This is a genomic window from Pantoea sp. DY-17, assembly GCF_019795975.1.
Lineage (GTDB): Bacteria > Pseudomonadota > Gammaproteobacteria > Enterobacterales > Enterobacteriaceae > Pantoea > Pantoea leporis.
Genome location: NZ_JAIMIG010000008.1, coordinates 1 through 54,804, shown reverse-complemented (window position 1 = coordinate 54,804; position 54,804 = coordinate 1). Strand labels below are relative to the sequence as shown.

57 protein-coding genes and 1 pseudogene (1 of these 58 only partly in view) are annotated in these 54,804 nt (G+C 62.1%); 1 reads left to right on the top strand and 57 read right to left on the bottom strand.

From position 1 onward, the window contains the following. From K5Y33_RS23035 to mobA, 44 genes are all read right to left on the bottom strand, one after another. On the bottom strand, positions 1-77 hold the 5' portion of the coding sequence (locus K5Y33_RS23035; protein WP_222235212.1) for a phospholipase D family protein. Its footprint begins 457 nt before the window's first position; the window shows 77 of its 534 coding nt (coding positions 1-77); the start codon lies at positions 75-77; its stop codon lies beyond the left edge, outside the window. 217 nt (positions 78-294) lie between these two features. Then, a complete protein-coding gene (trbC, locus tag K5Y33_RS23030; protein WP_222235211.1) occupies positions 295-2,487 on the bottom strand; it encodes an F-type conjugative transfer protein TrbC in 2,193 nt (730 codons plus the stop codon). Continuing rightward, the gene (locus K5Y33_RS23025) at positions 2,474-3,565 is read right to left on the bottom strand and encodes a thioredoxin fold domain-containing protein (protein WP_255610411.1); all 1,092 of its coding nucleotides are present in this window, start codon (positions 3,563-3,565) and stop codon (positions 2,474-2,476) included. The genes trbC and K5Y33_RS23025 overlap by 14 nt, the downstream gene beginning before the upstream one ends. 12 nt (positions 3,566-3,577) lie before the next feature. Next, positions 3,578-4,792, bottom strand: coding sequence for a conjugal transfer protein (locus K5Y33_RS23020; protein WP_222235210.1), 1,215 nt, complete (start codon positions 4,790-4,792; stop codon positions 3,578-3,580). Positions 4,793-4,902: 110 nt separating this feature from the next. Next, positions 4,903-5,574 (bottom strand): plasmid IncI1-type surface exclusion protein ExcA, encoded by a 672-nt coding sequence (excA, locus tag K5Y33_RS23015; RefSeq protein WP_222235209.1) that lies wholly within the window; start codon positions 5,572-5,574, stop codon positions 4,903-4,905. 66 nt (positions 5,575-5,640) lie between these two features. Further along, complete coding sequence (locus K5Y33_RS23010) at positions 5,641-7,776, bottom strand: DotA/TraY family protein (protein ID WP_222235208.1); 2,136 nt, start codon at positions 7,774-7,776, stop codon at positions 5,641-5,643. 88 nt (positions 7,777-7,864) lie between these two features. Further along, positions 7,865-8,068, bottom strand: coding sequence for an Hha/YmoA family nucleoid-associated regulatory protein (locus K5Y33_RS23005; RefSeq protein WP_222213606.1), 204 nt, complete (start codon positions 8,066-8,068; stop codon positions 7,865-7,867). Next, complete coding sequence (locus K5Y33_RS23000) at positions 8,065-8,487, bottom strand: hypothetical protein (RefSeq protein WP_222235207.1); 423 nt, start codon at positions 8,485-8,487, stop codon at positions 8,065-8,067. Before K5Y33_RS23000 ends, K5Y33_RS23005 begins: the two co-directional genes overlap by 4 nt. 29 nt (positions 8,488-8,516) lie before the next feature. Then, a complete protein-coding gene (locus K5Y33_RS22995) occupies positions 8,517-8,897 on the bottom strand; it encodes a hypothetical protein (protein ID WP_222235206.1) in 381 nt (126 codons plus the stop codon). 11 nt (positions 8,898-8,908) lie between these two features. Continuing rightward, complete coding sequence (gene traX, locus K5Y33_RS22990; protein WP_222235205.1) at positions 8,909-9,481, bottom strand: conjugal transfer protein TraX; 573 nt, start codon at positions 9,479-9,481, stop codon at positions 8,909-8,911. Continuing rightward, entirely contained in the window at positions 9,478-10,239 is a 762-nt protein-coding gene (locus K5Y33_RS22985) for a prepilin peptidase-dependent protein (protein WP_222235204.1), read from the bottom strand. Before K5Y33_RS22985 ends, traX begins: the two co-directional genes overlap by 4 nt. 18 nt (positions 10,240-10,257) lie before the next feature. Next, entirely contained in the window at positions 10,258-11,481 is a 1,224-nt protein-coding gene (gene traW / locus K5Y33_RS22980; RefSeq protein WP_222235203.1) for a conjugal transfer protein TraW, read from the bottom strand. A gap of 18 nt (positions 11,482-11,499) precedes the next feature. Next, positions 11,500-14,550 carry an ATP-binding protein gene (locus K5Y33_RS22975; protein WP_222235202.1) on the bottom strand — a complete coding sequence of 1,017 codons (3,051 nt, stop codon included), beginning with the start codon at positions 14,548-14,550 and terminating at the stop codon, positions 11,500-11,502. Then, a complete protein-coding gene (locus tag K5Y33_RS22970) occupies positions 14,522-15,145 on the bottom strand; it encodes a conjugal transfer protein (RefSeq protein ID WP_222235201.1) in 624 nt (207 codons plus the stop codon). The genes K5Y33_RS22975 and K5Y33_RS22970 overlap by 29 nt, the downstream gene beginning before the upstream one ends. Positions 15,146-15,235: 90 nt before the next feature. Beyond that, a complete protein-coding gene (locus K5Y33_RS22965; protein WP_222235200.1) occupies positions 15,236-15,622 on the bottom strand; it encodes a DUF6750 family protein in 387 nt (128 codons plus the stop codon). Between the two features lie 77 nt (positions 15,623-15,699). Continuing rightward, entirely contained in the window at positions 15,700-16,239 is a 540-nt protein-coding gene (traQ, locus tag K5Y33_RS22960; RefSeq protein ID WP_222235199.1) for a conjugal transfer protein TraQ, read from the bottom strand. Between the two features lie 9 nt (positions 16,240-16,248). After that, positions 16,249-16,995, bottom strand: a complete 747-nt coding sequence (traP, locus tag K5Y33_RS22955; RefSeq protein WP_222235198.1) for a conjugal transfer protein TraP — start codon at positions 16,993-16,995, stop codon at positions 16,249-16,251. Continuing rightward, complete coding sequence (gene traO / locus K5Y33_RS22950; RefSeq protein ID WP_222235197.1) at positions 16,988-18,292, bottom strand: conjugal transfer protein TraO; 1,305 nt, start codon at positions 18,290-18,292, stop codon at positions 16,988-16,990. Before traO ends, traP begins: the two co-directional genes overlap by 8 nt. Before the next feature lie 2 nt (positions 18,293-18,294). Beyond that, complete coding sequence (locus K5Y33_RS22945; protein WP_222235196.1) at positions 18,295-19,302, bottom strand: DotH/IcmK family type IV secretion protein; 1,008 nt, start codon at positions 19,300-19,302, stop codon at positions 18,295-18,297. Positions 19,303-19,306: 4 nt separating this feature from the next. Continuing rightward, positions 19,307-19,999 carry a DotI/IcmL/TraM family protein gene (locus K5Y33_RS22940; protein WP_222235195.1) on the bottom strand — a complete coding sequence of 231 codons (693 nt, stop codon included), beginning with the start codon at positions 19,997-19,999 and terminating at the stop codon, positions 19,307-19,309. 10 nt (positions 20,000-20,009) lie between these two features. After that, complete coding sequence (locus K5Y33_RS22935; RefSeq protein ID WP_222235194.1) at positions 20,010-20,360, bottom strand: conjugal transfer protein; 351 nt, start codon at positions 20,358-20,360, stop codon at positions 20,010-20,012. Positions 20,361-20,382: 22 nt separating this feature from the next. Then, positions 20,383-25,125 carry an LPD7 domain-containing protein gene (locus tag K5Y33_RS22930; RefSeq protein ID WP_222235193.1) on the bottom strand — a complete coding sequence of 1,581 codons (4,743 nt, stop codon included), beginning with the start codon at positions 25,123-25,125 and terminating at the stop codon, positions 20,383-20,385. Positions 25,126-25,155: 30 nt separating this feature from the next. Then, complete coding sequence (locus tag K5Y33_RS22925; protein WP_222235192.1) at positions 25,156-25,446, bottom strand: conjugal transfer protein; 291 nt, start codon at positions 25,444-25,446, stop codon at positions 25,156-25,158. Further along, the gene (gene traJ, locus K5Y33_RS22920) at positions 25,443-26,609 is read right to left on the bottom strand and encodes a plasmid transfer ATPase TraJ (RefSeq protein WP_222235191.1); all 1,167 of its coding nucleotides are present in this window, start codon (positions 26,607-26,609) and stop codon (positions 25,443-25,445) included. Before traJ ends, K5Y33_RS22925 begins: the two co-directional genes overlap by 4 nt. Further along, positions 26,609-27,433: a type IV secretory system conjugative DNA transfer family protein gene (locus tag K5Y33_RS22915; RefSeq protein ID WP_222235190.1), complete on the bottom strand. Its 825-nt coding sequence runs from the start codon at positions 27,431-27,433 to the stop codon at positions 26,609-26,611. Before K5Y33_RS22915 ends, traJ begins: the two co-directional genes overlap by 1 nt. Then, complete coding sequence (locus K5Y33_RS22910; RefSeq protein WP_222235189.1) at positions 27,430-27,921, bottom strand: DotD/TraH family lipoprotein; 492 nt, start codon at positions 27,919-27,921, stop codon at positions 27,430-27,432. The genes K5Y33_RS22915 and K5Y33_RS22910 overlap by 4 nt, the downstream gene beginning before the upstream one ends. A gap of 181 nt (positions 27,922-28,102) precedes the next feature. After that, on the bottom strand, positions 28,103-29,227 hold the full coding sequence (locus tag K5Y33_RS22905; RefSeq protein WP_222235188.1) for a tyrosine-type recombinase/integrase: 1,125 nt from the start codon (positions 29,225-29,227) through the stop codon (positions 28,103-28,105). 281 nt (positions 29,228-29,508) lie between these two features. Further along, on the bottom strand, positions 29,509-30,831 hold the full coding sequence (gene pilV, locus K5Y33_RS22900; RefSeq protein ID WP_255610410.1) for a shufflon system plasmid conjugative transfer pilus tip adhesin PilV: 1,323 nt from the start codon (positions 30,829-30,831) through the stop codon (positions 29,509-29,511). Continuing rightward, a complete protein-coding gene (locus tag K5Y33_RS22895) occupies positions 30,831-31,484 on the bottom strand; it encodes a prepilin peptidase (protein ID WP_222235187.1) in 654 nt (217 codons plus the stop codon). The genes pilV and K5Y33_RS22895 overlap by 1 nt, the downstream gene beginning before the upstream one ends. 20 nt (positions 31,485-31,504) lie before the next feature. Beyond that, a complete protein-coding gene (locus K5Y33_RS22890) occupies positions 31,505-31,969 on the bottom strand; it encodes a lytic transglycosylase domain-containing protein (RefSeq protein WP_222213790.1) in 465 nt (154 codons plus the stop codon). Positions 31,970-32,022: 53 nt separating this feature from the next. Continuing rightward, positions 32,023-32,610 carry a type 4 pilus major pilin gene (locus tag K5Y33_RS22885; protein WP_222235186.1) on the bottom strand — a complete coding sequence of 196 codons (588 nt, stop codon included), beginning with the start codon at positions 32,608-32,610 and terminating at the stop codon, positions 32,023-32,025. 26 nt (positions 32,611-32,636) lie between these two features. Beyond that, positions 32,637-33,752 carry a type II secretion system F family protein gene (locus K5Y33_RS22880; protein ID WP_222235185.1) on the bottom strand — a complete coding sequence of 372 codons (1,116 nt, stop codon included), beginning with the start codon at positions 33,750-33,752 and terminating at the stop codon, positions 32,637-32,639. Then, the gene (locus K5Y33_RS22875; protein WP_222235184.1) at positions 33,745-35,268 is read right to left on the bottom strand and encodes a GspE/PulE family protein; all 1,524 of its coding nucleotides are present in this window, start codon (positions 35,266-35,268) and stop codon (positions 33,745-33,747) included. The genes K5Y33_RS22880 and K5Y33_RS22875 overlap by 8 nt, the downstream gene beginning before the upstream one ends. 4 nt (positions 35,269-35,272) lie before the next feature. Then, positions 35,273-35,794 carry a type IV pilus biogenesis protein PilP gene (gene pilP, locus K5Y33_RS22870; protein WP_222235183.1) on the bottom strand — a complete coding sequence of 174 codons (522 nt, stop codon included), beginning with the start codon at positions 35,792-35,794 and terminating at the stop codon, positions 35,273-35,275. Further along, positions 35,781-37,085 (bottom strand): type 4b pilus protein PilO2, encoded by a 1,305-nt coding sequence (pilO2, locus tag K5Y33_RS22865; RefSeq protein ID WP_222235182.1) that lies wholly within the window; start codon positions 37,083-37,085, stop codon positions 35,781-35,783. The genes pilP and pilO2 overlap by 14 nt, the downstream gene beginning before the upstream one ends. 9 nt (positions 37,086-37,094) lie before the next feature. Continuing rightward, entirely contained in the window at positions 37,095-38,726 is a 1,632-nt protein-coding gene (locus tag K5Y33_RS22860) for a PilN family type IVB pilus formation outer membrane protein (protein WP_222235181.1), read from the bottom strand. A 26-nt stretch (positions 38,727-38,752) separates the two neighbouring features. Beyond that, positions 38,753-39,190: a type IV pilus biogenesis protein PilM gene (pilM, locus tag K5Y33_RS22855; RefSeq protein ID WP_222235180.1), complete on the bottom strand. Its 438-nt coding sequence runs from the start codon at positions 39,188-39,190 to the stop codon at positions 38,753-38,755. After that, positions 39,190-40,245, bottom strand: a complete 1,056-nt coding sequence (locus tag K5Y33_RS22850) for a TcpQ domain-containing protein (protein ID WP_222235179.1) — start codon at positions 40,243-40,245, stop codon at positions 39,190-39,192. Before K5Y33_RS22850 ends, pilM begins: the two co-directional genes overlap by 1 nt. A gap of 327 nt (positions 40,246-40,572) precedes the next feature. Beyond that, on the bottom strand, positions 40,573-41,181 hold the full coding sequence (locus K5Y33_RS22845) for a hypothetical protein (protein ID WP_222235178.1): 609 nt from the start codon (positions 41,179-41,181) through the stop codon (positions 40,573-40,575). 118 nt (positions 41,182-41,299) lie between these two features. Further along, on the bottom strand, positions 41,300-41,722 hold the full coding sequence (locus K5Y33_RS22840; RefSeq protein ID WP_222235177.1) for an HNH endonuclease: 423 nt from the start codon (positions 41,720-41,722) through the stop codon (positions 41,300-41,302). A 576-nt stretch (positions 41,723-42,298) separates the two neighbouring features. Then, positions 42,299-42,514 carry a TraY domain-containing protein gene (locus K5Y33_RS22835; RefSeq protein WP_222235176.1) on the bottom strand — a complete coding sequence of 72 codons (216 nt, stop codon included), beginning with the start codon at positions 42,512-42,514 and terminating at the stop codon, positions 42,299-42,301. A gap of 187 nt (positions 42,515-42,701) precedes the next feature. Further along, positions 42,702-42,980 (bottom strand): TraJ protein, encoded by a 279-nt coding sequence (locus K5Y33_RS22830; protein WP_222235175.1) that lies wholly within the window; start codon positions 42,978-42,980, stop codon positions 42,702-42,704. 110 nt (positions 42,981-43,090) lie between these two features. Then, a complete protein-coding gene (gene traI, locus K5Y33_RS22825) occupies positions 43,091-45,055 on the bottom strand; it encodes a TraI/MobA(P) family conjugative relaxase (RefSeq protein WP_222235174.1) in 1,965 nt (654 codons plus the stop codon). Then, on the bottom strand, positions 45,055-45,396 hold the full coding sequence (gene mobA, locus K5Y33_RS22820; protein WP_222235173.1) for a plasmid mobilization protein MobA: 342 nt from the start codon (positions 45,394-45,396) through the stop codon (positions 45,055-45,057). Before mobA ends, traI begins: the two co-directional genes overlap by 1 nt. Positions 45,397-45,639: 243 nt before the next feature. On the opposite strand from mobA, the gene K5Y33_RS22815 reads away from it, so the two are divergent. After that, complete coding sequence (locus K5Y33_RS22815; RefSeq protein WP_222235172.1) at positions 45,640-45,969, top strand: hypothetical protein; 330 nt, start codon at positions 45,640-45,642, stop codon at positions 45,967-45,969. Between the two features lie 41 nt (positions 45,970-46,010). Here K5Y33_RS22815 and K5Y33_RS22810 read toward each other — a convergent pair whose 3' ends face one another. The 13 genes and pseudogenes from K5Y33_RS22810 to K5Y33_RS22750 all read right to left on the bottom strand — a co-directional run bounded on the left by K5Y33_RS22810 (position 46,011) and on the right by K5Y33_RS22750 (position 54,597). Then, positions 46,011-46,832, bottom strand: a complete 822-nt coding sequence (locus tag K5Y33_RS22810; RefSeq protein WP_222235268.1) for a DUF932 domain-containing protein — start codon at positions 46,830-46,832, stop codon at positions 46,011-46,013. A 63-nt stretch (positions 46,833-46,895) separates the two neighbouring features. Continuing rightward, on the bottom strand, positions 46,896-47,144 hold the full coding sequence (locus K5Y33_RS22805) for a hypothetical protein (protein ID WP_222235171.1): 249 nt from the start codon (positions 47,142-47,144) through the stop codon (positions 46,896-46,898). A gap of 98 nt (positions 47,145-47,242) precedes the next feature. Continuing rightward, entirely contained in the window at positions 47,243-47,503 is a 261-nt protein-coding gene (locus K5Y33_RS22800; RefSeq protein WP_222235170.1) for a hypothetical protein, read from the bottom strand. Positions 47,504-48,204: 701 nt separating this feature from the next. Then, complete coding sequence (locus tag K5Y33_RS22795) at positions 48,205-48,396, bottom strand: hypothetical protein (protein ID WP_222235169.1); 192 nt, start codon at positions 48,394-48,396, stop codon at positions 48,205-48,207. Positions 48,397-48,400: 4 nt separating this feature from the next. Then, on the bottom strand, positions 48,401-48,727 hold the full coding sequence (locus tag K5Y33_RS22790) for a hypothetical protein (protein WP_222235168.1): 327 nt from the start codon (positions 48,725-48,727) through the stop codon (positions 48,401-48,403). A 91-nt stretch (positions 48,728-48,818) separates the two neighbouring features. After that, entirely contained in the window at positions 48,819-49,391 is a 573-nt protein-coding gene (locus tag K5Y33_RS22785) for a hypothetical protein (protein WP_222235167.1), read from the bottom strand. Then, entirely contained in the window at positions 49,388-49,537 is a 150-nt protein-coding gene (locus tag K5Y33_RS22780) for a succinate dehydrogenase flavoprotein subunit (RefSeq protein WP_222235166.1), read from the bottom strand. The genes K5Y33_RS22785 and K5Y33_RS22780 overlap by 4 nt, the downstream gene beginning before the upstream one ends. Positions 49,538-49,924: 387 nt before the next feature. Further along, positions 49,925-50,179: pseudogene (locus tag K5Y33_RS23760) on the bottom strand (DUF905 family protein); the annotation flags it as partial. 745 nt (positions 50,180-50,924) lie between these two features. After that, positions 50,925-51,239 carry a DNA-binding transcriptional regulator gene (locus tag K5Y33_RS22770; RefSeq protein WP_222235164.1) on the bottom strand — a complete coding sequence of 105 codons (315 nt, stop codon included), beginning with the start codon at positions 51,237-51,239 and terminating at the stop codon, positions 50,925-50,927. Then, on the bottom strand, positions 51,232-51,576 hold the full coding sequence (locus K5Y33_RS22765) for a toxin (protein ID WP_222235163.1): 345 nt from the start codon (positions 51,574-51,576) through the stop codon (positions 51,232-51,234). Before K5Y33_RS22765 ends, K5Y33_RS22770 begins: the two co-directional genes overlap by 8 nt. 53 nt (positions 51,577-51,629) lie before the next feature. Further along, a complete protein-coding gene (locus tag K5Y33_RS22760; RefSeq protein ID WP_222235162.1) occupies positions 51,630-52,382 on the bottom strand; it encodes a plasmid SOS inhibition protein A in 753 nt (250 codons plus the stop codon). Continuing rightward, a complete protein-coding gene (locus K5Y33_RS22755) occupies positions 52,379-52,825 on the bottom strand; it encodes a conjugation system SOS inhibitor PsiB family protein (protein ID WP_222235161.1) in 447 nt (148 codons plus the stop codon). The genes K5Y33_RS22760 and K5Y33_RS22755 overlap by 4 nt, the downstream gene beginning before the upstream one ends. Positions 52,826-52,917: 92 nt before the next feature. After that, complete coding sequence (locus K5Y33_RS22750) at positions 52,918-54,597, bottom strand: DUF4942 domain-containing protein (protein ID WP_222235160.1); 1,680 nt, start codon at positions 54,595-54,597, stop codon at positions 52,918-52,920. Positions 54,598-54,804: the final 207 nt, after the last annotated feature.

The following is a 54,804-nucleotide window of genomic DNA, read 5'->3' as shown; positions in this document are numbered from 1 at the left end:
GAAGGCGTCGCAGCTGATGCGTGCGCGACAAAGCTCAGCGAGGTCGCCATAGCGATCGCTGCAAACGTTAATTTCATGTTTTGTTCCTGCAGTAAGCCAGCAGTGGCCGGCAATAAGTCGGATGATTCATGTTGCAGAGGCAAAAAAAGAGGGCCTTAAAGGCCCCTAAAGGGATCAGCATTACAAACGTTTATTTAAGCAGTGGCAGACCGTGGAGCAGTCTCACGCTTGTTATCGGACTAAGGCTAAAAAGCTTTAGCCCTTTCGCTGTAAATAACCATACGTGACAATCGGTTAGCTAAACGTTTTTGTATTTTCAGCCGCCAGCGCCACGTAGTTCTGCGCGGCTTTTTCAATTGCCTCGCGCCCCACGCCCATCAGGCGAGGTTCGCGCAGCCGGACCTTATAGCCCCGTCCCCGCGCAGGCAGGCTTTCCAGCACCATGTGCCAGAGTATTGCCGACCGCACCGCGACTGAGGGCGCCCGCTTCCAGCTGTATTTGCACTCGAGGGAGAATTCACAGACTGCGGCAAGCGCCGGGTCTGTCAGGACCAGCCCACGGGTATCCTGCGCGGCCGGCGCCGCGTCCAGGACCTGCAGAATGTGCTGAACCCGGTCGCCCCGCACGTAGCTGCGGCGACGGCGATAAGGCATAGTGGCCAGCAGCCGGGCTTCGGATGGCGGGCTGACCTCCATAAAGCGGTTGATGCGCACCGCTTCCTGCGTGAACTTGTCGGCGTCATCAATGTAAAGCGAGCTCCCGCGGATGACCTGCCCCTTAAACAGGGTGACGTTCTCGCCCTCCTGCAGCGCCTGCACCTCCTCCACGTCGACCTTTTTCTTTTCGCTCACCTGCAGGCGCGGGTCATCGCTCAGACCGCTGCCGAGGATGCTGCCCTGCTGCACCAGCGCGCTCATGTGCGCACGGTATTCGGTGCCGGCCATCAGCTGCAGGATTTCCAGCGTGTCCTTCGGGTCCATAATTTTACCGGTAATGCGCGTGCCCATGTTGGCGACCAGCGTCCACACCGCATCTCCCGCCGCCGTCTTCAGGCGCTGCACCTCCTGCCCGGCCAGCAGGAGGCAGTAGCCCAGCGAACGTATCTGCGTGGCCAGCTCACCGAGCTTCTCACTGTAGCCGGCGCCCACTTCGTCGATGATCCAGAGCAGCGGAAAGCGGTCCTTAAATTTGCGCACCTTCATGTTGTCTTCCGGACGCCCTTCCAGCTTTTCGCCAAGGTCCTGGCTTAATATCATGGCCAGCTGAGACTGGTAGAGGCGGCCCAGCGTGCTGCTTTCCGTGGCGGACAGCTCCAGCGCCGGCACCAGTACAATCAGGATACGGTCGTTGTGCACCACGTCTCTCAGGTCGATGTCGCCCGCGTCGCGCGCAAAGACGTGACCATAGGTGTCGTTGAACAGGGTCAGCATGCGCGTGTACTGCTGCATCAGGTAGCCGTGCTGGCGGTTCGCCTCCGGGTCCCACTCGGACGGCGTGGCCACCTTGTCCATGTCAAAGCCGGCCAGCGTGCTGAGGTAGTTCTCCAGCGCCACGCGGATTTCCTCGTGCCACTGCTCCTCTACCGCCTGCACGTAGAGCCCGGCAATTTTGCGCAGTGGCAGGTGCGCCTGAATGGTGCGCTGCGACATCACCGTGCCCTCGCGCCGGCACTTATAGACCAGCGCGGTCACCAGCGCCTGGTTCATGGAGCGGGCCTTTTCCTGCCAGTCGCCGCCGCTGCCGCCAGTTTTGGGCAGCATGGAATCCATCAGGTTGATGGTGTAGGTCTCCTGCGCGATGCCGAACACGTTGGTGGTGTTCGTTTGCGGGCGGCCCTTCACGTCTTCCAGCAGCTCCTGCGCGCGGGAGCGACCGCCGGTGATGAAGTTCATCATGCGCAGGTCGTCCTCACGGCCGAAGCGGCGGGCCATCGACATCATGGCCAGCGCCACGTCGTTCTGCGCCTTGTGGTCAGAGAAAATGACGCCCTTACCCCAGCACAGCGCGTTAAACACCCAGCCCAGCAGCGTCTCCGTTTTACCGGCACCGGTGGTGCCGAACATCAGCACGTGACGCGTCAGGTCGTCCATGGAAAGCCACAGCTCCCGCCCGGCGTCCCTGCCGCGCAGGTAGCCTGCGTACAGGATACCGGCCGCGCGGCTGGTGTGAATGCGCACGGTGGCCACCGGCAGAAAGCCCAGCACCTTTGCCGGCACCTTTCGCTCGGTCGACGGGTCGTCCCGGTTGATGTCGGTCGGCATGCGCATCGGCATCTTCCAGCGGCCGGCGGGCGCCACGACCAGCGCCCAGAACATCAGCACCGGCAGGCTCAGCACCAGCGTGGCGGGCCAGACGATGCCGGCGACCACGGCGGCCAGCATCCCCCAGGCCAGCGTGCCGGTCTCACACATCACGTCGATGAGCCACGAGCGGCCAGCGTGTCGGTTGACGCGCGCGCTCTCGAGCGCAGCGTTATTGTCCGCCATGATCGCCTCCGTTTAAAAAGTCCGCGAGCGCCGCCGGCGAGCTCAGTACGCTCTGCGGCACGTAGCGGCCGTCGTCTGAAATCGTCCAGGGGGTGCCCGGCAGCCGGTAGGCCCGGAAGGCCACCTCGTTGACGCCTATCGCCCCGCGCGCCGTTTCCGCCTGGTTCTCACTGGTGACCGCCGGTGCGACCGGTGCGGCGCCCGGCACACCGATACCGGCATCGGCGGCAAAGAGCTGCTTCCACGCGGCAGGACGGTCAGCCTCGGGCAGTGCCATTACCGGCGTCAGCATCTTCAGCGACGCCTCGCCACCCTCGATGGTGACCGGAAAAATCACCACGTTGACGGTGCCGGCAGCGGTTTCAAAGTGGCGCTCCATGCGCTGGCAGTTCGGGCATGCCGGGTCGGCGAACACGTAAATCGTGCGCGCGTGGCCGGATGACAGCGGTACGGTGAATAGTCCCCGTGCCGCCGCTTTACTGAGTTTGTCCGGCAGCTCAGCGCGCTCATTCTGTGGCAGCTTCCAGTCGTCAGCAGGCGCGATAACTGGCGGCTGCTGGGGTTGCGTTGGTCGCTGTTGAGGAACTGGAGTGTCAGTGCGCCATCCATTTGGGGCCATGCCTGGCGCGTCGGGTGCAGTGATTGCGGCCGGAGCGCCCACTGTAGAGAGTAAACCGGCCCTTTCCGGCACCGGGGCCGTCTGCGGCACATGCGCAAACCACGTCAGAATCCCCAGAGCGACAGCCACAGCGCATCCTCCGGCGGCCCGCCACAAGCGGCGTCTTCTTGCTGCAGTGGTCAGTAGGCCGGTCAGGCAGCTGAGCAGCTGAGCGGCATCCTCTCCCTGATAAAGCGGCGTCAGCGCGTCGTGAGCATTCTGAGCGTAAAGGCCATCGCTGTGCAGCACGAGCCATGGCATATTTCTGAACGAACACGTAAAAATCGGCGAAGGGTTCCAGACTGTAGACCCCACGCCTCCGGTGGTGTCGGCCTGCGTTTGCGCGTAGCGCTTAACTGCCAGAAGTCTGCAGGTCAGCGTGGCCTCAAAGAGGCCCTCTCTGCGTGAAATTGTCATCATCAGATCCTTGTCTCAGCGCGCGCCGGCGCCGTCAGAAAATTCGTCTTCGCCCTGTCCGGGCAGATAAAGTGCGTCAGGGAACGGTATTTCTCGCTGCGGTTTCGCGCGTTTCGGCCGCGCGTCGCGCGGGTACACGAGCCCCAGCGACTCGAGCTCGAGCTGCAGGCCGGTCACTGCCTCATCCGTCATCAGCGGCGGGCGCGGCAGATTCATGCGGGCGGCCATCCGCTCAGCGCGCGCCTGCGCCACGATGCCCGCTCCCTCCACGAACACCTTGGCGGTGTCGGCGGTTTGAAGTCCGTACCACAGCGTGCGGTCACAGCCCTTCAGCCAGCGAAAGCGCGCCGGCGGCAGGCGGAGGTCGCGTCCGTAGAGTCCGGCCAGCGCAGAGCGCACCGTCCCGTGCATGTTCAGCCACTCGCTGACGCCCGGGCTGGCCAGCACGCGGGCCACGTGCTTTTCTGCAACCTGCCAGTCGGGCACGCTGTGAAATTCCGGCGCGCGAAACAGCCGGCGGGTCATGCAGGAGCGGTTCAGGTCATCCAGCAGCGTGGTGGCCGCCTTCCTGTCACCGGTGAACACCTGCAGGCCAAAGACGGCCAGCAGCGCACGCTCATGCGGCTGCCACTGGTCAGGTGACGTTATGGCCGGCCCGTTCTGTGCATCGAACAAGACTGTGGCCGCGTCACGATCGAGTACACGACGCTTGATCAGCCCGTGCTGCTCCGCAAACTCTTCGGGCTTCAGCGCCCAGGCGTTTTCCGGCGTGGTGTCGTTCATGAGCCCGTCACCGCGATGCCCGGACAGTACGGGAATGACGCTAGGTGCGAAGATAGCCATCACGCGCGGCAGCGAATGGATATCGATCGCGCGCCGGCTGCGAAAGCCCAGCGCAGGATGACGCGCCAGCGCCCAGCTGGTCACCGCGACTAACGGGACCATGGGCACGAAAAGAATGCCGGCGGTGTGGTTCATCACGTCGCGCCATTCGGTCAGCTCCACCGACTCCGCGCCGTTGCCGGTGGAGGCCAGCAGGTTGATGCGTTCGGCGACGTAGCGGTGAATCTGCGGAAAGTCGGCGAAGCGCCACAGCCAGTAAAGGAACCAGCAGCTCCAGCGCACAAAGTCAGCAAAGAAAAGCCAGCAAAGCAGCAGCGTCAGGCCAAGGGTGATCATCACCATGGCCGGCTCGTTACTGCCGGTGGCGTTCGGATTAGAGGTGTACATGTGAGAGTTTCCGGGATCGGAGACGGACGCAAGGGCCCGCCAGACTACAGATAAGAAAACACCGGCGCGGGGCCGGTGTCAGAGGAAAAGCGTCAGAATATAGGGGTGAATCACACGACCTGCGGGACCACCACGTTGTGCTCGAATTCCACAAAGCGGCTTTGACGGCCAACATACTCAGGCCATGGTTCCTGCGGGAACGATTCTGAATAGCTCTTGTGGCTCATCGCGCCGATCGTATCAAACAGCTCTTTGGCCACCGTTGGATGCGCGTTAATACTCAGTACCGGCACTTCAGGATTCTTTGTATTAAGGCGAAGGGTACTACCTTCAAGTTCGCGATCCGTCCAGTCATCCATGGTGAGGCCAAGGACATCAACAATGCCTTTCTTAACCATGTTGATGTACAGAATATTGCCATGCCGAGTATCGACGCCCAGATATTTACCACGTCCCGCGTCCAAAACCTGATGCTGCTTCTGTGGGCTGAAACGCTCCTCACTGGTGAGCAGTGTGGCAATTTGTTTAAGCTGGCGCTTCCGGGATACTTTGCCGTAACGGCGAACAATTAAAGGCACTATTGCCAATAACCACACAACTATAGCTACCGAATAAAATTGTGAATCCGCACCCGTGGTTTTACCTGTGGCTGTTCCGTATGCGATAAAAGCCATCGCAATACCAATAAACATCAAACAAGGCAGGGCCAAAAAATAATAGGCAAACTTTATGACAACCCAAAAACTTTCAACCCTAGAATCATGACGTTGTACTGATTTCATGGCATCCTCCTGCCGCATTTCCTCTGATTAAATTATACGCATGACTGTAAATAAAGCCAGGTGAAATTACTTGATTGCATCCTCTTTAGGCGAGCCACTATTAGGTGCTTTTTGTAGACCTGGAACCCTGCGGGATCCGCCGCCTGTCGCAGCAAACATGCCTTTGACGTCATCAACCAGTCCACCCATGATGCCAGCCATACCTGCGCCACCCAGGAACGTAATCACATAGTCTGCGAGCGTTGCCTGCAATCCGAAGACTCGCGTGACGCCGAAGGTGGCAATGCGTGCATAAATCAACAGCCAGAGGATCATTTTAACCAAGCCGATTATTGAGTCAGCATTTGCATTAGCTAATGCTGCACCGAAAAGCATGTTCAGCAGCGTCCCTCCAGCCATTACAGCGACGGAAGCAAAGAAAAAACCCAGCACCATAAGTGAGGGACGCAACATCATGTCAATAAGGAAGATATATCCATAAGCACTGCGGCTTCCCTTGTCCTCTTCTGCTCCTAAATGAGTTGCCGACCACATAGGCCCAGCCGCACAACCGACCATGACGCTTACCAGCCAGTTAAATACCCCCACCATCCAGTAAAGAAAGGGCACCGCCGGCAGAAATACCGCCAGCGAAAATCCAACTGCGAACAGCAGTAACATCACGAAATAAAACGGCGGTGAGAGCTCCGTCAGAACATCTTTAACTACTGCTCCCGGATTGACGAAAAGCAGACCGCCAATTTTTCCCAATACTGAATTATCCGCAGTAGATGCAGCAGCGAGTGTGAGTGTATAAGCCGCCAGAGCAGTTTCGGTGGCACCTAAAGTGTAGTCACCGATGGTTTGCATTTTAATTAAAGGGTTAACTTGTTCAGAGAAACTAGCCTCAGTCCCTACTTTCCATGTGGCAATCGAGTTAGTGATTTTCTGCATCGGATTTTTGTAAAAGCTCACGAATACCGCATCAGGGTCTGTCGCGTTCAGAGCAGCTCCATCATCCTTTGCAGTCTGCGACCCCAGAGGCGCCGTATAAGTGCTGTTCTGCACCTGCGATCGATACGCCGTAAATACCTGGTGATAAAGGTCACCTGTGCCCGTTTCGCCGTGCAGACTGGCGCCTGACGTCACTGGCGCAGCGTTGGCTACCTCGTTCGTTTTGCTGTTGGCCGTCGCAAAGGTGTTGTACCACGCGCCCAGCGATATCCAGCCGTAGGTTTTAAGCTGCGTCGTCAGCTGACTCTGCAGCGAGTCTTTGTAGTTCAGCTGGTTCAGCGCGTTGTTGACCGTGGTTTCATACGCGGCCGCCGCGTTCTGGATGGTGGTCTCCGGATCGCTCAGGGTGCCGGTATCCTGGTCGCGCCGGCTGAGATAGGCATCGACGTAAGCCTGCGCGGCGGTATCGAGCGTGGACTGCATGGTGTCCAGCGCCCCCCGCGATGCCGTCGTGACGCTCGCCGTGTTCACGGCCGATCCAAACAGGCTATCTATAACACCCGTTGACGGCTCGGGGATGCGGGCGCTGCCGCAGAGCGCACTGCCGTTACCCGTGGTGTAGTCGCCGTTTCCGCCTTTCGTTTCCATCAGCGCCGTTCGCGCCTGCCCGTCCTGATAGAGCGAGGACAACTCGCGGTTGGTCGCGTACTTGCACAGGTTCATTTCGAACACCGCGCGCGCCGCCGAGCGCGTTGAGGGCGCCGTGGGCTGCACGACCAGCGACATCCCGCTGCTAATCATGTCAGCCGCCTTGTCGGTGAACAGGTTCGCGCTGCCGATGCCCATGGTGGAGGCTGCCCACAGCATCACCAGCTGCGACAGCGACCAGCCTGACGCGGTCGGCACGAGCGTGATAAAGCCGGCAAAGCTCATCACGGGATGCAGCATGGTCCGGCCGGCGCTGAATACCTTGCCGTCCTGCCCGCCCTTAAATACCGTCTTCAGCGTCACGATGAGGAACCACACCAGCGCGACAGAGCAGAGCACGCCGTTCAGCAGCGCAAACAGCGAGCCGATAAGCGTGACCTGCCCGGGCTGAAACGGTGTAAGCACCACGTCGCCAAATATCATCACCAGCGCCTGCCGGGACAGGTCACCGGTCTTGCTGGCGGCATCGCTGATGGTCTGGTAGTCCACGCCGTCGGCGAACGCCGGGCAGGACGCGGCGCACAGCAGAGCCGCCGCCTGAATTTTTGTCAGTAGCTTCATGGTTTACCTGTGGGTCAGGGGATGACCTGAGTGAAAAGTATTGAGGTTGGCAGTATGGGAACGGCAGGCAGGCTGAATACGCTTAACGTTACTCCACGAACCGCCACACGTGCATCGGCACGCGATCGAAAAGCCTGCCGGCGGCGAGCTCCGCCCTGCGGTGGTCCCAGGCACAGGTCATCGCATACTCGTCCGCCGGGTCGCCGCTGTATTTCAGCATCTCGTAAACCTTCTCCAGCGTGTCGGGCGACTGGTGACGCCGGAACTTCAGCAGCCATTCATCACGGGTCATGAGCTCTCTCCGTCCGATACGCGCCTCAGGGCGCTGACAAACCGGCTGACCGCAGCCGGCTCAAACAGCAGCTGCCCTTCGGACATGACCGGCACCGGCAGCGTGATACCGCGCAGGCGCTTACGCCGGCTGACGGCCTGCCAGAGCGCCAGCGGCGCAATGCCCGCCTCTCTTGCAAACGCATCAAGCGGTATCAGCGGTTCACCGGAGGGGGCGGGATGATCCGCAGGCTCCCGGGCGTGCCAGCGCGCCGCAAACGCCGTGGCCTCAGCCTGATCGAACATCAGTGCCGCACCGCGCACCTGCCTGCGGGCAGGCAGCAGCATGCCGTCCAGCTCGCCCGTATTGCGCACAGCGTGAAGCAGCTCTCCCGGCCGCACCCGGAGCAGGCCGGCAAACACATCGAGCCGTATATACATAAAAGTCCTCCTTCAGCTCAGTCAGCCGCTCACAACGCGAAATGAAGCACAAGCGTCAGCAGCAGGGTAAAAATCAGCAGGTAACACAGGGGTTCTGTGAATTCCGGATTCAGCCTGAAAGGGGAAGACAGCGTATTCTCACTGGCGGAGTCAAGCTGGCTGATAGCCTCATCAATGACGACGGTAACCGCGGGTTCGGTTTCCGTTCCCTGCAGGCTCTGGCGTGCATTGTGCAGATGCCTGAGCACCTCTGACCTGCATTGTTCCGCTACACTGCTCTGTCCTTCCCTGCAGGCACGGCGGGCGCTGTGCACCAGGTTCATGATCGTCTCATGCCGCTCACCCAGCTCCGCATCGTCCAGCAGGTTGATAACGCGGATAAGAAGCTGCTCACGTGTTTTATTTCGCATCCGTTGTCTCCTTAAAGCAGGCCGCAGCTCAGCACCTGCCGGCACCAGCGCGTCTCCTGCAGAAAGTCCTGAAAACTGCCCTTCTCTGACGCCGACACCCGCTTTTCCGTCAGCTGCCACAGGCGGAAGCTGGTGACCAGCGCCTGCACGAACCCGGTCGCCGCCAGGAGCATCAGCACGAGCATCACGCAGCCCACGCGCAGCCAGCCGGTCCCGCCGATGCTGCTGCCTGCAGCAATCAGCATCAGCAGGAACCCCACCACCGGCAGGCCGGTGAGCCACATCAGTCCCCACCATATCCAGCGGCTGACGCGCAGGTTACGCGCAAGGCGGGCGGGCGAAAGCCCGCTGTCGGCCACCGCCTGCGACCAGCCAGCGGGGCGGTAATCTCCGGCGCCGCGCCCTGCCGTGACCTCGCGAAGGCGCTGCCACAGGCGCGAAACGTTGCGCCCGGCGTGGCGGCTCCAGCTGGACACCTCCCACGCCGGCAGGACAACGTTCAGCGCTATCCAGCCCACGCGCTTCGGCGTGATGCGGGACTTCTTTGCGCTCCCTTGCGGAGCGGCTGAATCAGATTCATTCACAGGGGATCTCCTTCTGCGGTCAGGGCTGGCTCAGCGAGCGAAAACGTGACGTGGTGAAGCGCCGCCAGCGCCTGCAGCGCGTTAAAGAGGAAGCCGTACACGGACGTCAGCGCCTCACTTTCCATGCAGCGGATGTCGGGCGTCAGGAAGATAATCTGTCCCGGACGCTGGCGCAGCGCGCTGAGGCTGAATCCCGGCGCGCCCGTGAACGTCTCCGCCACGTGCGGGTGGTGGAAGATGGCCATGCGACCGCGGATAGCCAGAACAGACTCGCCGGCGCCTTCATGCGTCAGCAGCGCGCGCGCCGCCTGCAGCGCCGGATGATGCGGATACTGACGGCTCCAGCGGGCGATAGCCGTCCACAGGTCGTCAGCCCACAGCTGACCAGCCAGCGCACCGAGCCCGGATGAGCGCCCGATGAAGTGGGCCGTGTCGTCCGCGAACGCCAGCACGCAGGCCATCAGGCTGCGCGTCAGGTCGCTGTGCCCGTCTGCCGGAAACAGCGCGGCGGCCAGCGCCTCGCTCCCGACCGTGGCGGGCACGTGGCGCAGCGCGCTCAGCACGTCCCATACGTCGCCCTCCTGCGTCTGTCCCGGCGCCAGGCGCCACGCCTGCCACAGCGCTTTCCAGCGCGGCGCCTGCCAGAAGGCCTCCCACAGCGCGCCGCAGGGGTCCAGCACCAGAACCGGGCCGGCGGCCGCGTCCAGCAGGGAAGAAAGCGCGCCGGCGTCCGGCGCGAAGGTACCGCTTGTCGTCATGGAATGCTCCGTAAGGGATTACTTAGCGCTCACGCCGGCGCTCATCTGCGAGGACAGCGCCTGCAGCTGCGGGGCGTATTCATTTTTGGCGGCCAGCGCCAGCTGCTGGCCGCTGATGATGTTGGCCTGACGCAGCTCGTTTTTGATACCGAGCGCCAGCCAGTTGGCCAGACTCTGCTGGCGCGCCATCTCGCGTGCCAGGTTATCGCCGTCCATGCCCTGCAGGTCGGTGACCCACGCAGTGTTGGCGTAGCGGCGGCCTACCTCGAACGCCTCAAACTCGCGCTCGCTCATGGTGCCGGTCTGCTTTGCCTGCGCTGACGCGGTCTGCTGGAAGTAGCTTTCCGCCGACGGCGCCTGCCGCGCCTCGGTGAGCGCCGCCTGCGTGGCGTCCTGCGGCTGGCTCGCCGCCACCATGTCCAGCTGCGGCTGCATCGCCGCGCTCTGCATCGCCTTGTACTGCGTGAGCAGGCCCTGATACTCCTGACCGGTGGCGGTCTGGATTTCACCCTTTCCCGGCGTGCGCCCGGCGTCGAGCTTCGCCGAGTTGTTCACGTAGGCCATCGCCGCATCGGTCTGCGCCTGGGTGAAGGTGAGTTCGGGGGCTTTACCCGCCGGACCCGCCCCGTCGTAAAGCGAACGCGCCTCGGTGTCGCCGCCCGGCAGCGGCGAGACGCCCGGGCACAGCCCGGTACCGCCGTACAGCTTCGCCTCCTCCGCCGTACAGTAGCCCGCGTGAATCAGCGCGCTGCGGTAGCCGCCCTGCCGGGGCGAGGTGGGCAGGCTTGCCAGCGTCTCCCGCACGACCGCACTCGACACGCCGCTGCCGCCGGCAAGCTTTGACGCCGCCGCGCGGGTTGCCTGACTTACCTGCGCGGCCGTGCCGGAGGCCGACTCGCTGCAGATGCTGTCCGGCACCGTGTAGGCCGCCCGGGCCTTCTCCAGCCGGTCAGCCTGACGGTTAAAGTTCTCCGCCTCACGCTGGGTGCGCGCCGCTTCCGTAATGGCCGTGGTGGTTTTGTCCGAGGACTGCACCACCGCCGTGCCGGTCTCCTTCTCCGCCGACAGGATTTCAGCCAGCGTGGCCTGCATGGTCTGCAGCGCGGGCATCACCTGCGTCTGAATAGGGATGCTGCTCATTTCCTCGGTCGGGTACGCCAGCGCTTTCGGCGCCAGCGCCGCCAGCACGCAGGCGGCAAGCAGCCGGCGCCCCGCGGGGCGCCATGGTGTGGATTTATGCATGTCAGAACTCCTGAGGGGTCAGAGGTCGTAGCCCTGTTTATCGATAAGCTCGGTGGCGAGCGTGCGGATGACGTTGTCGCCGCGCACCTCGCCCGCGGTGCGCTGACGGTGCTCGATGACCTTCTCGGCCGAGCCGTTCGGGAAGAAGCGCCCGAGGATGCGGCGGGTCGTGCCGGCGCCGACGTCTTTATCAAGCATGCGGCGCAGCGACATATCCACCGGCGTGGTGCTGTGGCCCCACAGCTCCTCCGGGCCCACCGCGTTTTTCATGATGTGGGCAATGGTGCTGCCTCCCTTAATGCGGAAGATGCCAAGGAACGGCACGCCGCTGCCGTCGGCCGCCGGGCCGCTGCCCATGCGCTCAAAGCGGTCAAGCGTGGCGTCCGGCACCTTAAAGCGCTCTTTCAGCAGCGCGCGGTCTTCCGGATCGACCCCGACCATGTAGACGGAGTTGGCTGACTGGCGCAGCGCGTCGGGCATGTCGCGGAAGTACTGCGAGGACAGCACGGTGCGCACGCCAAACTTGCGCTGCTCGCGATCGGCGGTTTCGAGCATCGGGAAGATAAAGGGGACGCCCTTGGCGTTGTGCAGCTCGTCGTACTGCCGGGTTTTAACCTCCTGGTCGAGCTGATCCACGCGCACGCGGTGCATCGGGTGCCAGCGTTTATGGAGAGCGGGAAAGAGCTCGTCCTGATACTGCGGCAGCACGAAGTCGCCGCCCGCGATGTGGCCGGCAAACAGGTACATCATGCCGGTCTGCAGATAGCCCGCCTTTGACTTGTCGCCGGCGACGTACTGAATGTCGACCGTAATGACGCGCGCCTTCGGGCTTATCATGAAGCGTGTGCGCCCGGCGAACATGCGGTACTGGCCGCAGGCGTCGCGCAGGCAGCGGGCGATGTACTCAATCAGCGGCTCGCTGCTGCCGTCGCGCTGAATGTTTCCGTACATGCTTCTGAAGTCCTCGCTGAGCAGGCGCGGCGCCATGTCGGCGAGCTCCGGCACCGCCTGAAACTGCGCGCGCTGCGCGGCGGCCGGATGGGCCGCGTCCTGCAGCAGGTCCCGCACCTCGTACCATGTAGCGTTGTCGCGGTATTCCGGGTGCGCCTCCCAGATGCCGGCGTCACTCAGCGCCGCGTCCACCTCCGGCACGAGCCCCGGCTCGTAGCGCCGCGGTTCCTCACGACAGGCCTTAAACGAGTCGCTGACCAGACGACGCAGAATAATCGGCGTATCGCGGCCGTTGGGCGGCACGCCGGTGCCGGGGTCAATACACAGGGCCTGCAGCGCGTTCTCCATAAATTCGGATTCGTAGCTGAGCGGCACCGAAAGCCCCAGCTGGATGTCGAACAGGTTGCGGCAGTGATTCGCGTCGTTACGCAGCACGACGCTGAGCACCTCGTCCTGACGCTCCGGCGGCAGCGCATCCCGCAGTATCGAGACCATGCCCTGCGCGCTGAACCCTTTATCAATGCCGGCAAAGAAGGGTAACTGCTGCTGCGCGGACATCGCCAGGATGATGGGCTGCCGGTTGATGAACACCGATTTACCGCCGCCGGACTCGCCGGCCACGATGCTGGTTTTCTTGGTCTGGTTGGAGGGCGCGAGCGCCACCGGCATCAGCTTGCCGTCCGGCGACACAAACAGCGCGTTGCCGTCCTCGCTCCAGGCCGTCGTCGGACGGGTAAGCGGCATCAGGTTCAGCGCCTCGGACAGCGGCGGATACATCAGGCACGGCCCGCTTGACGCAGACGATCCCGTGAGCGTAGCCACCCACGCCTTAACCGGGTCGCCGAAGGTCTGCGTTACGCCGCATATCCCCCACGACGTCAGCGCCTGCTGCAGCAGCGTCAGGTTGCGCGTCACCGTTTCCGGTGAGTCCCCCCAGGTCGCGGCCGTGATGGTCATCACGCACACCGGCTCGTGCATCTCGCGTTCGGCCAGCATCGAAATGGAATCGAAAATCGGTTTCAGGCCCGGCACCCAGGACGCCATGCTCAGCACGACGTGCTTGCCGCCGAGGCGACGCATGCCGCCGGGCATCAGGTCCTTGCGGATGCGAAACGGCACGCTGCGCGGAATAAGTTCGCGCAGGCGGGCAAAGCTCTGCGGACTCTGCGGCCCGAGGTTCACGGCGAGCGTGCCGTGCCAGACGCCTTTAATTTTGATCAGGTTGTTGCGTATCTCATCAACGCCCGCGCCCATGACCTGAAAGTTCAGCCAGGGGGCCAGCAGCGCGGTGGCGTCCTCCCCCTGACGCACGCCCCGGGGGATAATACGATCGTCCGGCAGCAGCGGCTGCCAGTCAGCGCCCGTGCCCGGGTCCACCTGCGCGCGCAGCACGCGCCCGGCTTCGTGCGCATCGATGCGGCGCATCAGTACGCCCCTGCCGCTGTCGCCGAGCGCCCGCTCAACCTGCGAGAGGAAGGCGTCGTGGCGGATTTTGAGCCCCGCCAGCTCGGTGAGCAGCGGATTCTGCCCAAACGCGGCCGCCGGGCTGCCCTTCACCAGCTCCTTCAGGCGGGCGTTTTCATCGCGCAGTTCGTGCCCGGCCAGCACGCCGCGGCCGCTGTAGCAGACAAGCCAGGTGCGCTCCGCGTTCACCCAGGGCGTGAGCTTCTTCACCTGCTCATCGAGCATGTATTTCAGATCCAGACCGGTGCGCTTCAGTGACTGATACTGCGGCGCCAGCAGCCGACGGATGACAGCCCCGCCGCCATCCGGATCGCACTCGTGTACGGTGCTGATTTTATGACCCGTATGGCGATAGTGGGAGTTTAAGGACTCAGTCATGCGGTCAAGCCGTCCCTGCCACGCGTCGTCATGCCCGGCGGACAGCTTTTCGTCTGCCTCACTGTAGCTGCCGGCAACTTCATAAACCGTCAGATAGTCACCGCGATGAGTGACCATGATGTACGGCGCGCTCAGCTCCGGGTGACGAATGCGATCGTCGTCGGTGAGGCGCACCACGGTCTGCAGATCGCAGTAGTCGGGCAGGTCGCGCGACACGGCAAAGCGGGTCGCGGCGGTGATCACTTCTTCAGTCCAGCGGATGAGGCGGTTCGGCATACAGGTCGCTCCGGGTATAGGTCGCCCATGCCGGGGTATGCACCGCGCTATCGGCGGTGCGGCCCAGCGGCAGCAGCAGGGTCAGGTCGTTAAAAACGTCAGCGGGCAGAATGAGCACGCAGCCCTCAAGCCGCTGCTGCATCTGCGCGCGCTTTACAGGCGGAAGTCGCGCGAAGGCCGCGGCGAACTCGGGCGCGCGGGAGGTGCCCCACATGCCCTCCACCTCGCGTGCGTGGCGGGCCAGCCAGTTCCAGACGCGCCTGCCCTGTTTACGCACGGCTTTACTCTCGCTGTGCTGCCCGATAAGCGCGCGGCGCTGCAGATTGATGACATCGGCGGCGGGTGCGTCAGGCAGCCAGGCAAGGTGCCCGTGCGCGGCAGTGGGGCTGTCGAGGTTAAAGGTCAGCCAGCACAGCGTGCAGACCGGCTGCGCGTCCGGCCCCTGCCACAGGCGCTGCGCGCGCGTACCGCAGCAGCGGCATGGCGCGCCGGGAGACAGCGCCACAGGTCGCGGGGATTCGTCTTCACCGCTGACGTCCGGTACAAGCGGCAGCAGAGAACCTGCCACCGGAGCCGGCGTACGATTCAAAACCATAGTGAAGTCCTGTTCGAACAATAGGAGAACTGTCCGGGTAATCCGGCAGTGATGCGGAGAATTGCCGCCCCGTGAGGGGCGGCCGGGAAGTTAACTGATGCTGACCGGCGTCATGCCCATCTGGTTCATGCCGCGCTTGATGATTTCCGCGATACCCATAGCCAGCAGCCCGCCAACAATGGCAAGCGCTATCATCCAGGGTTTAATCTGCGGGTTATTCTTCATGGCTTTAATGGAAAGAATGCCGCCGGCAACTGAAAAGAACCCGATAACCTGGATGATGATGATACCGCTGGTCTGCCACGACTTGGCGCCATCAGCCAGGCGGGTACCTATTCCGGCTAAATCATCGTCGGCCATGGCTATCGGCGAGATAAGGGCAAGCCAGGCGCAGAGGGCGCGCAAAGTCATGCGGCGCAGGGTTTCAGACAGCATCAGGACGCGTGCGTATGCCGCGCAGTAAAAGCGAGTAATCATGGTGTTTTCCTTAATAAATAAGAGTGGCCGGATGGCCGGTTGAATCGTCCATGAGGACGGAAGTCTTTGAATCTGCCTCAGCGCATACCGAGGGTTTTCTGTAAGGCATCGAGCAGGTAGGGGCTACAGATGAGCAGCACCCCAAGGATAAATCTCACGGTACCTTTGTTGACGTCGTCGCCCGCCGTCAGGCCCGAGTGGCCATCTTTACGGGAACGGCGCCACAGCATCACGCCCGCCAGTGCGAACCAGACGCCGACCATGCGAAGCAGGCTCAGCAGAGCGTTGGCCGCGACCGCGCCCTGCCCGAACGTCCCCTGGTCCACATAGCTGATGGCGTCAAACGAAACCTGCCAGCCCACCTGTCGCGCCCCCGCGCCGATAAGCTGGTCCAGCCCCACCAGGCAGCCCGACAGCAGCAGACAGGCCACCATGGCCCCGCCGCTCGCCGACTGACCGGGCGCCTTGCGGGCAAGCCACGACTGACGGATCAGAAAGCCGCCGGCACCGAGCACGCCGAACAGTGACCCCAGCGTCAGGGCCAGGGTGATGAACGAGCTCTGCAGCCCGGAGGCCAGGTTAGACAGCATGGTGATGCCGTCAAGCGATCCTCCCATGACGCCTCCCTAGCGCAGCACGCCGGCGCTTGTTATGACGCTGCCTTCAGACGCGTTAACGTCGCGCACGGTGACGCCGCCAAGGGTATCCCCCGCCTGCACCGCCCACGTTTTGCCCTGCCAGCTGACCCACGCCATCCCCTCCTGCAGGCTTTCCAGCCGCATGCCGGTGAGCGCCGATCGCGTCGCGCGCTTGCCGGCGGCGTGTCCGCCCGCCTCAGAATAAGGCCGCGCGGCCAGCACGGTCAGCTGATTACCCAGCCGGGCGTTTTCCTGCGCGATGCCGGCAAGCTGCTGCTGCAGGGTGGCCAGCGCCTTAGTCTGCGCGCGCACCGTGTCCGACAGGCGGGTGATCGCCTCGCGGTTGGCCGCCTCAAACTCGCGCCCCTCGCGGATGAGCTTCACCACGTCGTCCGGCACGCTGCCGGCCGGTTCCGCCACGCTGAGCGCGGCGGCAGGGACGCTGAGTCCGCCCGTCTGCAGCGGCGCCGGCGCGGACGCGGCAGAAGCGGGCTGCACCGCCTCAAGGCCGGCGTCCTGCCCGAACGCGCGCTGGCTGGCATCCTGTGAAAAGCCTGATGGCAGGAACACATACCAGGCGATGCCACCCAGCACCAGCCCTATACCCGCCAGCCAGGGCAGGGAGTAGCCCAGCACCAGCGGGCGCGTCAGAAAGCTCTGCTGCTGCGGGGCGGGCGGTGAAGCGGCGGGGGGGACCGGCGCGATGACCGCCGGCTGCGGATCGAATTCATTCACGGGGCATACCTCTCTGTTCGGCGGCGCGGATGCGCGCCTGGGTTTCTTCGCGCAGGTCCGCGGCGCTCGGGGTCGGGTTGCTGTTCAGAGCTGCGGGCGTTGCAGGGCTGTCCGCTGACGCCGCCGCACCCTGCGGAGGAAGCGCGTCCGTGCTGTACACCGCACTCATAAACTGGATGGCCACCACCAGACCGTTATTCACCGTTACGGTGCGGTCGGGCAGGCGCGCAGCATCGTTTGTCAGCACCTGCCCCGCTCGCTGGGCCATGCCGCCAAGAATTACGCCTCCTACAGCAGTAGGATCGGGCAGGCCGGGTCGGGAGGTAACGGTGTTGAAGCCGTTACTCAGCATCTGCGTGTTTGACTGTGCGTAAAGCTGGCCAGCCTCCCCTGTACCGCCGAATAATGAAGGCAGTACGACGCGGCGCAGATAGTGATGGTCGACGTCAGAGGCGATGTTGGCCACGAGCGTCTTATCGTCGAGCGCGTAGGCGTCCACTTTGTAAGCCTGCCCGTTCAGGGTCATGGTGGTGAAGTGGACGATGACGCCGTTACCGGACAGCTTCGCCCCTTCGGGAGCCTTGAGTACGGCGCCCGCATACTGGCCTGTTTCAATGCATCCCAGCACCGGGGTGGCCCCGTTGTCAGAATCCACTCCGGTACAGATTTTCCCCGGCCCGCGCCAGTAAGGCGCCACAACGACAGAGGCCGGTGGCGTGTTTGCTGCAACCTGACGGCTGCGCGCGGCGGCCTGCTGCACATAGCTTCCCGGCTGCGAGTCACGCCATGTGGCCCAGCCGCCGTCCTTTCCGCCCAGCAGCTGCGCGGCGGGGAGGTCGGTCCGGGGCTCCGCCTGCATTTTTGCCAGCAGCGCGGTCAGCGACTTCTGCCGTGCCTCGCTGAGCGCCTTCTCCTGCTCCTGCGTGCGCCCGTTACCCTGCGGACGGGGCAGCTCGCGCGGCGTCACGGCCGGCGTGACCTTTGGCGTTTCTTTCGGCGTCACCACGTCCTGCTGCAGCGGGATGCTGGCGATAAAGCTGCCGTTCGAGGCGGCGGCGGTCTGCGCGCCCCGGGCGTTGTTTTCGCGCAGCAGCTCGCGATAGGCCGCCTGCTCCTGTGCGCTCACCTGCGTGCTGCCGCCTACCCGCGTCAGATTCACGCGCGAGGGTTCAGGCGGCGGTGCGGCAAAGTAGCTGTACAGCGCGTAGCCGCCGCCCGCCACCACCACGATGCCGCCAAGGATCAGGCCCATCATCAGGCGGATGTTGCCGCTGCCGGTGTTCTGTTGATCGCTCATGATTACTCCAGGGCAATGCTGAGGGCTTCGGTGCGCCCGTCAACCGAAAAGGCCACGCGCGGCGTCACCGGCAGCTTCCACAGGTGGGTGCCGTCGGCCGACGAAAGCGTGGTGTCGAACTCATCGCGGATGTCCGCGCGCGAGCGAATGTAGAGGTCGTCGCCCTGCTGCCACACCGCCGTGTCCGGCACGCTGCCGGTGGTCTTCAGGCGCTTCGCGCCCGATGGCGGCACGCCGTCCAGAAACGCCTGCAGCACGTCGTCGTGCAGCCCGATACGCGAGGGGCCCGGCGCGTCAGGCGCCGCGCCCGGCCCGCGGCGGGGAATGCGCAGGTCAAGACGCGCGTCCACCGTCCAGGTCTTTTTCGCCGTGTCGGCCTCGCCGCTCATCACGCTTATCTGCAGCGGCACCGGCAGTCCCTCAAGTCCCACGGTCACCAGCGTGTTCACGAAGTCGCGCTTTGCGGTGATGACCATAAAGGACATGCCCGGGATCCACTTCACGTCGATGTCCGGGGAGCCGCTCACCGGGTCGCCGAGAATTTTCCAGGGCGCGCCGGTGCTGTCGATAAAGCTCACGGTCGCCGGCCAGTTCACCGCGGTGCGCACCAGCGGCAGGCTCGCGCCGGGCTGCAGGCTCACCGTCTGCGCGGTGATGCGCGGTACCGCCGTAATACCCGGCGTGGCCAGCGCCCGGTTCTGCTCGGTCTGCTGCGCACGCAGCTGGCGGATTTCATCGGGCGTCAGCGGGGCAATGGTCGCCTGCGCCTGGTCATACGTGACCGAGGTGGGCGGTGGCAGGGGCTGCCCGGGCAGCGGACCGGCCGCTGCCGGCGCGGCGGGCGTTCCCGTACCGCCACCGGTCTGGCCTGTCGCGGCAGCACCGCCGGCGGACGCGGTCGTGCGCCAGCTGCCGTCGGTGCCGGCCGCCGGGGCGGTCCCCGTTGCCGTGGCGGCGCTCGCGCTGCCGCACAGCGCCAGCCACAGGGCCAGCGTGCGAAAATTGCTCATAGCATTATCCTGCGTTGTTGGTGATGGTCTGCGTGACCTCAAGGCCGCGCGGTTTGAGGCGCGGATCGGCTTGCTGGATGCGCAGCGTGAAGATGTAGCGCAGCGGCGGCGTACTGGTGTTCTGGCCCTGCAGGCGCAGCGTTACGGGATACTGGAACTCCCACGTGTAGCGCCCGCCCACCACGCCGCGACGGGTGATGACGCCCGGCTCGACGGTGTTGGTCAGGTTCATGCGCTTATCCTTCACCAGTGACAGGGTGTTGGAGTCGGTGCTCAGCGCCCTGTTGTAGCCGGTGAAGCCCTCCTCCGAGAAGTCAGCGGCCGCGGCGGTCATCTGGTCGCGGTAGTGCACGAAGTCGAGCGTAAACGCCTTGCTGATGGTGTCCGCACCAAACTGCCGCACGTCGCTCTCACTCCAGACCGGCTTATCCGTCGGGTAAAGCGGCGTGATGCGCCCCGCTTCGGTAGCAAAGTACTCGCGCGGGAGAAACACGATGTAAACGGCAAGGGCGCCGATGACGATGGCCTGAATGACGTTGACGCTGAGGCTCCAGCCCAGCCTCTTCAGGCAGGTGCGCGCAAACTCTGCGCCGAGCGTGCGCTCGTGCTGCGCGTGCAGGGCGTGCTCATAGGCGTCCGGGTCGGTCAGGACGACAGCCGCCTCCTGAGACGGCGCGACATGTTGGGGGTTCTGCATTCTGTACTCCTTACATTCCGTAGGACTGCCACGGATCGATGCTGGTCGGCAGGTTGCTGTTGATTTTGTCCGTCAACGCCCCGCAGACCTTCTCTGACGCCTGGTTCATGATGTCCTGCAGGCTCGGCAGGTTCGGCAGGCTGATGGAAATGTTGCGGATGCCGGAGAGGCAGTTCTGCAGCTGATCGGACGTCTGGCTTTCGCGGGCGGCCCACGCGTCGTTAGCCTTTTTGGCGGCGTTGTAGCCCGCCTCGCTGCCGGTCTGCGCGGCGCTGCCGGCGCGACAGGTCGCGGCGCCGGCGGCAAAGGCGGTGCAGCAGAAAAAGACCGCCACGATGGCGGTCGCTGAATGTTTTTTCATGTGAGAACTCCGGAAGGATCGATTACTGAGCCGGCCGCGGCGGCGTGACCGGTGCTGCCTGTGGTGCTGCTGCCGGCTGCTCCTTTACCCAGCCGGACTCCGCTTTGAAACGCTCGTCATACCCGAGGCGGGCGTGCAGCGCGGCAGGAACGTCGGCGGGCGCATCCAGCTTCGCGATGCGCGGCTCTGCGTCACCGTTGAGGCGCACCACCACGTGCTCACGCGGCACGGGCTGACCGTTTGAGCGGTTGATGCCGTTGCCGCTGCCGATGGGCTGCGCCCCTTCCGGCGTCAGCAGGTTGACCACCATCGGCGGCGCTTCAGCGCTGCCCGGCAGGCTTACCAGCACGTGCTGATAGGTGCCGCCCTGACGTACCACACCCTGCAGGTAGTCCCCGTCGCCCTGCACCAGGTGCAGGTCGAGCCGGCCGTCATCGCCCCACGCGGACATCACCGGGATGCCGGCGCGATCGTTGTGCGCCGGGCGCGGCGCCGAGAGCGCATCGCCCGCCTGCGCGCTGCCCTGCCCGTCCGGCTTCAGCCAGTACAGGCCGTCGGCCGGCTTTGGCGGCGCGTCGACGTCCAGCCCGAGACGGCTCACCAGCGTGTGCTGGATTTGGGTGTAGCGGTTCACGTCCACGGCCGCGAGCGGCACCATGTCCTCTGCACCGGTCTGCACGCGCGTCCCGCCCGCAGGCGCCAGCGCCCACTGGTTGCGGTGGGTGTTCACGCTTTCATAGTGCGTAACCACCCCATGGTCATCCCTCTTCGGCACCTTCACCGTGACCGGCTGTTCGCCCTGCCACTGCAGCGTGACAATTCGCCCGGGCTTCAGGTTGGTTTCTCGCAGCAGGCCGGCAAGCTCCTTGCCCCAGAACGTCTGCTGCCCCTCTTTAGTGCGCAGGGTGATAAAGGTGCTTTCGCTCTGGCCAGCTTCAAAACGGAACGGCGCCTGCCCGCAGGCGGTGACCTTGCCGGTCACCGGCTCGCGTGCCTTTTCCGCCGGCGTATGAACCGCCGGTGAAATCTTCGGCGCGGCGGGCTCAGGCGCCGGTGCAGAAGCGGGCTGCTGTGACGCTGTCACGGGTTCAGCACTTTGCGCTGGCGCCTGTGCAGCCGCAGCCGGCGTTACGGGCGGCGTCTCAGTGGTCCGCGGTGCCTGCGGGTCTCCGCGTACCGCATCAGCTGGGGCGGCCGGCGTGACGGGCTGACCCGCGGCGCGGCGCGCGGCGTCCAGATCCGCCTGCTGGCTGGCATTTTTCATGCTCACGTCAAGCTTATTGGCCACGATGACGCCGATCGCAAACGCCTTAAATTCGTCGCTGCCGGTCAGCTCAATGCGCCCCTGATAGTGATTGGCAGCGGTCAGCAGCGCGGCGAGCACTTTCTCCTGATGCGCGCTGGCGCCCTCCGCCATGACCAGCCGATTACCGCGGTCAATGAAGGCCGCCTCGCCGTCCAGCTTGTACAGCACGCTTTTGCCGTCCGGGTGCTTCTCGTGTGTGACGCGGCTCAGCAGCTTATCGGCATCGATGCGTGCCGATTTCGATCCGGAAGAGGCTGGCGTATCTTCATCCTGCGCCGCCACGCGCGGGGCGCCGACCAAAATGGCATTTTCTGCGCCAAATGCGGAGGTCAGCGGGTTGACCGGCGGCACGGCTGGCTGCGGAACAGCCTCCGCCATGGGTGCTGCTGTTTCATGCGCAGGCTCCGGCGCGCGGGCAGCGGGTTCAGGTCGGGTGTCCGCTGCTGTCTGCCAGGAGACGTCCGGTACAGCAGAAGCAGCGGGAGCTGAGACCGATGGGGCCTGTGGTGCCTGCTGAGCTGCCGTGGCGGGCACCGCAGACGGTTGGGATGCCGTTGCAGCTGGCGCCGCATTAGCCGGCGGAGCCGTCACACTGGCGTCTGTCACCGGTGTCGCTGGTTCAGGCACGGCGGCCACGGACGGTGTGGCAATGGGAGCCGGCGCTGCCGCCGGCTCCGGAGAGGGCGCGTCAGAAGATGTGACCGGTACTGAAAGCGGTGCCGGTGTGGCCGCAGCGGCCGGTAGCGGCTGTGCGCCCAGGTTCGCAAAGGCACCTTCTGCAGCTGACAGTGCCGCCGGCGTGACGTTGCCGGTCTCTGACAGCCGCACGACCTCATTGCGCAGCACCGCCAGGTTATCCTCAAACTGTGCGCGCGTGACCTCACCGCGAACGAGCAGACCAATCTGCGCCTCAATAAGTGAAGGGACGCTGGCAACGTCGAGCGAGGCGGATCCGGGATTGCGGGAGAGGTAGTCTCCGCGGGGAGCCGGTGCGTCCGGCGAGGGCATACCCGCAAGTCCACCCTGCGTGACGCGGTCAAACGCGCCCTGCACTTCTTTCAGGTGGCCGCTGGCATAGACGCCCAGCGCCTTTGCATCATCAAGCTGCGCCTGCAGTCGCGCCACGTTTTCCATCAGCGCCGGCGCCGCCGTTTCACCGCGGGCCAGAGACACAAATTCGTCGCGCAGGGCCGTCTGAATACGATCAAGCGCCGTGGCGTTCGGGTCAGCGGCAGACGCCGGCGGCAACTGCGCCGCGAGCACCGCCGCGCCAGCCGAATACTGCGCGGCGCGCTCAGGGCTCTCCAGTGACGCCATGCGATCAAAGACCGCGCGCGTTTCCTCCTGACGCCCGGGCGTAAAGCTTCCCGGGTCGGCGCGGGTAAACTCGCCGTAAAGCATCCGCACCTCACGATCAAACTGCGCACGCGTCACGTCCCCGCGCGCCAGCAGCGCGTACTGCTGACCCACCCTGTCCGGCACGGTATTAATATCAAGCGTGCCGCCGGTCGGGTGCAGTGAACTCCAGGTATCGCGCTGCCCCAGCAGGCTGCGCAGGCGGCTGAACCCGCCCGTCTCCATGACGTTTGCCCCTGCCATTCCGCCCTGCGTCACCCGGTCGAAGACCTGCTGCATCTCCTTCACGTGCTCACGGGTGTACACGCCGGTTATCGCCGCGCTCTCCATGCGTGAACGCAGCGTGCTGATGTCCTGCAGCAGCGCCGCCGGAGAGACCTGCCCGCTGGCCAGCGCGGCCAGCCTGTCGCGCAGTTCGGCGCCGGTGCCGTAGAGCCCGGTGAAGCCATCATAGGTACCCGGTGATACCGTCGCCGGCGTCACCGGTGCTTCAGGTGCTGGCTGTGCTGCCGCGACGCTTTCAGCAGCCGGCGGAGTGACAGGTTGCGCTTCGGCTGTCGATGTCACGCCGGCCGCCGGCAACGGGACATCAGGTTCGCTGGCGTTAACGGCAGGTACCTCTGCAGGCACAGGGGTCGCTGCCGGGATAACCGGCTCGTTCACAGTGGCTGCAGGCGGAGTGCTGTCCGCCACCGGCGCGTCTGTCTGCTGCGCCTTCAGAATGCGATACACGCTGGTCTGCCCGATGCCAAGCTGCTCCGCAATCTTCGCGGGCGTGAGCCCTTCATCACGCAGCTTCAGGATTTCACCCGTTTTCTCTTTTGCCGCCCCGGGGCGACGGACAGGTGTGGATTCGGCTGCAGCGTCCGGGGAAGCGGCGGGAAGAGTGTCCGGCGCAGGCTGTGCGTCGTCAGATGTGGCCATGGGGGCATCCTTATAGTTGAGCTGCTCAAGAGCCTGAGCAATGTCGGGAAGTAGCGTTTCGCGCAGACGCTCGGCGCCGCGAAACTGGTGCAGGTCGTTAAAGTCGGTAAGTCCGCGCTCGATCTCGGCGGCCGTCAGGTCCGGCAGCAGGACTACGCCACCGGTGGCCGCCGCAGCGCGGTTAGCCGACAGCACGCCTTTGTTCTTCTCTTTGGCGTGGTCAACGTCGGCCATAAACAGGTGCGGGCTGTCGGGGTAGCGGGCCTTGAGCACCCCGGCCACCGTCTCCATGTTGCCCGCGTCGATTGTCATCACCACCGGACGACCGGTGACCATGTGCAGGCTGCGCGCGGTTGCATAACCCTCGGCGTAAAGGATGGGTTCGCCGTTTAGCAGTTCCCCGCCCTCCACGCGGAAGTGACCGACCTTAGGCGCGTCCTTGTACAGATATTTTTCCCCATCGGGCGGAATGTACTGCAGCGTGCGGAACGTGCCATCTGCGTCGCGGAACGGCACAACCAGCGCGCCGTTGCGGGTCTGGCGCACGTCGTCCGCCACCGTAACCCCCTTGCGCACCAGGTAGCCATGCGCCGGGTCGGCAGCCGGCAGCCGGTCATAAAGCGCCTTTGCCTTTGCGGTCTGCTGCGCGTACAGCGCGGCCTGCTCGCGGGCAAAGTCATCCTGCGACTGGCGCATCACGGCGCGAATGTGCACGCGCGCCAGCGGGTCGGCTTCTCCCGTCCCGCCACTGGCCTTCCAGCGCGTAATGTCCTTGTCGTTCTCTGCGCGGTGATAGTTGATGAACCAGCCGCCGGGCTTCACGCCATCGAGAAATCCGCGATAGACTCCGTCTTTATTGCCCTTTTTCCCGTCCGCCACCGACACCCTGTGACGCCGGCCATCCATCACCGGCAGGCCGTCGAGCACCAGACCGCCGCTGGTCAGTGCGTCCAGAAACTCAGACTGCGGGTCTCCACCGCCGCTGCTGCGTATGCTGCGGTCCGGCAGCCACTTCTGAATCAGGCTCAGGTCAGCCCCCGGGCGGGCGTACCACAGCTGCGCCTCCTTATCCCACGTGATCGCGTTGCCTCCGTCCGGATGTTTACCGGCGTCGGCGCGCGCGGCGTCGCGCTGGTCCGGTAAAACGGCAAGCCACACCGGATAATCCGCTGTCTTCATAAAGCCTCCTGTGCTGCTGTGTCAGGACGGCTACTCGCCGTCGGTAAACCGGCGGTACCACCACGGGCGGCCGCTCAGGGATTTGCCGCGCGCCCAGCGAGCCAGGCGCGTAAGCAGTTCGGTGACGCCCCAGCCAAACATCCTCAGCACGCGGAACACGGCGATGATGCCGCTCACGACGTAAATCGTGTTCATGGCGGGAAAGCGGAACCAGAAGAGGTAGAGCAGAAACAGCCAGGCGGGGATGCCGACGAAGCTGAGGGCGCTGCCGGCCCGCCGCCAGAATCCCGGCGGATAGTTCTCTTTATTCAGCGTACTCACGCGGTCCCCTCCTCAAACTCGCGGCGCTGGCGCGGCGACATCACCACGGCCAGCTCGGATTCGGCAATGCGGCCCCCGCGGTACAGGCGCCAGGCCTGATCCACGATGCGGCGCTTCTCCAGCCGGATGATGTTGTTGATATGCTGACCCCACTGTGACCACGGCACTTCGGCGAGCTTTTCGCGCAGGCTGTAGTCGAAAAGGACGAACTCACGGACCGCGATGCGCTTCCCGTCGGTCGTGCGCAGCAGCGTCTGCACCACCACGTACTGCAGCACGCCCAGAAGCGACCACGCCATGGCGTCGCGGCTCTCGTGCGGAAATTCGTTAATGAGGCGCGGGAAGGCCTCGCCCGGCGAGTCGATGTGCGTGGTCGAGAGCATCAGGTGACCGAGCTGGCCGGCGCGGATGCCGGCGTCAATAGTCTCGCGGTCGCGCATCTCCCCCACCCCGATGACCGACGGCGCGCGCCGGAGGTCTGCGCGGATGCCCGTAGCAAAGTCAGGAATATCTTTCCCCACCTGCGACTGCAGCGGCGGCAGCACGTCGCCCGGACGGCCGAGGATGAACTCAATCGGGTCCTCTTTGGTGGTGACCTTGCGATCAGGGTCCGTGTCCAGACAGTGGCGATAGGTCGAGGCGAGCGAGGTGCTTTTACCTGAGCCGGTGATGCCGCCCCACAGCCCCATCCCCTTCGCCGGCAGGAGGTTTGCCATCAGCTCCGGCTCCAGTCCCAGACTTTCCAGCGGCGGGATGTCGGAAGGAATGACGCGCAATGTCCAGCCAATAGTGCTGTCCTGACGCCCCGCCGTGCCCTGCAGGAGGTTCACGCGAAAACGGATGCGCTCGCCGCGGTTCAGCCCCCAGCGGCCGGTCATGTCGCCGTCGAGCTGCATCGCCCGATCAACCGACACGCCGCCGCGCACCTGCGGGCGGAGCTCCGGGGAAAACACCTCGTCCATCAGTTTGGCCATGGTGTCGTCCGCCACCACAAACGGGCTTGCCCTGAGCAGGCGGCCGTAACGGCCGACCACAAAGTGGTTGTCGCCCTGCAGGTGAATGTCGCTCACGTTGTTGCGCGCGCACCACACCATAAAGCCGCGCAGCGTATCGGCGCTGAGGCCGCCGCTGAAGTCATAGAGTTCCAGATCTGAGGCTGCCATTAACGCTTCTCCGTATTGATGACCGGCTTCCACTTCGCCTTATCGGTGACAAAGCCCGCGCGGGATTCGAGGCGTCGCTCGCGATCGCCGGTGGTGAGTTTGTTGCTGTCGCCGGTGACCGTCTGCTGACGCTCGGTGACTACCGGCGCGGTGATGAGGTTCTGGCGGCGCAAGAGCACGTACTGCAGCATGCCGTTGTAGTCGCGCGTCAGGCGGTTAACGTTGGCCTCCAGCGTCTCGTCGGCGCTCTGGCGCCCTTCCGCCCAGCCTTCGTTGACCGCCGCCTGCCAGATGTCGCGCTGCACGCCGTTTTCCGGGATAAGCCCGCCTTCCGGCTCGTCCGGCGGCACGGTGCTGAGCCCGGCCATCAGCCAGCCGCGCCACGTCGGCGAGTTACTGACAAAGCGCTCGGGCTGAATGATTTCGTACACGTGGCTCGCGGTGCGTATCTGGTCGGGCGTGACGTGCGCCACGTCCACCGCCTCGGTGATAACCGGCGGCAGCCAGCCGCGGCTGCTGATGAGCGGGCGGAAGTCATAGGTGGCATCAAGCTGCTTAGCCCGCGCCTCCAGGTCGCGGCGCAGTTCCCACGCACGCTGCGCCTTGCCGCCGCGAAAGCCGGTGGTGCGCCCGCCCTCGGTCAGCATCTGCCGGCGGTTGTCGGAGACGTCAGCGGTGTCGCGCTTTTGCGGTGACAGGTAGGCCTCCGGCCCCGGCGGCGGCGCGCCGTCAGGCCCGGGCGCAGGTGCCGCTTTCGTAAAGTGAAATCCCGCGCAGCCCGCCAGCAGCGCGGGCAGCAGCAGGACGCAGAGTCGGGCTTTCATCGGCGGCCTCCCTTATGGTTACGTCCCGGCTCAGCCGGCAGCGAGGGCATAAACTGCAGCACAATCTGCCCGGGGTACGTCACGAACGTGGCGCGCCAGGCGGTCTGCATCTCAATCATGCGCAGGACGTTTGCATAGGTGACGTCCTGCACCTCAATGTCCACGGGCAGCGGCAGGCGCACGCCTGTGTAGCTGAACTTCAGGCCGCGGGCGCGGGCCAGCGCGCTCAGCAGCTCCACGGCGTCGCCGTTCCAGCTGAAAGTGACGCGATCGCTGTCGGCACGAATGATCGCTACGGGCAGCGCTGTGCTGCCGCTCATGTCACCTTCAAGCCACAGCTGCTGCAGCTGCAGTGCCGTACGCGGCGGCTGTGTGGTTACGTGGGCCGCTGCAGCAGGCGCGGGCGGCGTAACGCTTGCGCTGTTAATGGCCTGACAGCCGGACAGCAGCACGGCCGCAGCGCAGGCTGCGGGAAGAATTGTTTTCATGAAGTCTCCGGAAGGCTCGGCTTGATCGTTAACGAAACAGGGGGTCGCATGCCGCGCAGAAGGCGCAGCAGGTTAAGTCAGTCTGCAAAAGTGTGTATCTGACCGCCGGGCGGCGGACAGGCGGAATCCTGCGCCGGACATAACGTCCAGCGCACAAAAAAATCGGGTGGCCGTCAGGCCGTCAGAATGGTTTTATCAGTAGCCGTCGCGAGTCATTGGCACTGACAGGCCCGGGCGGTGGAAGGCGCCGGCCGGCGCAGGCTGCGCGCGCCTGAATGCGCAGCAGCTCCGTGGACGCGTTCCTTAGCGCCTCCTCCCGCGTTATAGCAAAAACGGTGAGGTGCTCGAGATCCGCAAACCGTACCGCGACGCTGCCGTTGTCGTCCTCACAGATTTCAGCAGGATAAGGCACGAACAGCGCCGCGAATTTCTGCGCCTGACGCCGGCGCACATCAAGCTTGCTGACCAGCTGAGTTGCACGCAGGTGCGTATACCGCCTGAGCATGTTGAGACTCTTGTGGCCTGAAATCGCGGCAACCTCCATGACGTTCAGCGTACCGAGCTCAAACAGGCGGCTGACTGCCTCGTGCCGCAGGTCATGAAAGTGCAGGTCCTGAATACCGAGCGAAGTGATGACGGTTCGCCAGGCACTCTTGAATCCGTTGGAGGTATAGCTGAATACCGGGCCAGAGACGGGACCGGCAAAGTCACGCAGCGCCTGACGCGCCTTATGTGAGAGCGGAACGTCGCGCGCAGTACCGTTCTTGGTCAGCGGCAGGTGGGCGATGCCGAGGTGCAGGTCCACGTGCTCCCAGCGCAGCGACAGAATTTCCCCCTGACGCATGGCCGTCTCGATAGCCAGCGTAAAAATCGCTGCCAGCTCGGCGTTACGCAGCCGCAGCGCACGACCTATCCGTCGCTCCTCAGTCGACGTCAGGCGGCGTGTACGTCCCGATGAGGCCAGTGGCTTGCGCACGTGCTCGACCGGGTTATGGGTACAGGTGCCCCACTCAATGCGGGCAATGTTATACAGGGCCGACAGCAGGGCCATCTCAAGCCTCACCGTGTTGGCGCTGACAGGACGGCCCGTTCGCTCGCTGACGGTGGCCAGACGTCCGTCGCGGTAGCCCGCGATATCCACGGAACTGATCTCATCCATATATTTGTCAGCAATCGGCGCTCGCTTCAGGACGTTGATGCGGTAAAACTCCTGCAGATGGCCCCGTTTGTGAACGGAGACCGAGGTGCAGTATTTGTCCAGCGCCCTGCCGAGGGTCATTTTTCTTATGCGATGTCTGGCTTTCATAGCTCTCCCCTGAAAAGGCGGGGACGATACCACAGAACGTTCTGACATCACTGCCAATCCGGTGTGTGGAAAAAACAAGGACCTACAGGTCTCGAGCGAACAACCTGGAGCATCCCGGAAGCTGTGGAAAATTATGGTGATGCCTGTCAGGCCTATCTTACCAGTTCAGGAATGGCAACACAGGGCTGGGTTGTTACGGGCTCGGATGCATGCACCGAGGATGGACAGTACTGCACTAATGACAACGTCCGATGCTATGCAGTACGCATTCAATGAGGCTGTTAGTAATCAAGGATTATTTTTATACAGCTGCAGTATCCGTTGGGCGCCTGTCCGGGCTGAATAACCGGGCAGTTATCATCGGTTCTCGGCGTGTAACCTACATAGTCATCTGAGCGCCCTTTATCAAAGGACGTCCTGCGACAATAGTATCCGGTGCGGCCCTGTGTGGATTTTGCCCACACACCGGATTGGCAGGAAAGTATGGCACCAGTCGCATCATGGCTTATCGCCCCGACCGTACCGCAGGAAGCGCCCGGATTATTGACCTGATCCTGGCTCAGCACCCCGCCCGCCGAGACGTCACCGTCCGATCGCAGGCTGCCGGCCCGCATCTGCCCGCCGGTGTAAATATTCTTGTTGTTAACGGACCTTACCCAGTCGTTATCCGACATATAAAAACCGCCGCCGTAAGTTTCATTCAGCCAGCCCTTGCCACCCCGGGTGATAATCCAGCCATTGTTGCTGCGGATGTCGTTGTTGGCCGTGATGCCGTTGTTAGCCGTGACGTTGTTACCGGCCGCCACGTTGCCGTTTCCGGTCACGTTACCGCTCGCCGTCACGCTGCCGCCGGCGGTGACGTTCGTGCCGGCAGATACCTGGCCGGTAAAGGCCCCCGTCGCCGCGTTAACCGTTCCGCCGCTGTTGATGTTGTTGCCGTTCATGTCGATAGCGGTGTGCATGCGGTTCAGGTCCGGCCGGCCGGTCACCTGATAGCGGTAAAGCCTGTCGCTTTCGTCCGCGTCGGTGCCGAGCGCGTCGGCGGACAGGAAAGCCGCAAGGCGCCCCTGCTGACCGGTCAGCCCGTAGTCACCGAGCTTCGCCTGCCAGCCGCCGTCGGCGCCCACCGCGTTATTTGCCGGCCAGACGTAGCCGCCCATGCCGTCGGTGTCCGTCGCTATCTGACGCAGGCCCTTATAGGGGATCTCGCTGCCGCCGGTGGTCAGCACGAAGGCGACCAGCTGGCCCGCCTGACCCGGGTCTCTGGCCACCGCGAGCTGGTAAGTCTGTCCGCTGTCGTTGGTCAGTGAAAAGCCCGCCGGGAGGTAGCCCTGCGTGCGCAGCGTGGCGCCGGTGATCACGACAGGGCCGCCGGCAACCTGCGTCAGCAGCGTGTTGCGGTTGTCGCGCACGTAGCGTTTGCCCGCCTGCGCCACGAAGCTCAGATGCGAGGCCGTTCCGGTCCAGACCTTTTCCTGCTGCATGCCGGCGTAGCGGTCCATGGCGCCGGGCGTGATGATGAGCACGATGGCCATCACGATGCCGAGCTGAAGCAGCATGTTGCCGCGGTGTACCGCGCGCGGCTTCCGTTTCAGAAATTTCATCAGAGCACTCCCGACAGTTGTTGGGGAAAGAAAAGGCACACGCCGCACAGGTAACCAAACAGCGCGGGCGCAAAAGGTTTTGAAGTCTGGCGCGTCAGCGCCGCGCACAGGCAGCACAGCAGCAGCCCGCCGGCGGCGGCGTAGCACGCGCTGCGCCACGGCAGCCAGGCGCACAGGCCGGCCATCAGATAAACGTCACCGAGCCCCATGCGCTCCTCGCGCTGGCGAAAGCTGGCCAGCCAGCGAACGGCGCCGGACAGCGCGAACGCGGCGATACTGGCGGGCAGCGCCTCGCTGAGCGGCAGCACCGCATCCGGCAGCGCCGCAGAGGCCAGACCGCCCAGCCAGAACGTCATCGTGTAGCGCAGCGGCAGCCACTGACAGCGAAGGTCGGTGAGCGTCAGCGGTACCGCAAGCACCAGCAGGAGTAAGCTACGCAGGACGGCGCTCACCGGCACCGCAGGTGGCAGCGCCAGCAGCCAGCCGGCGGTGAGCAGGTAAATCAGGGCAACCGGCGTCAGAAGCGGCCAGGTCAGAGGCGGACCGTCATGCGTGCGCAGAAATCGGCTGGCCTGATGCGCCTGCAGCGCAAACAGCCCCGCGCAGCAGGCAAGCCATGCGCCGGCCGCCGGACCATCGGTAAATAAAGTCATGAAATTTTCCGTGTGAAAGGTCAGCGTCGGGCCATGTAGTCGGCGTACACCTTGCGGGCGTAAAGCATCCGGCGGGCAGTATTGTCGTCGGCGAAGCCGGCGTTATAGCTGCCAAGGCACTCCCACGTGACGCCGCAGACCTGCAGGTGCCGTGCGAGTATCCAGGCGCCGACCATCACGTTCAGGCAGGGTTTTGTCAGCAGGTCCTGCTCGCTCTGCAGCACGCCCATAGTGCGCAGCTGCGGCACGTGCGTGGAGTTGATCTGCATCAGGCCGAAGTCCCGGCTGGTAACCTGACCTTTTTTGTTGCGGTTATAGCCGATAGCCCCGGCGTTGAAGCCGCTTTCCACCTTACTGATGGAGCGCAGCAGCTGCGGATCGACGTGGTAACGTGCGCCCGCCTCGTTGTAGCAGTAAGCCTGCGCCGGCAACGCGGCGCACAGCAGTAATCCGGCCACCGTCAGCAGGTATGTAAGCCTGTTCATCATGAGTCACCGTGAGTCGGTCAGAAAAGGCGCCGGGTTTCCCCGGCCCTTCATCAGGTGTTGCTGGTGAAGACCAGCGTGTTGGTGCCGGCTGAGCCGCTGTCCGCCGTGCACTGTGACGCCGCCACTGACGCACTGACCGCCCCGCTGGTCGAGCTGCCGTTGATGCTGGTTGAGGCGACGTTGTTGGCGCCACTCATTTTCTGCACCAGCTGCGCGCAGGCCTCCTGCGGCACCTGCGTGTAGGTCAGGGAGAAAGCGGTATTCTGACCGCCGCTGGTGCTCACCGGCTGCACCGTAACGCTGCCGCCCCAGCGGTTATTCAGCGAGGCGCTGCCAGATGACTTGGTGCCGATCACCGCCATGCTGCCCGGCGCGCCGCCAAACTGTACCAGCGCGCCGGTCATGGCCGCCGCTGAGCTGAACTGGTAGGTGCCGCCGGTTTTCAGCATGCCGCGGGTATTGGTCATGAGCTCCCCGGCGTTGGACATCTCTTCGGTGTAGTCCGATCGGCTGAACAGACCGTTTCCGGAGGAGAGCACCCAGACGAGCACGAGGAGCGCAGCGATGCCCACGATGACGGCTTCCTGCAGGTTAAGGGCGCCGCGGTGAACGGCAGAGCGTTTTAAGGGTTGTGACATGGTTGAAACCTCATTAGGAAAGAAAGTTAGCGGTTGCCAATCAGCGAGCCCAGGTCCTGGGTTGCGATAAACGTGAGCAGCAGATAGCCGGCGGTCACGAGCATCCCCAGCAGCTGCAGAAGCCGGGAAATACGTTTGATGCGGTTGATGGATTTGGTGAGCCACATGCGCGCGAAGTTTTCGATGTTGTCCTCGCCGCCCGGACCGGAGGTCAGCAGCAGAAGCCTGTCGATAGCCTCCCGCGAGGGAAACGCATAGCCGCTGTCGGCCAGCGCCTGCCCGAGGTGCTTACCGCGTGCCACCTGACGCCGGGTGGCAGTCAGACGCTCATACAGCCAGGGCGTGGCGTTGCGGCTCAGCATGTCGAGCGCCTCCTCCGTGCGGACGTTGGCGCGCAGCAGCGCGCTGAGGTTCAGCAGAAAGGAAACGCCCTGCATCTCCCGGTAAAGGCTCCACGGCAGCAGATAGTCCAGCACCTGACGCCGCACCGGACCGGTGAGGCGCGGCAGTGACCAGACGACCCAGCCGGTAAAGGCAGCCAGGACGGCGGCCAGCACGTAACGGTTACCGATAAAGAAGTGCGTAATGGCACCCAGCCACCACAGGGGACCCGTCCAGCGGTCGGGCGGCGCGAGCTGTTCAAGACGCGGCAGGAAGCGGTCGTAAACCATCTGCATCATGTAGAACGTGCCGCCCAGCAGCATCAGCGGATAGGTCAGGTTCACCACCGCCGTGGCCTTCATTTCGCCGATGCCCTTCACCACCTCGATGGCGCGCAGCAGCGCCCCGCGAAGGTCTTTAGCCACGCGCCCCGCCCGCAGGATTGTCGCCTCCTGCGGCGGTATCCAGCCGGCCAGCCCGGCGTCCAGTCCCCGGCCGCGCGTCAGCGCGTGGCGAACGTCCCCCAGGCAAAGCGATACGGCATCGTTTTTACGGCGCCGCGTGCGCTGCATGCCGGCAATCGCGTCCTCTGTTTTCTGGTTGTTCTCCAGCAGAAACGCCAGATCTTCGTACAGCATCATGCGGTCTGCCGTGCTGAAGGTTTTCTGTCCAAGCCAGCGCCCCAGCCCTTCCGAGCGCGCGCTGCCTCTGGCAAGCGAGCCCTTGAGGCGGCCACGCAGCAGGCGAATAAAGTCAGCCATGGCCTCCTCCGCTGCCTGAGAGGACCAGCGCCTCCGGCGGAAGCAGGTTCAGGGTGTCCTCATCGAGCGGACTGAGCTTATCCGCATCAATGGGGTCAACCTCGCCTGCCGCTATATAGCGCATCAGGTGCATGCCGCGGGTGATGCCGCCCATGTGATGCACCCAGTAGCTGCGGGCCGCGAGCTTGCCGAGCTCGCGATAAAGCTGCATAAAGCGGGCGTCAGGGCGGATGACCTCGGCAATCACCTTACGTCCGGTGATGCCGTGCCAGCAGCCCTTAGCGCTGCAGCCCGCATGGTTGCGAAATGCGACGGTCGCGGTATTGCAGTATGTTTCAACCAGCTCGCGGTCGTCTTCGCTGAGCGTTTCCCTGACGTCTGCCCAGCCTTGTTTACAGGCCGGGCAGAGCGTCTGCACCAGGCGCTGCGCGATGAGGCCAATCACCACCTGCGGATCCATGACCATGCCGGCCGGTATGTCGAGGGTATCGGTAAGGCGGTCAATGATGCCCGGTGCGTCGTTCGCGTGAAGCGTGGACATCACCAGGCTGCCGCTTTTTCCTTCGCTGATGCAGGCGCGGGCGGACCAGCCGTCGCGGATTTCACCCACGACCTCCGCGTCGGGGTCAAGCCGCTTAAATGCCGAAAGACGACGCTGCCAGGCACGCGTGACCGATTCAGAATCGTTGCGGTCGGCGATGATAGTGGTCTGCACCGCTCCCTTCACCTTGCCCTCCACCGGGTCTTCCACCGTAACGAGACGGCGTTTACCCCGCGTCAGCTCCACGTACATGTGGCAGAAGGTTCGCATGGTTTTGCTCTTGCCCGAACCGGTGGGGCCGGCGGTGATGATGATGCCCTCGGGGCGCTGCAGCATGCGGCGTATCAGCTTCTGCTGCTCGGGAAGGTAGCCCAGCACGTCGAGCGCGGGGATGTCCTCACTTTCGTCCAGTATCACGCGCAGCACCACGTAGAGACCCGACTCGGTGGGCACGGCCGAGTAACGCGCGGCGTACAGTCCGAGCGCCTTCACAAATTCGTTGCGCAGGCGCCCGTCCTGTTCATCTGTTTCGCTGAAAGCCTGCGGCGCCACGTCGCACATTGACATCACGATAGTGGAAGCAAGGCTCATACCCTCCTCCACGTCCAGCTCGGCCTGCAGTTCGAGGTCGCCGTGGATGCGGAACACCACCGCCGTAATATTCTCGGCGCCGATAAGGATGTGAATGTCTGAGGCGTGCGACTCGCCTGCGCGGCGCATAAAGTCCACCACCTTTTTCTGCTCCGGCGACCACGTGCCCGCAGCGGCGCTGCCGCCGCGTCCGGTCTGCAGCCGGCGCAGCTCGCTCAGGTGCACGGGCAGGATATCGAGCCCCGGCAGGCTGCGACGGGCGCGCGCGATTTCCGACTGCACCGCCGGGCTCGCGCGATGCTCGGTGGACACGTAAAGCCGCCCCTGCTCCGGGTTGCTGTCGTCAAGATGAAGCCAGTTCAGTGTCTGTTCGCTGAATTCCATTCGTCTACCCCGCGAAGGCCAGTGAAACGAGGCCTTTGTCAGGACTGCTGACGGTCACCTCGCTGAACGTGATTTTTGCCACCGTCCAGGCGGTGCCCGGAATGCGGCTGCCAGCCTGAACGCGCACCTGATTGCCGCCCTCGAGCTGAAGCGTGGCGGAGAGCTGCTGGCCGCCGGAGATTTCCACAATCAGCGGCAGCGCGCGGCTCTCCTGTGCGGGTTTAGGTGCAGCGCTGTCCTTCACCGGCGCGGCAGGCTGCGGATTAAATGGCCCGCCCGTACCGGCGTCGTAGCCGTTTTTCTGCAGCTCGTTGAACGCTTTGGCCTGCGCCAGCTGCGCCTCGTACAGCAGGGTTTTGGCCTGAATATCTTCCAGCCGGCCAAGGCTGGTATCGCGCGGGCCGGCATCAGGAGAGGCTGCCGGGCCGGGCGAATCCGGTCCTTCAGTCGCTGCGGGCGCGGCGACGGCCAGCTGACTGACAATCAGCGCGGGCAGCAGCAGGTAACACCACTTAATTCTCTGCATAGAGCATTCCTTCCAGGGTGTAGGTCAGCCGGCTGCTGTGCAGCTCGGCCTTTACTGAACTCAGCCGCAGCCCGTTACCCGGGAAGCGCGAAGCGTCGAACAGCCGGTCCGGCGGGATATCGGTAATAAAGGTGAAGCTGTAACGCTTCCACGGCAGCGGGACATGGTCCTGCCCGACGGTCTGGGTCAGCACGACGGGCTCGCTGAAGCGCAGGTTTGCCCGCAGGCGCTGCGCGTAGCTGGTCATGCGGCGAAGCTGCTCGTCCCCCGGCAGCAGCATTTCGGCCGGCGCAGCGGCAAAGCGGACCGTCTCCTTAAATGACGCGTCGTCGGACGGCCCGGGCATGTTGAACACGGCCTGCGCCCCTGCCCCGTAAAGCTGCGGCAGCCGGGCGGCAAAGTCCCCCACCGTGCCGCCGTCCGGCAGGGCATAGTGCAGCGTAAGCTGCCCGGTGGCCTCGCACGTTGCCCGGCTGAACACCCAGCCGGCAATCGACAGCGGCGCCTGACGCCACTGTTTCACGCACGCGCTGAGCATGCCCGAGAAGTCTGGCTGCCCACCCCACGGTTTATTGAGGCTGGCAGGCTTCAGCGCTGCCGCCTCGCGTGCGCGGGTCAGCTCGGCCTGCACCCAGGCGGCGTGCTCGGCCTTTTCCTTTTCCTCCAGCCAGTGGTTGCCGTACCAGGCACCGGCCGCGATCACCGCAGCCAGAAGCATCAGGCGGGATGGCGTGCGGCTGTCGGTTTTGTGCAGCAGCGCCCGCGCCGGCACGGTGGCCGGGAGCAGGGCACTCAGCGCGTCCCGGCGCGCGTCAGGCAGGTCCAGCAGGGTATCCGGATCGAACACGGTCCAGCCCGCTGAGGGCGCCGGCGCCGTGCTCCGGAACAGTTCGGCAGCGCGGAGTGCGGTGGCCGCATCTCCCGTTACGTCCCCGTAAGGCGAAGGATGACCGCCGGTGACCGCCATAAACCAGTACCTTCCGCCGGGAAGGAGAAAGATGCCCCAGCAGTCGGCGGGCACGCTTCCGAGCAGCGCCGCCGCCAGCGAGGCTGGCCGCTTACCTTTGGGAAGAACGACCGTGTCGTCGGCAAGCGTGCCCAGCCAGGTGGCGGGCTCATCGGCCGTACCGGCGGGCAGCGCCAGCCAGTGGCTCGCGAGCTGGTCACGGGCCTCAATGCGCATGCGCCGGCGCCCGCGTACCGACACCCACTGCCAGTGCAGGCCGGCAATCAGCGCATGTTTCCCGGAGGGGACCACGCTGACTCCGGGCTGCGTCAGTTCAGACGTCATAAAACCTCCTTATCCCAGCACGACGGGCGTTACGAGGATGATGAACATGCGGCGGCTGTCGTCACCGCGCGCCCCGCCGCCCAGACCAAAGAAGCTGTAGCTCCCTGTGCCCTGCCGGTTAGCCGAATCGCTGAGCTGCTCATAGCCGCTCAGCACCAGCGTCTGGCCGGACTGCATGATCACGCGCTGTGTCGTGGTTTTCAGATTGGTTTTGGCCAGCTGCGCGTTCTGCCCGCCGGAGGTGAAGTCCTTGAACGTCGGGTCGTCAGACATGCTGATAGAAAACTCCAGCTGCATCTTCGGCGAGTTCGGCATCAGGAAGGGCAGCGCGGTCATGTTAAAGCCGGTGGTGATGGTCGCCGTGGTGATTGAGGTGCTGGTCCCGACGTTTGGCGTCTGGCTGGTGCTGATGCTCGGCACATAGTCCTGCTGCAGCGCGTTCTGAATAGGGACGGCAGAAAGGTTCGTTGTCAGCGCCGAGGCTGTGGTCAGCACGCTGAGTTTCGCCTGCTCGTCCAGCGCCTTCAGAAACGTCTGCGTCCCCTCACCTTTGCCGTCCAGAATGGCCACTCCGCCGCTTAACGCGTCAGAAGCGGCACCTGTGAACGGGCTCGTCAGCGACAGGCCGACGCTGCCGGTGTTGAGAACCGCGTTCCAGTCGATGCCCAGCTGGTTCTGATGGCGGTTCTCCACGCTGAACACCTTTACCGAAATCATCACCTGGCGGTTAAGCTCGCGGTTACGGTCGTCAATGTAGCGGCCGATGGCGTCGAGCACGCGAGGCGTATCGGTAACCGTCAGCACGCCGGCGGAGAGGTTAAGGCGCCCTGAGCCCGGCGTCAGCATTGATTTCACCGTGGTTTCCACGTCCTTAAAGATGTTGGACTTAATGGTCGCCGTCGTGGTCTGGCTGGTGCTGTTGTCGCCCTTATTACCACCGCTGCTGTTACCGCTTGTGCCGGCAGAAGACGTGGTACCGCTGACGGTCTTTGATTCAAAGCTCGCGTCACTGTCCATAAAGTTAATGGCGAAGTTGCGCGTATCGAGCCAGAAGATGGCGATGTGCCCGTACTCGTAGCGCCACGACAGGCCAAGCCGCGTGGTCACGTTGTCCAGCAGCCCGCTGAGCGATCCGTTCCAGCTGACGCCGCGCAGTCCGCCGTCGCCCTGCTGCACCGTGACCGGCTGACTGCTGGTCTGGCCCATAGCGGCCAGCGGCACCATGCCGCTGGCATCGGGAGCCGGCAATGGGCCGGGCATTTTTTCTGTCCGGCCACCACCACCGCTGCCGGCCATGGCCGCCTGCGCGTCCGGAGTCACGACCACCGGGATGCGGCACTGATCGGTAATAAAAGCGCTGACGTAGGCGAGCGTAACGCTGCCGGGACGATTAATTTTGACCGCGCAGGGCGGCAGCTCGGGACGCTGCCCGGCGAGCCCGTTCAGGGGGATCGGGTTAATCCACTGAGACGTCAGGTCGCGCACGACCTGTCCGCTTTCAAGCGCGCGCTTGTGTGCATCGGCCTGCGCCTCCGTGGCAGCGGCCCGCTTTTCGGTGGCGTCCACGCGGTCAAGCGTGCTGCAGCCGCTGGCCAGCAGGCAGAGCGCCGCCGCCGCGGTCAGCCGGTGAGGTATTTTCATTGCTGTGTCCTGTAAGAAAGGGAAAGTCAGTTAACCCACACCACGCTGCCGTCGGGGATGACGGCGGGGACGGTGAGCTGCATGTCGGCGCCGGAATAGTCGACCAGGCGGCGCGATACCACCCGTCCGGCCAGCGCAGAGTAACGGGTCTGCGTCAGCAGCGCCGCCATCAGCCCGGGCTGAGCCGCGCGCCACACGTAGGTCCTGCCGCTGGCGATGACGTTGCTGAGGCCGGCGACACTTTTCCAGCCGGTAAGCTGCGCGTCGCTGACGCTGAGGTTATTCGCTGTGGGGTTCAGGTAGCGCCAGTCGTTGATGCGGTTCATGTAGCGCACCATCTGCGTGGCCTGCAGGCTCTGCGTCTGGTCCTGCAGCTGCCCCGCCTCCTGCACGGCCCGCTGGTCGGGGGAGAGCCCGCCCAGCAGCAGTCCCGCAAAGAGAACCAGCAGCCAGTACATGATCATTACTGCACCTCCTTATCGTCCACCGACACCACGCACTGTGCGGCACGCACGCCCGCGTAGAGCGGCACCTTCGCGGTCCCGTAGAGGGTGAAGAGCCGGTTCAGCATCTCGCGGAAGCTACCGTCAAAGTGGAGCGGTGCGTCTACCCGGTAGTTGGTTGGCGTCAGCCAGGCCACGGTCCAGTTCTTAATGCCCGGCACGGTACACGTCTCCGCGGCGGCCTGGCTGTAAAGCCAGTCCTTCACGGTGCTGCCCGTCTCAATGCGCCAGTGGCGAACCTGAACCACTGGCGGCGGTATCACCGGCAGAACGGGCGCGCGGGTTGTTGCCGGTGAAACCGGCACGCTTGCCGCCCCGGCAGCTTTTGATGTGGCATCGCCGTGGAACGGGTTACGTCCGGTGGTCGGCAGCGGAACAGCTTTCACCGCCCCGGCCGGAGCCGGTCTGACGGGCACGGCGGCAGCAATCGGGGGCGATATTGGTTTGTCTGCGCTGCGTGCCGTCTGCGCGCGCTGCGCGGGCTCTACGGTGACGGTGCCGGTTTTCGCATTAACGGTCGCCTTCATCCCGCGCCCGGCCAGCAGCTTGTCCACGACGAACGGCCAGCGATCGTTGCCCGTCCACTGCCACAGCTCGGGCGCGTCGGCGGAAACGGCTTTGTCGAACACCACTGCGTGTCCGGGCGGGATAATTTTGCGCAGGGCTGCACGAAGCGTTGGCGCCGCGCCCCCCTGACGCACGAAGCCGTCGGAAGGCCCGGCGCCCGCCGTGGACGGTGGCGCTGTGGTGCCTCTGAAGGCAGGGGACCCGCCCGCCGCGACAGCAGGTTTCGACAGCAGCGGCGCGGGAGCTTTCGTGCCTGACGGTGAAGCCGGGCGCTGCGCGGAAGGCGTGCTCTGGTGAAGCCGGTACTGCATGGCGCTGATGTCGGCCGCGCTGCGCGAGAGGATGCCGTCAACCACGCTGCCCGAGGGCGGCCCGGTGATGACCGCCTGCTGCGCGCAGCCAGTGAGAAACAGGACCGGTATCAGCCCTGCCCGTTCGGTAAATGACATAGAGAGAACTCCGGATAACTCAGGGCTGCACCGTCTCTGCGGCGGCCGGAGCCGGACCGGCAAAAACCGTGCGGGAAGGCAGGCGAAACCTGCCGGTCAGAAGGGGTGTTGCGGCGCCGGGTGCCTCCCGGTGCTCTGGCCAGACTGACAGACGCCAGAGCGGCATGACTTAGACTTGTAGCATCGCATTAATGAGTTATAAGACGATGTCAGTCTGACCGCGTGCGCTGGCCGCAGGTCCGCCACAACGAAAAACGCACTGACCGGTCAGGGTGAGTGCGCTTTGCGTTGCAGGGAAAGAAATGGCCCGGACACGCCGGGCAGACGTCAGGCGGAGAACGTTGCGCCAATAAGCCACACAAGCCAGCCGTCAGGTACGGCGTGCACCGACACAACGGTATCGCCGTCTCTGAGCAGAACCCGCCCGTTAACCCGCGATTTGTCCCCGGGAGTGCGACTTCCGGGAGAGGACGCGCTGTCTGACAGGCAGAAGTTCACCACGCGTGACGGGAGTTTTCGTGTCTGAGGACCCGCCGTCAGCACGGCTGAGTAAGCACCTGAGGCGTTGTCAACGCTCAATGGCAGGCTGTCTCCGGACGCAGTAACTCCCCTGAGATTCGCGACAAAGACGGCAAGCTTGTCATGCTCCAGACGCTGCCGGATGGCATCTGCTGCTGAAGAGGTGATGACTTCAGTGTTATCAGAACTCAGCGACTCGGTAGTACTGTAGCGGACAGGCTGCAGAATGTCCTTTAGCCCGCGATCACCCGCGCTGACGTGCCAGACGCTGACGCTGAATGCACTGCAGTTCTGACATTCGCCAGCGGGATAAGCCTGCGGCGCCACGTTTTTTTCGTGGGGAAGGCAGGATGTCATGACAAGCGGAGAAACGAGCGCCAGCGCCAGACCGACGCAACGGAGAAGTGTCTTATTCATGATTTTATTCCTTCAAAGGCCGCCCTTTTGTGAGAAGGGCCCGGCTGCGAAACGGGCGGTGCTGGCCGGCAGGTACGAAGCGCTCGCCGTAAGGATGCGCGCAGGAACACAGAGCGTTTCATAAATTATTTCCGGCGCCTTCATTTAGCTTGAGATGCCGGTCTCTCAGAGAGCTGCTACCTGTTTCATCCTGAGCTATATCAGACTTCTGTGGGCGAATGCCGTCACAGCGCTGATACCAGAATTCAACCCGTTCAGCCCGCGGGCTCACCAGTCCGAAGCGCACCGCCGTACGGAAATTCACGCTGTGGCGCAGCGCTCTGTCGACCTGCTCTGCGAGCAGCGCCCTGAACTCCTCAGGAGTGGAATTTCCTTTAATCGTCCGGCAGGTAGTGCAGACGGGAACAATCCCCCCCTCAACGAACTCTTTGCTGATAGCTTCAGCGTGCCAGCCCTGTGCGGGCAACACCTCACCACAGTAAGCGCAGCAGCCGTTAAACTGCCGCCGTAGCGCTTCGCGTTTTGATTTGGAAAGATGCATGATTTCACCCCATGAAATGCGCCCGCGTCCCCGGGCATCCGTTTAAATGAAACGATTAAAAGACTATCCGGGCAGACCCACTCGCGAGAGTGGGCCGGCACAGAATGCTCTGTGTCACTGTGCGTTTTGCGAATTGAAACCGTCAGGGATGCCCGTTCACGACCGCACGAAAGTGCAGGGCTAATCTTCTCCAGATACAGGCTGTGTCCGGCGGATCGCGCCGGGGCCTGATGCAGTAAATGCACCGGTCGAACTGGATACATCGAATTTGTACGTAGGGGTATAACGGTTACGCTCCACAATTCCGACTTTGCGCGGTGCCCGCCTATATAGCCGCACAGTCGTTTCTCTGCGGCTTTACTGTTCTCCCGACGTAGTGCAGGCCATGACGTAGCCTCCGGACATCTTCCGCGCATCGGTAAAGGATGCCGGCAAGAGAGGACCATGAGGTCGGGAATATAAAAACGGGCACGTTGTTAAAGAGCAGAAGAGTTTTCAGGCAAAACGATGCCCTGCGCAGGCGCGCATAATTTAATAAAAAAGAAGGCCAGCAATTACTCGTGCTGGCTGAAGAAATTATTTAATAGCTTTTTCGCTGTCTTCAGCGGTAAACCGGCGCCCTGGTGTGGCGAGGTCAGTAAACGATTTAAGATGGTCCTCAAGGCGCACAAGCGCCTCTTTAGTATTACTGCGACCAGAACGGTCTGCGGCCTGGCTCAACATAGCGGTCATCTCGGGTGAGAGGCGCAGCAGGACTTGCATTCCTTTTTCTTTATTGATGTGAGCAGGCATCTGTATTCTTCCGTAACCGAGTGTAGGGATCGTGTTAGCAATGTGCGCATTAAATAAGATTGGTCCTAAAAAGAAAACACCCCCTAAAAAGGGGGTTGTCAGTTATCTTATTGATAATAAATAAAAAGCAGCTTAAAAAAGCTGCTTTGACACTAAAAAATCTTTTAATAGTTTAATGCTTATAAAGTTAAGGCAAATTATTGCCATACATAAAGCTTGAAATACTCATCATCACCCGTAATACCACGACACCCCGAAGTAATTTCATGTTACTTGCTCTGAGACGTTTTTGAGCAGCAACCAATGAGTCTTTAACTGTATCAACTGTGACATGACGATACTCTGCTATTTCCTCAGCTGACCAGGATGAAAACACGAGCATACATACATGTGCTGACTGTATTTCGGTCAATTCAGGAAAGAACTTGTTTAGATGAGAAAAATGACTAAGATCCTCGGCAGCCATAGCAGCCTCCTAGACAGGTTGTTAAGGTTAGCTGGTTGTACAGGCTCCTAACCCTGTGCAATCAGCGACTAAATACTTCCGTTTGGCTTATGTCTCTCTTTTTAAACTCCTCATGGTCGTGGTAAATCTCTGTTAACAGGACGAAAATCTTGCTCGTCCCTGTTTTGAGGCTCTGCCTGCTTCAGTTCTGACTGTACATTCTGTCCCCGCAAGCTTTCTTCAGTAGCGCGTACGTTGGCCATCAGTTTCGGATCGCTGACTTTAAACTCGTGCCCGTCACGCTTAGTAATGTTCCGGACTACGCCAGAATACAGCACGCGGTTCACTGCTTTATCCTCTCCTGTCAGCGTCGTATTATCACCGCTGTGCCACGCAGTAATCTCTGCAGCAAGGTCATTGTTAAAACGGTCAGACTTGGTGTCAGCCGCAGCGTAAACCTCAACCCTGTCACCAAAATCGGTAACTGCGGGCTTACCGTCGCGCAGGTAGCTGACCGTTCCGTCACGCAGCAGACGCGTTTCGTGCTCGCTTGATTTAAATGTTGGAACGTTGTCACCCGGGCCATAATGAATGACGGCGTTAGGTTCAGGCCACCCACTGTTCTGCTTGCGGGCGGCGCGCTTCTCACGATAAGCCCAGCCACGCATCTGGCCGAGTGCTGCAGCATCCCCTTTCACCGCTTCTCGCTCAACCCATGACTTCCAGCTCAGTGGACGGCCTTCTCCTGTTTCTTTGAGAGTCTGACGCTCCTCACGCAGTTGCAGGCGCAGTTCGGCCATCGCCTTCATCTTTTCGAATTCGGCAACGCGGTACATAAGCTTGCGCATCAGTGGATCCCTGACACTATCGCGGACGTGTGCTTTAGCAACCACGCAGTGTGAAGCAATCTGGCGGAAGCGCTCACCCGCACGCAGATCAGGTTTCTCCCAGCTGGTACGATATGCATCATAGCGGGCACGCAGAATATCGCGTGCAACGGCGCGAGCTTCACGACGTTCTCGGCGTGCTTCCTGATCGCGCACGTGTAGCTGCGGCATGTAACAGGTTTGCATATGAAGCATGCCGTCTTCGGGCCTGTCGGGATTGTATACCGGCGGTGCGGGCTGATATTCGCCACAATGTGTGACCATAGTGGTAAGGCTGATGTCCGGATGTACGTCTGAAGCTTTAACGCTGACGCCTTCCGGATTCAGCAAATCGTAAACGGCAAGCCCGCCGTTCTGCTCACGCACTCCCAGCCCGCGGGTGTAGAGAACATTGTGGAGGCGATCCCAGCTGAGTTTATCCTGCGCAATCACGTCAGATAACACCTGCCGCGTTTCGCGTACCGCATAGCCATGAAGACTTTCTTTATCGGAAAAAATCTCGCGCTTAGCAGCACCACGAGGAGCAGAAGGCATGTCGCGGCGGGTACGGTGAAGATCACCGTACTGATCCATATGCCAGCTGCCGTTATCCACGTTAAAACCAAACTCACGCTCCAGCACGCGGCAGCACTTCTGCAGCGTGTCCGCATCGTTCCACATGTTTTGTGCAGCATAGGTCCGCGGATGAACGCGGTTAGCCGACACGTGGCAGTGTACGTTGTCAGTGTCGCGGTGAATGGCAGCCACGTACTGATGTTCTTCCATACCGAGCTGTTTCAGGCTGTAGCGAACGGAACGGAAAATCGCGTCCGGTGACGGGTCTTCTTCGCCCTGCCAGGAAAGAATGAAATGATAGACCGCATCCTTACAGTGGCGGTTTTGTGAAGCGACCAGGTTCATTTCAGTTGCGGCGGATTCCAGTGACCAGCAGTTGGTTTCACACAGCACTTCACCCGAGAGCACGCGCTGAATGCCCTCGGGTGAAATGCTGACAATTTCGCTTGCGGGTGCTGCACGCTTACGTCCGACGTAGTCAACCAGCTGACCAAATCCGGGCGTAGAAATGTAGTCTGCTCCCGGAGCCTGCTCTGCTGAATCAGGTGATACAACCTCAGTACTTTTCTTTTCCTCGCGCGTGCTCACGTAGTTAACCAGCTTCTTAAAGCTGGTCTTCTTATCGCGGCGCTTTGGCGGGATGATCACGTTCATTAGTCTTTCATGTCCTCAACCGGAACCGGCGTCATATCCAGTGCGTTGATGGCGTGCTTAATGCTCGTCAGAACTTCCGAGAACTGGTGGCTTAGCTCGGTTGTCATGTTCGTCTGCATCTGGGTATACAGGTGTTTCTGCAGGCCGCCCAGACGGAGCAGCTCGTTCATCATGCGAATGTCGGTTCGCACGGTAATGCGTCGGTTTAGTGCCGTACGGCGCAGGTACTCAGATGTCGTCAGGCCAGCGGCCAGGGCCTTCTTATTGATGGCCTCAAACTCTGCATCGGTACAGCGGCACTTAACCAGTTTTTCTCTCTGACGCTTTTCGCTTTTCGACATAACTCAACCTTGGCACATTACCCGGGTCTCGGGGCGGAGCCCTGAGCAGGTCGTTTTGGGAATCACTGCCAGCGTGCTGGCGGTGGTCACAAAACATTTCCTGTCCCGTCTTTTAATCAACTGTTCGTATTTTGCCACTTAGCTGGTCAGAAGTAAACCGGCGTCATGTAGGGTGAGGTACTGGAAATTCCCGTGAATCCGGGGCAGAATCACTGTTTTCACATGATTTCCATTGGAGTGGTTATGGCTACGCAGCAATTTTTCACACAGCAGCAGATTGAAGAGGCAAAAACCCGACTGGAAAACCTTCCGGATCTGTCGCCAACACGAATTACCAGAAACGATGCGCTGGAAAATCTTCGCTCCACCATTCTGATGCTGGCAAAAGAAAAGGGTTACACCGTTAAAGATATTAAGTCGGCGCTGGATTCTATGAAATTTGTTTTCAGTGAGCGGTCAATTTCTGAAATTCTCAAAGAAGATGAGAGCGGTAAAAAGCGTCAGGGCGGAAAGCTTCGAAGGAAAAGTGCTTCAGTAAAAAATGCAGGTGAGTCCGTTCAGCAGCTAAACTGATAACAAAAAAAAGGGAGACGTTTTGGCTCCCTTATCGTTGGTCAGGACTTTAATTCTTTCATTTTTTCAGCAAGTGACCAGAGAAAACGATTGGTTTTAATATCACCATCAATGCCGTTAATAGAGCGGGTTTTTGTAAGTCCACCTTTGGCCGTTCTACCGCGCAGACCGCCACGGATAACGTTCTCCTGAGTACGCTGATAAACAGTCCACAGGTCATCAGCGTTGTCTTCACGACGGCGAACCTGTAACAGAGAATCGGCACTGATTGGAACGTGCTGCCCGTCATAACGAAACTCCAGCGCAGTTTCTGCAAAAGCAGCCTGCTCGGCGCGGTCGAGATGGATACGCTTCATTTCATCGCGTGAATGTTCGATTTCGCCGAACCGGTTGAGAATTTCATAGGCACCCTCAATAACCTTACCAACGATGTCGCCCTTGTGCGGCACACGGATTTGCCCGAACACCTCGCCGCAAACCATACCGTTCGCACAGATATGACGGAACTGGCCGGGGATCATCTGATAGCTGCTGCTGCCATCGTGGCTGTTCAGAAGCAAAATTTCTGAAACTTCTGAACCCTTAATCTGATCGTGACGACGAAGGCGCAGAAGGTGCTTTGCGTGGTCGATGCGGTCAGTATCGCGCACGCGCTGCTGGCAGGCGTAAAACGGTTCGAAACCTTCCTGGCGTAAACGCGTAAGCAGAGCGATTGTTGGAATATAGGTGTATCGCTCGCTGCGTGATCCGTGCTTGTCTTCAGAAAAGACGCTCGGTACAACCTGCTTCAGTTCATCGTCCGTCAGCGGACGATCACGACGAATAGCACCCGCACTGCGAAAACCGGCAAACATACGTCCCATCATAATTAAATCCTCACATCAAAATTTTCAGAAGCCGCCCCGTGAATGGCGGCGGATTGTTGGTCAGGCTACGGCACGGCGTATTTCAAGAGAGCGAAGAAATTCGCCCCACTCGCTGCTGCGCATGGCAGGTACGCGAACGCTTTTACGCTTGCGCACGCAGTGCAACACGTGGCGGCTGCGCGCACGGATTTCCGGTGAAATCGCCTTCGTTTCTGGATCGCTGTGGCGATGACGCACATGCACCTTCTTAACGCCGGGCTTTACATAACCTGCAACCGATGTGATGATGCTGAGGTCGGCAGTTTTCATGATTAACTCCATTTTTTCTGTTGACGATCCGGACGGTCATTTGGTCGTGTCGTCCGGGGTGAAGGGGCGGAATTTCCGCCCTTTTTCTTTGCCGCCTGTCAGGACTCGCTGCGGATAACTGTATAACCAATATCGAACTCGTAAACGGCAACCGGCCATCGGTTGCGCAGGTAAATCTTCAGGGCTTCAGGCTCTTCAGTTGGCTCATCGATCACGTCCAGCCCTTCAAACGCATCACCGGTCAGACCCGACGGCCCCAGAAATTCACCGCATGACCAGACGTATTTGCAGACGTCCATAAACTGATTTTTTGTCAGCTCCGGTCCTGTAACTTCAGTACCTTCCAAAACGTTTTTCATCAGTCAGCCCTCATGTTTTGTGATTCGGTTCTGCAGCGCATCGCGTTATCGCAGGACGGCGGCTGAAGCCAGAAAAGACCTCATCTGACGCGGATTTTTCTTTTCCGGTCTGGCCTTTCGCGGCGAGGGCCGAGTAGCAACGACGAAGAGAGGGCATAAAGGGGCGGAGGCAAAAAGTTTTTGTGGCCCTTCCGCAAAAAGTTTTTGACGGAGTGCATTTCACCCCTTTTTGAACGAACCGGCGGTGCTACGAAAAGCCCTCCGCGTAAGGCACGACCGGAAAAACGGGAAAGACGTCAGAAGGGGGAATTGCAGCCCGCAACGCGGGATGACAACAGAGTTCCGGCGGCTTTATGCCGGAACGGTGAAAGCAGACGGCGCAGCCGTCAGCGGCCGTTGACCCTGGACATCAGCCCGAAACCGCTTGCGGCCGAAACCCGAAGGGGTTCGGTGGCGCTTAGCGGCTTGCCGCTTAGCGACGTAGGGCTCGACGACCCGGCTTGCCGGGGAGCCGAAGGGGGCCCACGCTGTTGCTGTTGCTGTTGAATTGAATTTAACGGTGATCGGCGGGCAGAACGGATGAACAGAAAAGGTAAACACACAGCATCATCACACCACAACGCAAAGGCGTGTTCAGCAGGACGAGGATGGCCGGTGCGTCAGCACCGGCTTTTCCCTGTCCCCTGGTTCGGGGTCAATGCTCAGGCGCCAGGCTCCGACTCTTTAAGCTGCCTGATAGCGTCGGCAACGGCGTTTTCAATAATGCTGCTGATCCTCAGGAGCTCATCGTCCTTCAGGCTGCGGTTGATACTGAATTCAACAGAATCTGTTACCAGCAGCGCATAGCCTTCCTGCGAGCTGAACATCGCGTCGGTAATGTCGGTCAGGGTCATCTGTTTACTCTCCCACGGATTCAGAACTGAAATGCATCCGGGCCGTTTCCAGCAGCGATTCAAACGAGGTGGCGCAGCCGTCCGGATAGCAGTGCGCGCACAGGTGCATCAGGTTTGCCAGCAGGTCAGTGATGGCTGTTTCTGCCGGTTCGCCATCGCCGTCAATACCGGTCGCGGCAGCAAAAAAGAGCAGCGTGGACGCTGCCACGCCGGTGCGGCTGGTGTTATCCGCTTCATACGGCAGCACATCGGTGTCAGCCGCTAAAATGCGCAAACCGTCGAGATCAGTCTCAGCGTCACAAGGTGCGACAGCTCGCGATGTAGAAATCATAAAATTTTTCCTGGTCATGTGTTCGGCTCTGCGGAGTCATCCGGAGCGGGTAACGAAAAGGGGCGGGGGCAATCCCCTGCCCCTTTTCGCATCAGGCGCAGATTTTGCGGTTATAGATGACTTTAAAATCGCTGCATTCAGCGCAGTCGCGCAGCGGCACCAGGCGCACCACGTTTTGCGTAACACCGTTTATGGTCAGCACGCGCTCGATACCCGCGAGCCAGTCCTCCGCTGGATTCAGCGGGAACCATAGATTGCTGTTGATGCCGCTCAGCAGCGGATCGCTGCAGACGTGAACCCCGCGACCGTATCCCGTGGTTTCGCTACATGTCACGGTGAGCTCTCCGCGCACGTCCCGGGTGACCGCGCTGCGGGCCAGCTGCGTAACGATATCGTCCCAGCTCCAGTCACTGTCATCGGGCACCGGCAGATCAAAACAGCGCAGCGACTTACTACCCGCGCGCGCCATACGCTGGGCCAGCCCCATGATAGAGGCCTCGTGGCTTGCGGCGTCCGCGCCGGTTATCCAGTTGCCATTATGAAAAAATGCCTCATCGCCGTTATCCAGGCGGATAAAGCAGTATTCGCCCAGCACGCAGGTGATGTCAGCCTGGGTGACTGTCGCCAGGAAAGCCGGGGCGCTGAGGGTAATTTCGCTGCTCATGCTTTGTTCCCCGCCAGGTTGCTAATGGTGGCCACGAACTGGCGCAGATGTGAAACCGGCCTGGCGATTACGCGCGCCAGCTGGCCATAGCGCAGTGCGTTTACAAAAGTCAGCACCTGTGCGACGATTTTCGGGTCAAAAATCATAAAACTCTCCTGAGGGTTTGGTTTTGATAAGGCAGCCAGGTGGGACTGGCCGCCGTGGAAAAAGCAGGGGCAACCCTGCTTTTTTTACGCCTGGTCGCTGTGAATATCAGAAGCGTTATCCTGCCCTAGTTCGCGCGCAAGCCACTGGCTGGCGTTCATCCAGAAAGACTCGCCGTGAGGCCCGAATAGTGACAGAGCGATGTGCCCGGCCTTTGTCCAGGCCGCGATCGAAGCTGCTGGAAGTGATGCGACCTGACCAGCCAGTGCAGTGGCTGCGACTGCTTTAGCCATATCATGCAACTCAAAACTGACAAATTCGCGCCGTTCGCTGAAGCTCAGTGCCTGCCTGTACAGCGCTGTCAGTGAAACCAGCCTTTCATCCAGCGACTTACACACACCGCTCTGCGTGATGTAGCGACGAAGCCAGTAACCCGCTTCAGATTCAAAGTTAAAAGCTCGCCAGATCAGACCGCCCGACGGTTCCCGCACAACCAGACGAAAATGAGTGCCCTGATCATCTTCAATGAAAACGTTGCTGAAGGCGGCAGCGGCGTTTACAGCTTGCTCGCGTGTAAATTCGCCGTTGCCCAGCGCCGCTACGCAGCGCAGTTCAGTGGGGGTGCCCGTCTGGGTTGAGGTCATGATGTGCTCCTTACTGGAAATTAATGATCCGGCTGACGGCCGTGCGGTACCCGAAAAGCCCTTCTCTGACGCGGTTTTCTTCTTTCCGGTCTGGCCTTTCGCGGCGAGGGCCGAGTAGCAACGACGAAGAGAGGGCATAAAGGGGCGGAGGCAAAAAGTTTTTGTGGCCCTTCCGCAAAAAGTTTTTGACGGAGTGCATTTCACCCCTTTTTGAACGAACCGGCGGTGCTACGAAAAGCCCTCTGCGAAAGACCAGAACGGAATGCAGGGAAGCGTCAGAAGGGACGTTTCAGACCGCCCTGCGGGCTGGCCTTAAAGGCCCGGCGGGGTTTGCCGGGACGGTGAAAGCGACGGCGCAGCCGGCAGCGGTCGTTGATCCTGGACATCAGCCCGAAACCGCTCGCGGCCGAAACCCGAAGGGGTTCGGTGGCGCTTAGCGGCTTGCCGCTTAGCGACGTAGGGCTCGACGACCCGGCTTGCCGGGGAGCCGAAGGGGGCCCACGCTGTTGCTGTTGCTGTTGCTGGTAATACGATTTTATCGACGGCGGGAAGAGACAGCGGATCTGTAAGCTTTTGGAGCCTATTCAGAGAAACCTATGCAGAACACACGCAGCCTGACGGGGATGGCCGGTGCGCCAGCACCGGCTCTGCCCGGCCCGGAGGGCTGGGGTTCTGTTCCTGGTGGGCGCGCTGAGGACATAAAAAAACCGCGCCGGTGAGCGCGGTTTATGCGGATGCAGCCGCGTTAAAGTTGAGCGAGCGTCTGCAGGGTTTCCGGGTTTTGCTGCACCATGCGGATCAGCAAAACGGCCTGAGCGTTAGGCTTTGCTCTGCCCTGCTCCCAGTTTTGATAGGTAGTTTCACCCGTGTGCAGGTAGTGCGCAAAAACAGCCTGGGACAGGTTCAGTTTTTCGCGCACGTCGCGCAGTTCCTGCGGCGCAATAGTGACAGGCCCGCGCTTGCCGACCTTATAGGTCTTGAGCGTGATTTTACCGTCCTGGTGATCCTGCAGCTCCTGCATGCCCGTCATCAGCTCACTGAAAATGTCACGTTCAGTCATGTCTCAGCCCCTTTTTAATCACGTTTAGCGCCTCCGCCAGAGCGTCGCGCTGCTGTTTGGTCAGATCGTCGCGTTGATCCTTATCGTAGATGGTAAACAGGATGAACTGGCCTTTTTCGTTCGTCCAGTAATAGATAACCCTGATCCCGCCTCTTGTGCCTTTGTTCCGGCGCTCGTCCCTGAACCGGACTTTACGCAGGCCACCCGTATCCGGGATCACGTCGCCCTTTTCGGGGTCGGACAGCAACATGTTCTGAAACAGCCTGAACTGATCGTCGTTCAGGTAGTCAGCCCGGTATTTCTGAAAGCTGGAAAGCTCAATAAATGTCGCGTGCATGGTTTTTCCCTGTCCCCAACTAAGGGATAGTATGTCCCCAAATTGGGGACACCTCAACAATTATCCCTGATGAAACCTGGTTCAGCTACTGCCGCCAGCTTGTTAGGAATGAGCCAGCGGTTCATCTCCTGCTGGTCAGGATTCATATGCAGGGCGCGCAGGTGTATTTCGCCCGCCACCTCACAGGCGACGTCTCCGGCGTACGGCTGCAGGGTTTCCAGCCCGTTCAGTGACGGAAAGCGCCGCGCCCACGTGGCGATCATGTTCTTCAGGTCGTTTTCCGGTACGTCGTCACACCAGACGGAAAACCAACCGCGCAGCGTTTCCGGCGTGCGGAATGCCAGTTCTGTTTCAGCCTGCCGGATTCGGTTTTCAAGCTGGCGCTCCCGGTAGTCCTCTGCCTGCCTCTCGCGCCGCCCGGCATGGCCTACGATCTTCATGGCGGCGTGTTTTGCGCGCTCCGCGCGGCGAAAAACGGCCTCCGGAAACAGGACCGTTGCCAGCTCGCCAGGCAGCGGCAGCGGGCAAACCTCGCCCGCCGTGCAGAGGAAGATATCCAGCGCACCTTCCCACTCCGGCAGCGGCGCGCGTTTTTCGCGCGGGCGCAGATAAATGCCCCGTATGCGGTTCAGTGTCTGGACGCTGACGCGGCTACTGCCGCTCAGCTGCTTCATAAACGCGGCGGCCCAGGGATGGCGGGCCAGCCGTGTCCCCCGCTGCTGCGCGTGCTCAACCGCCGCGATTGCCTGCAGCGCGGCCTGACGTTCCGGCAGCAGGGTAACCAGTGAGTGTGATTTCGGGATCATGCGGCGTGCCCTCCCATCCGCAGCGCGGCGATCAGCTCACCGGCGCCGGTGAAGCCTGCCCGCGTGTACTCTGCGATTTTTTCAAGCGTTACGCACAGCGCCGCAGGGTCAAAGCGATAGCTGACGCTGAGAGGAACACGCGACCGGGTGCGGACATCTGTCAGCAGCGCGCACCACAGCGGCGAATCTTCCGACGGGCTGACCAGCTCGACGGCAAGCCCGGACAGATCGGCACGGGTCAGCCGCAGGTGAACCGGATGTGCTCCGCCCCACTCGCCGCGCATTTCGCAGTCGGTCTGCCAGCTTTCTGGCACCTGCAGCGCGTTCATCACGGCACCGCTCATGCGCTGGCGAAACGCCTCGCCCCGGTGGAGGTAGTCTTCAAAATCGCAGCCGGTAAAGCTCTGCAGGGTGTTAAGAGTAAATTTTTCTTCTCGGGTCATGATGTTGTGCTCTGCTCGATGTGCTGTTGTCCGGCCCGCTTTGCGGGCCGGTGCGGTATCCGGCAGGGTCGCCCCTGCCAGCCGGGCCGGTTTTATTCCGGCTTGTACGCCATGAGGCGCACCACACGAACCCCGGTTCCCGCAAACATGCCCTCCATCGGCGCGGACCAGCTGCAGTCCCAGCCCGGAAGCAGGTCTTTGCGGTCGCTGCCTGCGGGCAGAATGGCCGCGAGGCGTCCGCCGTTCTTCACCAGTGCCGCCGCCGCGCTGAGGTGCGACACGGCGCGCCCTTCGCTGTACGGTGGATTCATCACCACCACGTCAAACCGCTGATCGGTCACATTTGCCCAATCCAGAAAATCGGCTTCGATCACCTGGTGGCCTTTGGCCTCCAGCACGCGGCAGTGCAGCGGCGAAATCTCCACGCAGGTCGTCTGCGCCTTCGGCATCAGGTCCGCAAGGCCGCCCATGCCCGCGCTCGGCTCCAGGCAGGTTTCACCCTCGCGGATGTCTGCCTCGTCCAGCAGCTGCGCGGCGAGTTCGCCCGTGGTCGGGTAAAACTGGTGTGTTTTCTTTTCCGGAAGCGCGCCGGAAAGCTGAATATCTTCAAGCGCCGTGGTCGGGTCGTAATCGAATTCAAACCAGGTTAAGGCGTTGAGGTTCTTTTTTACGCCGCCCAGGCTCATCAGCACTTTTTCAGCTTCCGCACGCGCGGCCTGATCCTCGTCCGAATAGCCCTTAAAGCTGCGGTTAAAGGGATTTGTCGTCACGGGTGGGAGCGGATCTTCCCGGCGGTTGCGCTGCTGTGGCTCGGTGCGCTCTGTCTGCAGGTTGCTGAGCACGCCCAGCACGGAAAACGGCAGCAAATTTGTGTGCAGCTCATAGGTTTTCGGCTTCGTGCGCGGCTTCTGGCGGTGCTCCGCCGGGATGGCCGCCGGATGCAGGTAGGCCAGAATGTCATTCAGGCGCCAGGCCATGTCCGGATGAATTTCAAGATGAATGGTGCCTTTCAGAAAGGCTTTCACGCGCAGCGCGCCGCCGTCGATCGTTACCCACTCCCCCGAACGGTCGCGCGCGATTTTCAGAATTTTATTGGTCGTATTAAGGCCGGTCGCATCACGCCCCATAAACTTCGCGATCACCTTGCGCAGGTCGTCCACGTAGCCGGTGCGCTCGTAGTTGCACATGCCCCACTGATCGAACATGCATTCGATAATCATGCGCTTGCTGAAGCCTTCCGGGCGGTTGGTCACGTGGCTGCGTGACAGGCTGCGGAAAATACCGTCAACGCGCTCGGAGAAAAATTTCTGTCGTGAGAAAAGCAGTTCGGAAAGCGTCGCGCGCACCGCGTTTTCCTCAAAATCCGGCGCTTTCTTTTCGCGGATCTGATCGTTCCACTCGTTGCGGCGGTCGTTAGGCATGTACTCGTAAACGTCCGTCAGGTTCAGCGCTTTCTGCCAGAAATCGGCATTCAGGGCCGCTACCGCGCCGGGCATGTCAAATACCACGCGAACCGGCGGCATATTCAGGCGTGAATCGCGCACGTTACCGCACAGAAAATACTCCACCGCCTCGCCGTTACCGCCTTCACGAATTGTGGCCGAAATATTCTTTAATTTTGCGTACATGTGTTCATAGCGGCCCAGCAGCCCGTCAATGACGTCAGTTTCAACGGGCGCAAAAAAGGTATCTGAAATCACTTCACCGGCGGCGGCGATCGGTGCGCGTTCTGTGGTCGCATCAGAGGTGACGTTCACGAGGGTGTTTTGCATGGCATGGCTCCTTAAATCCGGCTGAGTAGGTGCAGCTCGCGCTGCGGACCCGAAAAAGACCTTCTCTGACGCGGGTTTTATCTTTCCGGTCTGGCCTTTCGCGGCGAGGGCCGAGTAGCAACGACGAAGAGAGGGCATAAAGGGGCGGAGGCAAAAAGTTTTTGTGGCCCTTCCGCAAAAAGTTTTTGACGGAGTGCATTTCACCCC

What these genes read in the sequence shown, in the direction of transcription:
- K5Y33_RS22895 (WP_222235187.1), bottom strand. Translation starts at nt 31,484, where the DNA reads ATGACTTTATTTACCGATGGTCCGGCGGCCGGCGCATGGCTTGCCTGC.
- K5Y33_RS23005 (WP_222213606.1), bottom strand. Translation starts at nt 8,068, where the DNA reads ATGACCCGTGATGAATGGCTGCTGAAGTTCCGGCGTCACCAGTCGCCC.
- pilP (WP_222235183.1), bottom strand. Translation starts at nt 35,794, where the DNA reads ATGCAGAGAATTAAGTGGTGTTACCTGCTGCTGCCCGCGCTGATTGTC.
- K5Y33_RS22795 (WP_222235169.1), bottom strand. Translation starts at nt 48,396, where the DNA reads ATGACCCTGACCGACATTACCGACGCGATGTTCAGCTCGCAGGAAGGC.
- K5Y33_RS22940 (WP_222235195.1), bottom strand. Translation starts at nt 19,999, where the DNA reads ATGCAGAACCCCCAACATGTCGCGCCGTCTCAGGAGGCGGCTGTCGTC.
- K5Y33_RS22885 (WP_222235186.1), bottom strand. Translation starts at nt 32,610, where the DNA reads ATGTCACAACCCTTAAAACGCTCTGCCGTTCACCGCGGCGCCCTTAAC.
- K5Y33_RS22780 (WP_222235166.1), bottom strand. Translation starts at nt 49,537, where the DNA reads ATGATTTTTGACCCGAAAATCGTCGCACAGGTGCTGACTTTTGTAAAC.
- K5Y33_RS22805 (WP_222235171.1), bottom strand. Translation starts at nt 47,144, where the DNA reads ATGAAAACTGCCGACCTCAGCATCATCACATCGGTTGCAGGTTATGTA.
- K5Y33_RS22815 (WP_222235172.1), top strand. Translation starts at nt 45,640, where the DNA reads ATGGCTACGCAGCAATTTTTCACACAGCAGCAGATTGAAGAGGCAAAA.
- K5Y33_RS22915 (WP_222235190.1), bottom strand. Translation starts at nt 27,433, where the DNA reads ATGAAAGCCCGACTCTGCGTCCTGCTGCTGCCCGCGCTGCTGGCGGGC.
- K5Y33_RS22930 (WP_222235193.1), bottom strand. Translation starts at nt 25,125, where the DNA reads ATGAAGACAGCGGATTATCCGGTGTGGCTTGCCGTTTTACCGGACCAG.
- K5Y33_RS22750 (WP_222235160.1), bottom strand. Translation starts at nt 54,597, where the DNA reads ATGCAAAACACCCTCGTGAACGTCACCTCTGATGCGACCACAGAACGC.
- K5Y33_RS23000 (WP_222235207.1), bottom strand. Translation starts at nt 8,487, where the DNA reads ATGTATATACGGCTCGATGTGTTTGCCGGCCTGCTCCGGGTGCGGCCG.
- K5Y33_RS22985 (WP_222235204.1), bottom strand. Translation starts at nt 10,239, where the DNA reads ATGACGACAAGCGGTACCTTCGCGCCGGACGCCGGCGCGCTTTCTTCC.
- traO (WP_222235197.1), bottom strand. Translation starts at nt 18,292, where the DNA reads ATGAGCGATCAACAGAACACCGGCAGCGGCAACATCCGCCTGATGATG.
- K5Y33_RS23010 (WP_222235208.1), bottom strand. Translation starts at nt 7,776, where the DNA reads ATGAAGCTACTGACAAAAATTCAGGCGGCGGCTCTGCTGTGCGCCGCG.
- K5Y33_RS22890 (WP_222213790.1), bottom strand. Translation starts at nt 31,969, where the DNA reads ATGAACAGGCTTACATACCTGCTGACGGTGGCCGGATTACTGCTGTGC.
- traQ (WP_222235199.1), bottom strand. Translation starts at nt 16,239, where the DNA reads ATGGGAGGATCGCTTGACGGCATCACCATGCTGTCTAACCTGGCCTCC.
- K5Y33_RS22785 (WP_222235167.1), bottom strand. Translation starts at nt 49,391, where the DNA reads ATGAGCAGCGAAATTACCCTCAGCGCCCCGGCTTTCCTGGCGACAGTC.
- K5Y33_RS22800 (WP_222235170.1), bottom strand. Translation starts at nt 47,503, where the DNA reads ATGAAAAACGTTTTGGAAGGTACTGAAGTTACAGGACCGGAGCTGACA.
- K5Y33_RS22850 (WP_222235179.1), bottom strand. Translation starts at nt 40,245, where the DNA reads ATGTCATTTACCGAACGGGCAGGGCTGATACCGGTCCTGTTTCTCACT.
- excA (WP_222235209.1), bottom strand. Translation starts at nt 5,574, where the DNA reads ATGAAATCAGTACAACGTCATGATTCTAGGGTTGAAAGTTTTTGGGTT.
- pilV (WP_255610410.1), bottom strand. Translation starts at nt 30,831, where the DNA reads ATGAAATTTCTGAAACGGAAGCCGCGCGCGGTACACCGCGGCAACATG.
- K5Y33_RS22935 (WP_222235194.1), bottom strand. Translation starts at nt 20,360, where the DNA reads ATGAAAAAACATTCAGCGACCGCCATCGTGGCGGTCTTTTTCTGCTGC.
- K5Y33_RS22835 (WP_222235176.1), bottom strand. Translation starts at nt 42,514, where the DNA reads ATGCCTGCTCACATCAATAAAGAAAAAGGAATGCAAGTCCTGCTGCGC.
- K5Y33_RS22845 (WP_222235178.1), bottom strand. Translation starts at nt 41,181, where the DNA reads ATGAATAAGACACTTCTCCGTTGCGTCGGTCTGGCGCTGGCGCTCGTT.
- traJ (WP_222235191.1), bottom strand. Translation starts at nt 26,609, where the DNA reads ATGGCAGCCTCAGATCTGGAACTCTATGACTTCAGCGGCGGCCTCAGC.
- K5Y33_RS22970 (WP_222235201.1), bottom strand. Translation starts at nt 15,145, where the DNA reads ATGGTTTTGAATCGTACGCCGGCTCCGGTGGCAGGTTCTCTGCTGCCG.
- trbC (WP_222235211.1), bottom strand. Translation starts at nt 2,487, where the DNA reads ATGGCGGACAATAACGCTGCGCTCGAGAGCGCGCGCGTCAACCGACAC.
- K5Y33_RS22860 (WP_222235181.1), bottom strand. Translation starts at nt 38,726, where the DNA reads ATGAAAATACCTCACCGGCTGACCGCGGCGGCGGCGCTCTGCCTGCTG.
- K5Y33_RS22905 (WP_222235188.1), bottom strand. Translation starts at nt 29,227, where the DNA reads ATGAAAGCCAGACATCGCATAAGAAAAATGACCCTCGGCAGGGCGCTG.
- K5Y33_RS22965 (WP_222235200.1), bottom strand. Translation starts at nt 15,622, where the DNA reads ATGATTACTCGCTTTTACTGCGCGGCATACGCACGCGTCCTGATGCTG.
- K5Y33_RS22830 (WP_222235175.1), bottom strand. Translation starts at nt 42,980, where the DNA reads ATGGCTGCCGAGGATCTTAGTCATTTTTCTCATCTAAACAAGTTCTTT.
- K5Y33_RS22840 (WP_222235177.1), bottom strand. Translation starts at nt 41,722, where the DNA reads ATGCATCTTTCCAAATCAAAACGCGAAGCGCTACGGCGGCAGTTTAAC.
- K5Y33_RS22975 (WP_222235202.1), bottom strand. Translation starts at nt 14,550, where the DNA reads ATGCCGAACCGCCTCATCCGCTGGACTGAAGAAGTGATCACCGCCGCG.
- K5Y33_RS22790 (WP_222235168.1), bottom strand. Translation starts at nt 48,727, where the DNA reads ATGATTTCTACATCGCGAGCTGTCGCACCTTGTGACGCTGAGACTGAT.
- pilO2 (WP_222235182.1), bottom strand. Translation starts at nt 37,085, where the DNA reads ATGACGTCTGAACTGACGCAGCCCGGAGTCAGCGTGGTCCCCTCCGGG.
- K5Y33_RS22945 (WP_222235196.1), bottom strand. Translation starts at nt 19,302, where the DNA reads ATGAGCAATTTTCGCACGCTGGCCCTGTGGCTGGCGCTGTGCGGCAGC.
- pilM (WP_222235180.1), bottom strand. Translation starts at nt 39,190, where the DNA reads ATGATCATGTACTGGCTGCTGGTTCTCTTTGCGGGACTGCTGCTGGGC.
- K5Y33_RS22880 (WP_222235185.1), bottom strand. Translation starts at nt 33,752, where the DNA reads ATGGCTGACTTTATTCGCCTGCTGCGTGGCCGCCTCAAGGGCTCGCTT.
- K5Y33_RS22760 (WP_222235162.1), bottom strand. Translation starts at nt 52,382, where the DNA reads ATGATCCCGAAATCACACTCACTGGTTACCCTGCTGCCGGAACGTCAG.
- K5Y33_RS22910 (WP_222235189.1), bottom strand. Translation starts at nt 27,921, where the DNA reads ATGAAAACAATTCTTCCCGCAGCCTGCGCTGCGGCCGTGCTGCTGTCC.
- traW (WP_222235203.1), bottom strand. Translation starts at nt 11,481, where the DNA reads ATGCATAAATCCACACCATGGCGCCCCGCGGGGCGCCGGCTGCTTGCC.
- K5Y33_RS22995 (WP_222235206.1), bottom strand. Translation starts at nt 8,897, where the DNA reads ATGCGAAATAAAACACGTGAGCAGCTTCTTATCCGCGTTATCAACCTG.
- K5Y33_RS22755 (WP_222235161.1), bottom strand. Translation starts at nt 52,825, where the DNA reads ATGACCCGAGAAGAAAAATTTACTCTTAACACCCTGCAGAGCTTTACC.
- mobA (WP_222235173.1), bottom strand. Translation starts at nt 45,396, where the DNA reads ATGTCGAAAAGCGAAAAGCGTCAGAGAGAAAAACTGGTTAAGTGCCGC.
- K5Y33_RS22770 (WP_222235164.1), bottom strand. Translation starts at nt 51,239, where the DNA reads ATGACTGAACGTGACATTTTCAGTGAGCTGATGACGGGCATGCAGGAG.
- traI (WP_222235174.1), bottom strand. Translation starts at nt 45,055, where the DNA reads ATGAACGTGATCATCCCGCCAAAGCGCCGCGATAAGAAGACCAGCTTT.
- K5Y33_RS23025 (WP_255610411.1), bottom strand. Translation starts at nt 3,565, where the DNA reads ATGATGACAATTTCACGCAGAGAGGGCCTCTTTGAGGCCACGCTGACC.
- K5Y33_RS22810 (WP_222235268.1), bottom strand. Translation starts at nt 46,832, where the DNA reads ATGGGACGTATGTTTGCCGGTTTTCGCAGTGCGGGTGCTATTCGTCGT.
- K5Y33_RS22875 (WP_222235184.1), bottom strand. Translation starts at nt 35,268, where the DNA reads ATGGAATTCAGCGAACAGACACTGAACTGGCTTCATCTTGACGACAGC.
- K5Y33_RS23020 (WP_222235210.1), bottom strand. Translation starts at nt 4,792, where the DNA reads ATGTACACCTCTAATCCGAACGCCACCGGCAGTAACGAGCCGGCCATG.
- K5Y33_RS22765 (WP_222235163.1), bottom strand. Translation starts at nt 51,576, where the DNA reads ATGCACGCGACATTTATTGAGCTTTCCAGCTTTCAGAAATACCGGGCT.